Raw genomic sequence first — 42,791 nt, forward strand, 5'->3', positions numbered from 1 at the left:
AGGTACGCCACTGGGTTCAAAAACAGTGGGGTACCTGTGGGAGCGGGTTTACCCGCGAAGGGGCCAGATCAGACAACCTAGGAGCCCGAACCGGCCAGCACGCCCCGCAGGCTGCTCTTTCGTCTGGATCTATCAGCGTTTCTGGGTCAGCGCGCGGCGCTCGAACTCGACGATGCGCTGGCGGTAGTGCTCGATGGTCTGGGCGGTCAGCACGCTGCGCTGGTCGTCCTTGAGTTCGCCATTGAGCTCATGGGCCAATTTGCGCGCCGCCGCGACCATCACGTCGAAGGCCTGCTTAGGGTGACGCGGGCCTGGCAGCCCCAGGAAGAAGCTCACCGCACGGGTGCTGAAGTGGTCGATGTCGTCCAGGTCGAAAATACCGGGCTTCACGGCGTTGGCCATGGAGAACAGCACTTCGCCGTGGCCGGCCATGCTCTCGTGGCGGTGGAAGATGTCCATCTCGCCAAAACGCAGGCCGCTCTCGAGAATGTTCTGCAGCAGTGCCGGGCCCTTGAAACCACCCTCGTCGCGGGAGATGACGCTGATCACCAGCACCTCTTCAGCGGGAGGCAGTTCCTTGACCGAGTTGTTGCTGGACGACGCACCGCTGTTGCGGTTGTTGTCGGCGGCAAAATCATCATCGGCATCGGCGAACAGATCAGGCTCGCGCGCCTCTGCGACCAGGTTCAGGTCACCTTGCGGCACTTCTGCGGCGCGCTTGCCACGCTTGCTGGCCTTGACTGGCTTGGGCTCGCGTTCGCGATCGCGCGACGACGCACTGAGCGAGGGCAGGTCGCTCTCGTCCAGTTCTGGCTCCTTGTGGTTATCCAATACCCGCGATGGGCCGAGCACTTCGGCGCCGCCCTCTTCGTCGGGGACATTGGAATAACTGCGGTCCAGACGGAATTTCAACTTGCCTTTCCCGCCGCGCATGCGGCGCCAGCCGTCGAAAAGAATACCGGCAATGACAATGATGCCGATGAGGATCAGCCACTCGCGCAGACCGATTTCCATGTAATCCCGTGCCTCTATAAAAATATGCTTGAAAACAAAGGGTTCAAAGCCCTTTAACACGTGGCGCCAACTCTATGTTCTGACAGGCGTTTTACCCACGCAAAAAACGAGTGACATTAAGCTAGCACGACCAAAGACAACTTTACACCGTCTGTCGCACATGGCGGGGCCATTTCGCTACAGAATGTGCCCTATCTTCGCGCATCAGGCGTCGACCATGGCCATCGCCTCCTCCACATCCACTGCAACGAGGCGTGAGCAGCCCGGCTCATGCATCGTCACCCCCATCAATTGATCCGCCATCTCCATGGCAATCTTGTTATGGGTGATGTAGATGAACTGCACGCTTTCACTCATTTCCTTCACCAGCCGGGCGTAACGCCCGACGTTGGCATCGTCCAGCGGCGCATCGACTTCGTCGAGCATGCAGAACGGTGCGGGGTTCAACTTGAAAATGGCGAACACCAGCGCCAGGGCGGTCAGTGCCTTCTCGCCACCGGACAGCAGATGGATGGTGCTGTTCTTCTTGCCCGGGGGTCGCGCCATGATCGTTACCCCTGTATCGAGTAGATCTTCGCCTGTCAGTTCCAGATAAGCGCTGCCACCACCGAAAACTTTTGGAAAAAGTGCCTGTAATCCGGCATTTATCTGATCAAAGGTATCTTTGAAGCGGTTGCGCGTTTCCTTGTCGATCTTGCGGATGACGTTTTCCAGCGTCTCCAGTGCTTCGACCAAGTCGGCGTTCTGGGCGTCCAGGTAGCGCTTGCGCTCGGACTGCTGCTCGTACTCTTCGATGGCCGCCAGGTTGATCGCGCCCAGGCGCTGGATACGCGCCTCGGTCTGCTCCAGCGCCTGTTCGGTGCTCTGTTCGGTGGCGTCCGCTTCAAGGGTGGCAAGCACGCCTTGCAGGTCGTAGCCGTCGGCCAGCAGTTGTTCCTGCAGGGTCTTGCGCCGCACATCCAGGCCCTGGCACTCCAGGCGTAGCTGCTCCAGCTGGCCACGCAGCAGTTGGGCTTGCTGCTCGGCTTGGGTGCGGCGTTTTTCCGCGTCGCGCAGGGCGCGGTCGGCTTCGTCCATGTGCAGGCGCGCCTGGCGCATTTCTTCGTCGACGCTCATGCGCCGCTCCAGCAGCTCTTCGAGCTTGAGGCGCAGCTCTTCGAGGGGCGCTGCGCCCTCCTCCAGGTTCAGGCTCAGTTGCTCCTGGCGCTCGGTCAGGCGTGCTGCCTGCTGTTCCAGGCGCTCCAGGGCCTGATGGGTGGAGTCGTGCTGGGCACGCAGCGAGCCTAGGCGCACGGCCAACTGGTGGGCGTGGTCCTTGTGCTGGCGGGCCTCCTGACGGATGCGGTCAAGGCCTTCGCGCAGGGTATCGCGGCGAGCCATCAACTGTTCGCGCTGCTCGGTGTCCTGGGCCATCAGGTCCAAGGCTTCTTGCAGCACCAACCGCGCCTCGCCCAGTTGCTCGTGCTCCAGGGCGCGCTGTTCTTGCAGCTCGGTCAGCTCTTCGTGCAGGCGGCGGCGACGCAATTCGACTTGCTCGGCACGGGCCCGGCTGGCCGACAGGCTGGCCTTGAGCTCGCCGTGCTGGCGGCTTTCTTCCTGGGTGCGGCGGCGCAGTTGCTCGCGCTGTTCTTCCAGGCCCAATTGCTGCTCGCGCACATCTTGAAGCTGTTGCTCAAGGTGCTCCAGGGCGGCTTCCTGCTCCAGCTGTTGCTGGCCCAGGCGCTCGATTTCCTGGCCACGGGCCAACACCCCACCTTCGGCCTCGCCGCCTCGGCTGACCCGCAAAAAATGCCGGCCAACCCAATAACCATCGCGGCTAACCAGGCTTTGCCCTTCAGCCAGAGTCGCACGCAGTGCCAGCGCTTGGGCCAGGTCATCGACCGGTTTGACCTGCCCCAGCCAGGGGGTCAGGTCGGTACGCCCTTCGACTTTGTCCAGCAGGCTGCCCGCCAGCCGCGCACCCTCGCCGCTTGCCAGCAGCAAGCGCAACTCGCCTTGCTCCAGGTCGGCAAAAGCGAGGTTGTTGAAATCATCAACCAGCACAGCCTGTAGATCGGCGCCAAGCACCGTCTCCACGGCCAGCTCCCAGCCCGGCTCGACCCGCAGCCCTTCCGCCAGGCGCGGGCGCTGTGCCAGGCCCTGCTCGCGCAACCAGTCTGCGGCACCTACGCCCGGCTCCAGTGCGGCCTGCTGCAAGGCCTCCAGCGATGCCAACCGCCCGCCCAGGCGCTGCAGGTCACCCTGCGCCTGTTGTTGCGCCTGGGTGGCCTGCTGCAATTGCTCGCGCGTGCCTTCGAGTTGCTCGACCACTTGCTCTTCGGACAGTTGCAACGTTTCGAGCAGCATCTCGCTGCTGGCCAACTGCTCGGACAGCTCGACCAGGGCCGCGTCCTGCGGCTCGGCACCTAACAGGTCGCGCTCTTCCCCCAGCTTGCGCTGGCGCTCCGACAAGCGTTCCAGGCTGGCTTCAAGCTGCTGCAGGCGGGACTGTTGCACTTCTGCCTGACGGCGGGGCTCGGCGGAGCGGGTGTTGAAGGTGTCCCATTGTTCTTGCCAGCCGTGCATGCCCAGCTCGGCTTCTTCGAGGGTGGCAGCGGCTTCTTCGGCGGCCGCCAGGGTCATTTCCTGTTCGGGCTCGAGCATGGCCAGCTCTTCGCCGAGGGTGGCCAGCAAGGTGCGGTCATGGCCCAGGTGGGACTCGGTCTCCAAGCGCGTGCGCTCAGCTTCCTTGAAGTCGTCCTGCAACTGGCGAAGGCGCTGCTGGCCGTGCTGGATGCTCTGCTCGACCCGGGCAATGTCGCCCGCTACTGAATAGAAGCGGCCCTGCACCTGGTTGAAGCGCTCGGACAATTCGTGGTGGCCATCGCGCAGGCGCTCGATACTCGCGTCGGCGTTGCGCTGCTCGGCCACCAAGGCCTCGTGGGACACGTCCTGATCACCGATCACCGCCTCGCGCTGGCGTACGCGTTCGTCCAAGTCGCGCCAGCGCAGGGCCGACAAGCGGGCTTTCAGCTGGCGTTCCTGGGCCTTGTACTCACGGTACTTTTCGGCTGCCTGGGCCTGACGGTGCAAGCGTTCGAGCTGGCGTTCGAGCTCGTCACGCAAGTCGGTGAGGCGCGCCAGGTTTTCCTGGGTGCGGCGGATGCGGTTCTCGGTCTCGCGGCGGCGCTCCTTGTACTTGGAGATACCCGCCGCTTCTTCGATGAAGTTGCGCAGCTCTTCGGGCTTGGCTTCGATCAGCTTGGAGATCATGCCCTGCTCGATGATCGAGTAGCTGCGCGGCCCAAGGCCGGTGCCAAGGAAAATATCGGTGATGTCCCGGCGACGGCATTTTGCGCCGTTGAGGTAATAGCTGTTCTGCGCGTCGCGGGTCACCTTGCGGCGGATGGAGATTTCAGCGTAAGCCGCGTACTCCCCGACCAAGGTGTTATCGCTGTTGTCGAACACCAGCTCGATACTGGCCTGGCTGACCGGTTTGCGGCTGGTAGAGCCGTTGAAGATGACGTCGGTCATCGACTCGCCACGCAGGTTCTTCGCCGAACTCTCGCCCATCACCCAGCGCACCGCGTCGATGATGTTGGATTTGCCGCAACCGTTGGGGCCTACCACGGCCGCCATGTTGCTGGGGAAGTTGACCGTGGTGGGGTCGACGAACGACTTGAACCCGGCCAGGCGAATGCACTTGAGGCGCATCGTCAGGCCCGGGCCAACGCCGCCAGCACCAGCTCACAGCTGCGCTGGCAATAGGCGGTGAGCACCTCGCGAATGCGCGGCAGGTCGCGGGCGACCACCGCCTCGAGCAGGCGCGCGAACAGCTCCAGGTAGTCGTCCGTGCTGGCCTGGCGTTGGTCCAGGGCCAGGTAGTAGGCGCGGCTCATGGCCGGCTGCAGGTTTTCGACGGTTTCCTGCAGGTACGGGTTGTCGGCGAACGGATAGGCAGCACGCATGACGGCGAAGCTTTCAGCGACGAAGGCCTTGATGTCTTGCTGATCGCGGGCATGCTGCAAGCGCTGCTGGATCTCCAGAAACGGGCGCAAGTCGGCCTCCAGGCGCCATTTTTGTGCAACGGCGTTGCCCAGCAGGATGTAGAACTCACCCATCAAGTTGCACAGGCTGCGCACACTGCGCTCGTCCAACTTGGTCACATGCGCACCGCGACGCGGCAAGATCGCTACCAGATGCCGACGCTCGAGGATCAACAGCGCTTCACGCACCGAGCCGCGGCTGACATTAAGCGCCTGGGTAACCTTCTGCTCCTGAATGCGCTCGCCCGGCGCCAGCTCGCCGCGAATAATGCGTTCGGCCAGGTAATCGGCAATCTGCTCGGAGAGGCTGTCCGGGGCCTTGAACGTCATGGTTTTCCTTCAAAATCATTGAACTGGGCACAAGGGGCGGATTGTAGCGTACTTGACCCGCACTCGCGCAGAGGGGCCTTGCGCTTTATTTGGCCTGCCAGGCAGCTGCCTGCACGGCGCGATCTATGCTTGTGATATGGGCAATGTGTTCGGCCGGGTGTAGACATACGCATTTTCCTGACCTTTGAGTCAGAAAAATATTGACCAGTTCGTCAGGTCTGCTTATTGTCCGCCCAACAACAATAAAACCATTGCGAGGCCATCCCCGTGATCCAGTTTCTCGTCAACCAGGAGCTGCGTAATGAGCACGCCCTGGACCCGAACATGACGGTGCTGCAATACCTGCGCGAGCACCTGGGCAAACCCGGCACCAAGGAAGGCTGCGCCAGCGGTGACTGCGGTGCGTGTACCGTGGTGGTCGGTGAATTGACCCAGGACGACCAAGGCCAGGATACCCTGCGCTACCGTAGCCTCAACTCATGCCTGACGTTCGTTTCGTCACTGCACGGCAAGCAGTTGATCAGCGTCGAAGGCCTCAAGCACCAGGGTGAACTGCACAGCGTGCAAAAAGCCATGGCCGACTGCCATGGCTCGCAATGCGGCTTCTGCACCCCAGGCTTTGTCATGTCGCTGTTCGCCCTGCAGAAAAACAGCCAAGGCGCCGACGTGCATCAGGCCCAGGAAGCCTTGGCCGGCAACCTGTGCCGCTGCACCGGCTACCGGCCGATCCTCGATGCCGCCGAGCAGAGCTGCCGCCAGCCTTGCCGCGATCAGTTCGACGCCCAGCAAGCCCAAACCATCAGCCGCCTCAAGGCCATTGCGCCAACCCAGACCGGCGAGCTCAACAGCGGCGACAAACGTTGCCTGGTGCCGCTGACCGTGGCCGACCTGGCCGACCTGTACAGCTCGCACCCCGAAGCACGTCTGCTGGCCGGTGGTACCGACCTGGCGCTGGAAGTGACCCAGTTCCACAAGACCCTGCCGGTGATGATCTATGTCGGCCATGTGGCCGAGCTCAAGCGCATCGACAAAACCGCCAGCCACCTGGAAATCGGCGCAGCCACCCCGCTCACTGACTGCTATGAGGCGCTCAACGCCGAGTACCCTGATTTCGGCGACCTGCTGCACCGCTTCGCCTCGCTGCAGATCCGCAACCAGGGCACCCTGGGCGGCAATATCGGCAACGCGTCGCCGATTGGTGACTCGCCGCCCCTGCTGATCGCCCTGGATGCCCAGGTGGTGCTGCGCCAAGGCGAACGCCAGCGCACCCTGGCGCTGGAGGACTACTTCATCGACTACCGCATCACCGCGCGCCAGGACAGCGAGTTCATCGAGAAGATCATCGTGCCGCGCGCCAGTGTGGATTGGGCCTTCCGCGCCTATAAAGTGTCCAAGCGCCTGGATGACGACATCTCTGCCGTGTGCGCAGCGTTCAACCTGAGCATCGAGAACGGCGTGGTCAGCGGTGTGCGTATCGCCTTCGGTGGCATGGCCGCGATCCCCAAACGCGCCCGCGCCTGCGAAGCAGCCCTGCGCGGCAAGCCATGGAACCAGGCCAGCATCGAGCGCGCCTGCCAGGCCCTGACCGAAGACTTCACCCCGCTCAGCGACTTCCGCGCCAGCAAGGAATACCGCCTGCTGACCGCGCAGAACCTGCTGCGCAAGTACTTCATCGAACAGCAAACGCCGCACATCGAAACCCGGGTGACCGCTTATGTCTAACCATCACGTAGCCAAGAGCCAGGCCGAGATGGCCGAACTGTTCAGCCAGGACCTGACCACCGGGGTCGGCCGCAGCGTCAAGCACGACAGCGCCGACAAGCACGTGGCCGGCGAGGCGGTGTACATCGATGACCGCCTCGAATTCCCTAACCAGTTGCACGTCTATGCGCGCACTGCCGACCGTGCCCATGCGCGCATCCTGCGCATCGACACCACGCCGTGCTATGCCTTCGAAGGCGTGCGCATCGCCATCACCCACGAAGACATCCCGGGGCTCAAGGACATCGGCCCAGTCGTAGCCGGTGACCCGCTGCTGGCCATCGACAAGGTCGAGTTCTTTGGTCAACCGGTGCTCGCCGTGGCCGCCCGTGACCTGGAAACCGCCCGCCGCGCCGCCATGGCGGCCATCGTCGAGTACGAAGACCTGGAGCCGGTACTGGATGTGGTCGAAGCGTTGCGCAAGAAGCACTTCGTGCTCGACAGCCACACCCACCAACGCGGCGACTCGGCCGCGGCCTTGGCCAGTGCTCCGCATCGCCTGCAAGGTACCTTGCACATCGGTGGCCAAGAGCACTTCTACCTGGAGACGCAGATTTCTTCGGTGATGCCCACCGAGGACGGCGGCATGATCGTCTACTGCTCCACGCAAAACCCCACCGAGGTGCAGAAGCTGGTGGCCGAAGTGCTGGACGTGCCGATGAACAAGGTCGTCCTCGACATGCGCCGCATGGGTGGTGGTTTCGGCGGCAAGGAAACCCAGGCCGCCAGCCCGGCCTGCCTGTGCGCGGTCATTGCGCGCCTGACCGGCCAGCCGACCAAGATGCGCCTGCCGCGCGTCGAAGACATGACCATGACCGGCAAGCGTCACCCGTTTTATGTCGAGTACGACGTCGGCTTCGATGACAACGGCCGCCTGCACGGCATCAACTTCGACCTGGCCGGCAACTGCGGCTACTCGCCCGACCTGTCCGGCTCGATCGTCGACCGCGCCATGTTCCACTCCGACAACGCCTATTACCTGGGCGATGCTACCGTGCATGGCCACCGCTGCAAGACCAACACCGCCTCCAACACCGCCTACCGCGGCTTCGGCGGCCCACAGGGCATGGTCGCCATCGAACAGGTGATGGACCACATCGCCCGCCACCTGGGCCGTGACCCGCTGGCCGTGCGCAAAGCCAACTATTACGGCAAGACCGAGCGCAACGTCACCCACTACTACCAGACCGTCGAGCACAACATGCTCGACGAGATGACCGCCGACCTGGAAGCCAGCAGCGATTACGCCGAACGCCGTGAGTCGATCCGCCGGTTCAATGCCAACAGCCCGATCCTCAAGAAGGGCCTGGCACTGACCCCGGTCAAGTTCGGCATTTCGTTCACCGCCACCTTCCTCAACCAGGCGGGGGCGCTGATCCACATCTACACCGACGGCAGCATCCACCTGAACCACGGCGGCACCGAGATGGGCCAGGGCCTGAATACCAAAGTCGCCCAGGTGGTCGCGCAGATCTTCCAGGTCGATTTCGACCGTATCCAGATCACCGCCACCAACACTGACAAGGTGCCAAACACCTCGCCTACCGCGGCCTCCAGCGGCGCCGACCTGAACGGCAAGGCAGCGCAAAACGCCGCCGAGATCCTCAAGAAGCGCCTGACCGAATTCGCCGCGCGGCACTATCAGGTGACCGAGGAGGACGTCGAGTTCCGCAATGGCCATGTGCGCGTGCGCGACCAGATCGTCAGCTTCGAGCAACTGGTGCAGCAGGCGTACTTCGCCCAGGTGTCGCTGTCGAGCACCGGCTTCTACCGCACGCCGAAAATCTTCTACGACCGCAGCCAGGCCCGCGGCCGGCCGTTCTACTACTTCGCCTTTGGCGCGGCCTGCGTGGAAGTGATCGTCGACACCCTGACCGGCGAGTACAAGATGCTGCGCGCCGACATCCTGCATGACGTGGGCGACTCGCTGAACCCGGCCATCGACATCGGCCAGGTCGAAGGCGGCTTCATCCAGGGCATGGGGTGGCTGACCACCGAGGAACTGGTGTGGAATGCCAAGGGCAAACTGATGACCAACGGCCCGGCCAGCTACAAGATCCCGGCAGTAGCCGACATGCCGCTGGACATGCGCGTGAAGCTGGTGGAAAACCGCAAGAACCCGGAGGACACGGTGTTCCATTCCAAGGCCGTGGGCGAGCCGCCGTTCATGCTCGGCATCGCCGCCTGGTGTGCGATCAAGGACGCCGTGGCGAGCTTGGCCGACTACCGCGTGCAGCCGAACATCGACGCACCGGCGACCCCGGAGCGCGTGTTGTGGGGCTGTGAGCAGATGCGCAAGGAAGTGGCTCAGCAACAATCTGCCGAACAAGAACTGGAAACCGTGACTCACTGACATCGCGTAACCCTGTGGGAGCGGGCTTGCCCCGCGAATACGAGGGTGTGGCCACTGCCGCATTCGCGGGGCAAGCCCGCTCCCACAAGGACAATGTCAGCCTTCAAGAGAGGTTGAATCATGCACCAATGGATCAACGCCCTCGCCGACCACCAGTCCCGTGGCGAACCCTGCGTACTGGTCACCATCATCGAGGAACGCGGCTCTACCCCGCGCAACGCCGGCTCGAAAATGGTCGTCAGTGCCACCGCGCTGTTCGACACCATCGGCGGCGGCCACCTGGAATACAAGGCCCTGCACATCGCCCGGCAGATGCTCGAAGCACAACGCACCACCCCGCACCTGGAGCGCTTCAGCCTCGGTGCCAGCCTCGGCCAGTGCTGCGGCGGCGTCACCGTGCTGCTGTTCGAACCGATGGCCGCAGTGCAGGCGCAGATCGCGGTGTTCGGTGCGGGCCATGTCGGCCGCGCTCTGGTACCCTTGCTCGCCGCGCTGCCCTGCCGGGTGCGCTGGATCGATTCGCGCGAACAGGAATTCCCCGAGCTCATCCCCCCTGGGGTGACCAAGGTGGTCAACGAGGAGCCGGTCGATGAAGTGGCCGAGCTGCCAGCCGGTTGCTATTGCATCGTCATGACCCATAACCACCAGCTCGACCTGGAACTGACCGCCGCCATTCTCAAGCGCAACGATTTCACCTGGTTCGGCCTGATCGGCTCGAAGACCAAACGGGCCAAGTTCGAGCACCGCCTGCGCGAGCGCGGCTACGACGCTGCCGTCATGGCCCGCATGCGCTGCCCGATGGGCATTGCCGAGGTCAAGGGCAAGCTGCCGATCGAGATCGCCGTGTCCATCGCCGCGGAAATCATTGCCACCTACAACGCCTGCTTCGGCCAGCATGACGCTGCCGCCAACGCCGGCCCCATTGCCCAGTTGCTGCCGCCCTCCCGGCGCAGCCAAGCCATTTGACGAGCGCTTTATGACCGCAACCCGCAAAGCCTACCGTGCCGCCATCCTGCACAGCATCGCCGACCCGGCCGAGGTCGGCCTGGAGGCCTCCCATGAATACTACGAAGACGGCCTGCTGGTGGTCGACGATGGCCGCATCAGCGCCATCGGCCACGCCAGCGAGCTGCTGCCGACCCTGGATGCCGGTATCGACGTGGTGCATTACCAGGATGCCCTGATCACCCCGGGCTTCATCGATACCCATATTCACTTCCCACAGACCGGCATGATCGGCTCCTACGGCGAACAGCTGCTGGACTGGCTCAACACCTACACCTTCCCGTGCGAGAAACAGTTCGCCGACAAGGGCCACGCCGACCAGGTCGCGAAAATCTTCCTCAAGGAACTGCTGCGCAACGGCACCACCACGGCCCTGGTATTCGGCAGCGTGCACCCGGAGTCAGTCAACGCCCTGTTCGAAGAAGCCGAACGCCTCGACCTGCGGATGATCGCCGGCAAGGTGATGATGGACCGCAATGCCCCTGACTACCTGACCGACACGGCCGAGTCTGGTTACACCGAAAGCAAGGCACTGATCGAGCGCTGGCACGGCAAGGGCCGCCTGCACTATGCGGTCACCCCGCGCTTCGCACCGACCAGCACCCCAGCGCAACTGACCCTGGCCGGCCAACTGCTCAAGGAGCACCCGGGCGTGTACCTGCACACGCACCTGTCGGAGAACCTCAAGGAAATCGACTGGGTCAAGTCGCTGTTCCCCGAGCAGAAAGGCTACCTGGACGTCTATGACCACTTCGAGCTGCTGGGCGAGCGCTCGGTGTTCGCCCACGGCGTGCACCTGTGCGACGACGAGTGCCAACGCCTGGCCGAAACCGGCTCGGCCGTGGCCTTCTGCCCGACCTCCAACCTGTTCCTGGGCAGCGGTTTGTTCAACCTGCCGCAGGCCGAGCGCTTCAAGGTCAACGTTGGCCTGGGCACCGACGTGGGCGCCGGCACCAGCTTCTCGCTGCTCAACACGCTGAACGAGGCGTACAAGGTCATGCAACTGCAGGGCGCACGCCTGCACCCGTACAAGTCGCTGTACCTGGCCACCCTCGGCGGCGCCCGCGCACTGCGCTTGGACGACCGCATTGGTAGCCTGCGCGCCGGCAACGATGCCGACTTCGTGGTGCTCGACTACAAGGCCACGCCGCTGTTGGACTACCGTATTCAGCAGTCCAACAGCATCGAAGAGACCTTGTTCGTGCTCACCACCCTGGGCGATGACCGCACCGTGCGCGAAACCTACGCCGCTGGGCGTTGCGTGCACCAGCGCTAAGGCTCTTTCGCCAGCCCCCGGTACAACGCGCCGCCGATCGCTGCCCCGATCAGCGGCGCCAGCCAGAACAGCCACAGCTGCTGCAGGGCCCAACCACCGACGAACAGTGCCGGCCCCGTGCTACGCGCGGGGTTGACCGAGGTATTGGTCACCGGGATCGAGATCAGGTGGATCAGGGTCAGGGCCAGGCCGATGGCAATCGGCGCAAAGCCTGCCGGGGCGCGGGCATCGGTGGCCCCCATGATCACCACCAGGAACATCGCCGTCATCACCACCTCACTGACAAACCCCGCCCCCAGCGAATAGCCGCCGGGCGAATGATCCGCGTAGCCGTTCGACGCCAACCCCGACGACAGCTCGAAACCGGCCTTGCCGCTGGCGATGAAATAGATCACCGCTGCCGCAAGGATGGCGCCGATCACCTGGGCGATGACGTAGGGCAGCAGTTCTTTGGCGGGGAAGCGCCCGCCCACCACCAGCCCGAACGACACGGCGGGGTTGAGATGACAGCCAGAGATGTGACCGATGGCGAACGCCATGGTCAGGACAGTGAGGCCAAACGCGAAGGCGACACCGAGAACGCCGATGCCAAGCGGGGAACTGGCTGCGATTACCGCACTGCCGCAGCCACCGAGGACCAGCCAGAAGGTGCCGATCAGTTCGGCCCCCATGCGTGTACCGAGGGACATGCTCATGAACCCTTTCCTCAAGAAGTTGAACGCAACGAATGCGCAAGCCCAACTGCTTGATGAAGGTTTGCTCACAAGAATTTAGCAGACGTTTGGTTTATGGCCAGTAACGACCAGGGGCCGCGTTGCGCCCCATTCGCAGCACAAGGCTGCTCCTACAAAGGATTGCGTAACCCCTGTAGGAGCAGCCTTGTGCTGCGAATGGGGCGCGAAGCGGCCCCCTAGTTCATACAAGCAAACGATCAACCCTTGGCAGCAACCTTGGGCTTTTTCAACAGGTGCGAAAACACCGCATGCAGATCGTCCGAGGCACTTTCTTCGTCCAGGTTCAGCTTGCTGTCGATGTGGTCCATGTGATGCATCATCAGGCTTACCGCCTGCTCGGCGTCACGCGCCTCGATGGCATCGATCAGCTGCATGTGCTCGTCGTACGAGCAATGCGAGCGGTTGCCGCTTTCGTACTGGGCAATGATCAGCGAGGTCTGCGACACCAGGCTGCGCTGGAAACTGACCAGCGGCGCATTACCCGCCGCCTCGGCCAGCTTCAGGTGGAATTCGCCCGACAGGCGGATGCCCGCGCCGCGATCACCACGGGAGAAGCTGTCGCGTTCCTCACGCACCATCTGACGCAGCTCGTTGAGCTGCTCAAGGGTAGCGTGCTGCACCGCCAGTTCGGTGATGGCGCGTTCAACCATGCGCCGAGAGAAGAACACTTGGCGTGCCTCTTCCACCGTCGGGCTGGCCACCACCGCACCGCGGTTGGGCCGCAGCAGCACCACGCTTTCGTGGGCCAGGCGCGACAGAGCGCGACGGATGATGGTGCGGCTGACGCCAAAGATCTCGCCCAGCGCTTCCTCGCTCAACTTGGTGCCCGGCGCCAGACGCTGTTCGAGGATCGCCTCGAAAATATGCGCGTAGACGATGTCGTCCTGGGTACCGCTGCGGCCGGCCTTGCCAGCGCGCACAGGTTTTTTCAGAGGTTGCAGCTGTTCGTTCATGGGCTCTCGAGGCACGAAGGAAAGTATGGCGCCATTGTACACAGGCTGAGCCGTTTCTGCAGGTGGCCTTTTACCTATATAGCCGTTGTACGACGCATTGCGCACACAAAAGATAAAACATTATTTGCTTTCTTTGTACACAAAAGCATAATCCACCGTGCAACTTCCTGACCCATAAGTCAACAAAACGGTCAGGTGTCTGCCTTCCCTCGCGGAGCCGCCAAGTGCAAGCGCAGGACAATGGCTCCAAAACAACAAGAAAGACTTGAGGAGTACCCGCTGTGGAAAGCCGCAAATCCGAAGCCCCTACGCTGGATCTCGCCCCACCGCTCGAAACGAGCTGGCTGGAGCGGATTTTCAAACTCAAGCAACATGGCAGCACTGTCAAAACCGAAATGATCGCCGGGGTGACCACCTTCATCACCATGGCGTACATCATCTTCGTCAACCCCAACATCATGGCTGACGCCGGCATCGACCACGGCGCGGCGTTCGTCGCCACCTGCATCGCCGCCGCGCTGGGCTGCCTGCTGATGGGCCTGTACGCCAACTGGCCGGTGGGCCTGGCGCCTGGCATGGGCCTGAATGCGTTTTTCACCTACACCGTGGTCGGCACCATGGGCTACAACTGGGAAACGGCACTGGGCGCGGTGTTCGTCTCGGGTGTGCTGTTCATGTTCCTGACCTTGTCAAAAGTGCGCGAGTGGCTGCTCAACAGCATCCCGCTGAGCCTGCGCCATGCAATGGGGGCCGGCGTCGGATTGTTTCTCGGGCTGATCGGCCTCAAGACTGCAGGCATCATCGTCGACAGCCCGGCCACGCTGATCAAACTGGGCTCGCTGCATGAACCCGGCCCACTGCTGGCGGCGCTGTGCTTCCTGTCGATTGCCATCCTCAGCTACAAGCGGGTGTTCGGCGCGATCCTGATCAGCATCATCGGCGTCACCCTGGCCGGCTGGGGCCTGGGCTTGGTGAAATTTGGCGGGGTGATGTCGATGCCGCCAAGCCTGGCACCGACCTGGATGGCGATGGACGTGGCCGGCGTGTTCAACGTCAGCATGATCAGCGTGGTGCTGGCGTTCCTGTTCGTGCACATGTTCGACACCGCCGGCACCCTGATGGGCGTGGCGCAACGTGCCAACCTGGTGGCGGCGGATGGCCGCATCGAAAACCTGTCGCGGGCGTTGAAGGCCGACAGTGCATCGAGCGTGTTCGGTGCCGTGGTCGGCGTACCGCCAGTGACCAGCTATGTGGAAAGTGCTGCGGGGGTTGCGGCGGGTGGCCGTACGGGCCTGACTGCCGTGGTGGTTGGCCTGCTGTTCGTCGCCGCGATGTTCTTCGCGCCGCTGGCGGGGATGATTCCTGCCTATGCCACTGCCGGTGCGCTGATCTATGTAGCGATGCTGATGATGGGCAGCATGGCCCACATCCACTGGGACGAAGCCACCGACAGCATTCCCGCGATCGTCACGGTGATCATGATGCCGCTGACCTTCTCGGTCGCGGACGGTATTGCCCTGGGGTTCATCACCTATGTGGCGCTGAAGGCGGGGACTGGCAAGTACAAGGAAATCTCGGCCAGCCTGTGGGTGCTGTGTGCGATTTTCATTGCCAAGTTTGTGTTCCTCTGACTCTCACTGCACCAGCCATGGGCGCCTCGGCGCCCATTCCATTTTATGCGGCGGGCGCTGGTTTCTTCTTCAGCTCATAGGGCGCCTCACGAAGCTCCACTACCTTTCCGTCCAGCGGAGACAACTCACGCACCTGAAGATGAGGGAATACCGTTGGCTTGAACACTATTCGACCTGCTATGTCCTTTCCATATCCAGTAGTTGGAACCAAGCTAATACCATCTTCCAAAAACACCCCCAAGACCACACCAGGTCCATCGGCCTTTTCAGCGTATGCCTTGGCTTGGTGAATGTCATCCGTGCCATAGAGCCCCTCACCTTGAAGCCGCCTGTTGGGCAATGAATGTCCTCGCGAAACACCCCGCTTGAACGACGCTATATTTGAAATCTTCGTACCATGGTACGCCACCAAGCGAGTAAATTTCTTTGTAATAAAAGGTTCTGCTGCGGCCAGCACTACCTCAGCGTTGGTCACGCCTTTATTAAGAAACTTATCCCATAGCCCATGACCACTTGGATCACGAAAATTCACTGGGTCTCCCTGACAGTAGGCATATGCGTTTAGACCACCTAGCGCGAACGGGCTCAAGCTATCCGGGCCATTGAAACGCATTAATACTGAATTGTACGCCCTGTAACCATTGCCCAAATGATAATGACCAGTGACCAAATCCGGTCGCTCACCATTGAAGCCGAGCCCCCCCTGATGAGACAGATGGTAGCCATAGGGCGAATACGCATTCTGAACGCTCATCAAACGACCCCCTCTGACGCGATTGGGGCACCGATTGTCTCAAACCCGACCTAAAGGGACGACTGGCAAAAATGTCAGTCGCGCAGTGCAATCCACCTGTAGATACAAAAACAACCAGACGAAAAAAAGCCCGCCAGTGTGAGAGCGGGCCAAAGGACCTACGAAGATTCTTCTAGCGACCAACTAGCTTCCGCGATAGGTCGAATAGCTGTACGGCGAGATCAGCAGCGGCACGTGGTAATGCTCCTGCTGCTCGTCGATGCCAAAGCGCAGCACGACAACATCCAAAAACGCCTGGGCCGGCAGTTGCACACCGCGAGCGCGGTAGTAATCGCCAGCGCTGAACTGCAACTGGTAAACGCCCGTGCGGTAATCGTCACCCTGCAGCAACGGCGCATCAACACGGCCATCGCTGTTGGTCAGGGCGGTGTTCACCAGCTCCAGCTGTTGGCCTTCGACACGGTACAACTCGACCTTGATCGAGCTGCCCGGGCAGCCATGCGCGGCATCCAGTACGTGTGTGGTCAAACGTCCCATTGCTTGTCGCCTCTTGTTCAATCTGTGGGCAAAAAATACACGGCCATCATCACGCCAACCGGCCTGCGATGTGCGGGAATGACGTTATTAAGACATTCCATCGCCAAATTGTACACAATTTTTTGAACCCGTCTGTCGCGGCCCTAGCAAACCCGCCAACAGTCGCAAATACAGGCACCGTGCCGAGGCCAACGTCATTAGCTGACCAATCAGGCAGGTTTATTGCAAGGGATTCTCAGGCGACAAAAGGGAAGAAATGCGGAAAAACAGGCTTACAAAAGATTTCAGAAGTTGTATACAATCAGCCCATCCGGTGGTGCGACATACCGACGCGGCCCGCCCACCCCGCACTAACACACAAGAAGGAAGACTGCAGTGAGCGCTGACTATCCTCGCGACCTGATCGGTTACGGCAACAACCCACCTCACCCGCAATGGCCGGGCAACGCCCGCATTGCCCTGTCTTTCGTCCTCAATTACGAAGAAGGTGGCGAGCGCAACATCCTGCACGGTGACAAAGAGTCCGAAGCCTTCCTGTCCGAGATGGTCGCCGCCCAGCCGTTGCAGGGCCAACGCAACATGAGCATGGAGTCGCTGTACGAGTATGGCAGCCGTGCCGGCGTGTGGCGCCTGCTCAAGCTGTTCAAGGACAGCGGCGTACCGCTGACCGTGTTCGCCGTGGCCATGGCCGCCCAGCGCCACCCGGATGTGATCCGCGCCATGGTCGAAGCCGGCCACGAGATCTGCAGCCACGGCTACCGCTGGATCGATTACCAGAACATGGACGAGGCCCAAGAGCGCGAGCACATGCTCGAAGCCATCCGCATCCTCACCGAACTGACCGGCGAGCGCCCTGTGGGCTGGTACACCGGCCGCACCGGCCCGAATACCCGCCGCCTGGTGATGGAGGAAGGTGGCTTCCTCTATGACAGCGACACCTACGACGACGACCTGCCCTACTGGGAGCCGAACAACCCCACCGGCAAGCCGCACCTGGTGATCCCCTACACCCTGGACACCAACGACATGCGCTTCACCCAGGTACAAGGCTTCAACTGCGGCGAGCAGTTCTTCCAGTACCTCAAGGACGCCTTCGATGTGCTGTACGCCGAAGGCGCCGAAGCGCCGAAGATGCTCTCCATCGGCCTGCACTGCCGGCTGGTCGGCCGCCCGGCGCGCCTGGCCGCGCTCAAGCGCTTCGTCGACTACGCCAAGAGCCATGACCAGGTCTGGTTCGCCCGTCGCGCGGACATCGCCCGCCACTGGCACACCACCCACCCGTACAAGAAAGAGAACGCCTGATGACCGCTTTCAAGACCTTCACGCCATCGACCCTGGGCCGCGACGCCTTCGTCGCCGCCTTCGCCGACATCTACGAGCACTCGCCGTGGGTCGCTGAAAAAGCCTATGGCCTGGGCAACCTGAGCGAGCTGGACGAGATCGAAGTGCTGCACCAGCGCATGAGCGACATCCTGCTCAGCGCCAACCACGCCGACCAGCTGGCGCTGATCAACGCTCACCCGGACCTGGCCGGCAAAGCCGCCATCCAGGGCGAGTTGACCGAATCGAGCACCAACGAGCAGGCCGGCGCCGGTATCCACCAGTGCAACGCCGAAGAGTTCGCCCGTTTCACCGAGCTCAACGACGCCTACAAGGCCAAGTTCCAGTTCCCCTTCATCATGGCCGTGAAGGGTAGCAATCGGCACCAGATCCTCGCCGCTTTCGAGAAACGCATCCACAACGACGCGGATGCCGAATTCAAGGAAGCCCTGGCGCAGATCAACCTGATCGCCCTGTTCCGTCTGCTGCAGCTGTAAGCAACAGCCGAACCTCATTCAGAAAACGAACAATAGAAGAGATAACCGCATGCGCACCCTGATGATCGAGCCCCTGACCAAAGAAGCCTTCGCCCCCTTCGGTGACGTGATCGAAACCGATGGCAGCGACCACTTCATGATCAACAACGGCTCGACCATGCGCTTTCACAAGCTCGCCACGGTCGAAACCGCCGAGCCTGAAGACAAAGCGATCATCAGCATCTTCCGCGCCGACGCGCTGGACATGCCGCTGACCGTACGCATGCTGGAACGCCATCCGCTGGGCAGCCAGGCTTTCATCCCGCTGCTCGGCAACCCCTTTCTGATCGTGGTCGCGCCCGTTGGCGATGCACCTGTATCAGGCTTGGTCCGCGCCTTCCGCAGTAACGGCAGGCAGGGCATCAATTACCATCGCGGCGTTTGGCACCACCCGGTGCTTACGATCGAAAAGCGGGATGATTTCCTGGTGGTTGATCGCAGTGGTTCTGGCAACAACTGCGATGAGCATTACTTCACCGAGGAACAGATGCTGATCCTCAATCCCCACCAATAAGAAAAGGTCGATCATCGTAAGGTGATCGGCAGAGGTACATACTGTGGAAGCACACCTTCACGAATGGCTGAACCTGAGCATTCGCTGGGTTCACATGATCACCGGTGTCGCCTGGATCGGTGCATCGTTCTACTTCGTCTGGCTGGAAAACAACCTGAACCGGAGCAATCCGCGTGACGGGCTGTCGGGTGACCTTTGGGCCATCCACGGCGGTGGTATCTACCACCTTGAAAAGTACAAGCTGGCACCCCCGAAAATGCCCGAGAACCTGCACTGGTTCAAATGGGAAGCCTACTTCACCTGGATGTCCGGTATCGCCCTGCTGTGCGTGGTGTTCTACTGGAACCCGACCCTGTACCTGCTGGCCCCTGGCAGCACCCTGAGCGGTGCCGAGGGCGTGGCCATTGGTATCGGTTCGCTGGTGGCCGGCTGGTTCATCTACGACCTGCTTTGCGACTCGCCGCTGGGCAAGCGCCCGGCATTGCTGGGTGGCGTGCTGTTCGTGCTGATCATCGCTGCGTGCTGGGGCTTCAGCCTGGTATTCAGCGGCCGTGGCGCATACCTGCACACCGGCGCGATCATCGGCACCATCATGGTCGGCAACGTGTTCCGCATCATCATGCCTGCCCAGCGCCAGCTGGTGGCAGCGATCGAGAACAACACCACGCCTGACCCACGCCTGCCGGCCAAAGGCCTGCTGCGTTCGCGTCACAACAACTACTTCACCCTGCCGGTGCTGTTCATCATGATCAGCAACCACTTCCCGAGCACCTACGGTAGCCAGTACAACTGGCTGATCCTGGCCGGCATTGCAGTGGCGGCGGTATTGATCCGTCACTACTTCAACACCCGCCATGACAGCAGCAAGTACGCCTGGACTCTGCCCGTCGGCGCTCTGGCGATGATCTGCCTGGCCTACGTCACCGGCCCCAAGCCGATGGCCGTCAGCCCTGAGCAAGCAGCCGCGAAGATCGAGTACCAGCCGCTGCCCGCCACCGCCGTCGGCGGCAAGACGGCTGCCGAGCTGCGCGCCGAGGAGGCCAGCAAGCCCGCCGAAGCCCCTGCGGCACCAGCGCAAGCCACTGCCCAGGCAAGCGGCGACAGCTTCGACAAGATCCACAATGTCATCCAGGAACGCTGCACCGTGTGCCACTCGTCCAAGCCGACCAGCCCACTGTTCAGCGCCGCCCCTGCCGGCGTGATGTTCGACACCCCGCAGCAGATCCAGGCCCAAGCCGCGCGCATCCAGGCGCAAGCGGTCGCCAGCCAGATCATGCCGCTGGGCAACATCACCCAGATGACCACCGAAGAGCGCAAGCTCGTCGGTGACTGGATCGCCAAAGGCGCCCCGGTCAACTGACCCATCGGGCACACACCGCTCCCGGTGGGAGCGGGTTTACCCGCGAAGAGGCCGGCCTGTCCGGCCTCTGTTTCAAGGCAATACGCAACCAGCAAGCATCGAGCGCCCAGGCCTGCAGCCTGGCGCTTGGATCCGAGAATAAAAACAAAACTCGAGGTGCTGCATGTCCGAGTCACGCAAGGCGTACATTCCCGTTGCGCCGCCGCGTCAGCCTCTGCCCCTGTTCCAACTGATCCTGGTAGGCCTGCAACATGTGCTGTTGATGTACGGAGGCGCGATTGCCGTGCCTTTGATCATTGGCCAAGCCGCCGGATTGTCCCGTGAAGAAGTCGCCTTCCTGATCAACGCCGACCTGCTGGTCGCAGGCGTCGCCACCATCATCCAGTCGTTCGGTATCGGCCCGGTGGGCATCCGCATGCCCGTGATGATGGGCGCCAGCTTCGCTGCCGTCGGCAGCATGGTGGCCATGGCCGGCATGCCCGGCGTCGGCCTGCAGGGGATCTTCGGCGCGACCATCGCCGCCGGGTTCTTCGGCATGCTGATCGCGCCGTTCATGTCCAAGGTCGTACGCTTCTTCCCGCCCCTGGTTACCGGTACCGTCATCACCTCGATCGGCCTGTCGCTGTTCCCGGTCGCGGTCAACTGGGCCGGTGGCGGCCATGAGGCAGAAGCCTTCGGCTCGCCCATCTACCTGATGGTCGCAGGCCTGGTACTGGCTGTGATCCTGCTCATCAACCGCTTCATGCGTGGCTTTTGGGTCAACGTTTCGGTGTTGGTCGGCATGGGCCTGGGTTACATCCTGGCCGGCTCCATCGGCATGGTCGACCTGACCGGCCTGAAAGACGCACCGTGGCTGCAAGTGGTCACCCCACTGCACTTCGGCATGCCGACCTTCAGCCTGGCACCGATCCTGTCGATGTGCCTGGTGGTGGTGATCATCTTCGTCGAGTCCACGGGCATGTTCCTCGCCCTGGGCAAGGTGACCGATCGTGAAGTAACGCCTGGCATGCTGCGTCGCGGCCTGCTGTGCGATGCCGGCGCGTCGTTTGTCGCGGGCTTCTTCAACACCTTCACGCACTCCTCGTTCGCCCAGAACATCGGCCTGGTGCAGATGACCGGGGTACGCTGCCGCTACGTCACTGTGGTGGCCGGCGCGCTGTTGATCCTGCTCAGCCTGCTGCCCAAAGCGGCCTTCCTGATTGCTTCGATCCCGCCTGCGGTACTGGGCGGCGCGTCCATCGCCATGTTCGGCATGGTCACCGCCACCGGGATCAAAATCCTTCAGGAAGCAGACATTGGCGACCGTCGCAACCAGCTGCTGGTTGCGGTGAGTGTCGGTTTCGGGCTGATCCCCGTGGTACGCCCGGAGTTCTTCGCACAGATGCCGCAGTGGATGGAACCGATCACCCACAGTGGCATCGCCATGGCCACGGTCAGCGCCCTGGTGTTGAACGTGCTGTTCAACATCCTCGGTGGTGCCGACCGCGCGGCGCATAACGACGCCTGTCACCAGCACTGAGCCAGAGGGGGCGGCGCAATGGCCGCCCCTGACTCACACCCGCAGTAACCGCTACACCGTCGGCCCGCCGGAATGGGCCGCTCGGGGCGCCCCTGCGCGCTAAAAAAACCGCCAACAAAAACAATAAGTCCGGGAATCACGACATGAAGCGCATCACCACGTCCCTGTTATTGGGCAGCAGCCTGCTGGCCACCCTCCCCTCGCATGCAGGCGAATGGCTGCAATGGCACGGCGAAAGCCTGAGCTACCTGTACGGCAAGGACTTCAAGGTCAACCCTGATATTCAGCAGACCATCACGTTCGAGCACGCCAACAAATGGAAGTACGGCGACACCTTCATGTTCGTCGATAAGATTTTCTACAACGGCAAGGCCGACCGCAGCAAAGGCGTGACCACCTACTACGGTGAGTTCAGCCCACGCCTGTCGCTTGGCAAGATGACCGGCCATAAATTCGAATTCGGCCCGATCAAAGACGTGCTCATCGCCATGACCTACGAGCGTGGCGAAGGCGACAACGAGGCTTACCTGATCGGCCCCGGCTTCGACCTGGCCGTCCCCGGCTTCAACTACTTCACCTTGAACTTCTACGTGCGCAACACCGAGGGCAGCCGCCCTGGCGACAACGTCTGGCAGATCACCCCGGCCTGGTCGTACACCATTCCCGTGGGCAGGTCCGACATCCTCATCGACGGCTACATGGACTGGGTCGTGGACAACGACCAGACCCGCCGTGGCACCTACCACGCCAACCTGCAGTTCAACCCGCAGGTCAAATACGACCTTGGCAAGGCCCTGAACCTGGGTGCCAAGCAGTTGTACGTGGGCTTTGAATACAGCTACTGGAAGGACAAATACGGCATCGACAGCCGCGGCAATGTGGACAGCAACCAGAGCGTTGCAAGCGCCCTGATCAAAGTCCATTTCTAATAACCTGACCAAACGCACAAGTTTGATTCACACCGCTCCAGGACGGAGCACTTGAGGACCGGCGCGCAAGCCAGTAATCTGCGCGCCCCCTCGATCAGGGCAGAACGGATTCTGCCTGCGTTTACTGACCGCTCAGTCAATGAATACGGGCGGTTGGCCAACGTGTTGCCAGCCTGAAAGACCCTTTTCATCCGTTCAGAACGAAGTCGAGCAGGAAGGTTGTGCCAGCCCGGAAAAGTTGGCTCAGCTCTTGCCAAACAGCTGTGGCCTATCGAAAAAAGCTGACTCAAAAGACAAAAACAGCGCCAACACCGAGCGCTGACAACAGATCAATCAAGGGAGCGACACTCGCAATGCGTACCATCAACAGCCTGATCCTCGCCGGCGGCCTGCTGGCCTGCGGCACCACCTTCGGCGGCGACCTGCTGCAGTGGCAGAACAACAGCCTCACCTACCTGTGGGGCAAGAACTTCAAGGTCAACCCCGAGATCCAGCAAACCGTGACCTTCGAGCACGCCGATGGCTGGAAGTACGGCGACAACTTCATTTTCGTCGACAAGATCTTCTACCAAGGCAAGAAAGACGCGGGTAACGGCCCCAACACCTACTACGGTGAAATCAGCCCACGCCTGTCGTTTGGCAAGATCTTCGACCAGAAGCTGGCGTTCGGCCCGGTCAAGGACGTGCTGCTGGCGATGACCTACGAGTTCGGCGAGGGTGATACCGAGTCCTACCTGATCGGCCCGGGCTTCGACCTGGACATCCCAGGCTTCGACTACTTCCAGCTGAACTTCTACCAGCGCACCACCGACGGCAGCCGCGCAGGCGACAACGTCTGGCAGATTACCCCGGTCTGGTCGTACACCATTCCTGTGGGCTCGTCCGATATCCTCATCGACGGCTTCATGGATTGGGTCGTGGACAACGACGAGAACCGTCGCGGCACCTACCAAGCCAACCTGCACTTCAACCCACAGGTCAAATATGACCTGGGCAAGGCGTTGCACCTGGGTGAGAAGCAACTGTATGTCGGTTTTGAATACGATTACTGGAAGAACAAATACGGCATCAAGGACTCCGATGCCTTTACCACTGACCAAAACACAGCGAGCTTCTTGGTAAAAGTACACTTCTAAGCCGCTGAAACGTGATAGCGTTGCTAACCGGTGACGCTGTCACGCATTAAGTTGCAAGAAAGTTCTTACAAGCTTTTAGGAGAAAACCTACCTAACAAATAACTTGCCTTGTAGGTCAGAATAACTCCAGCCGGCAGAACAATACCCACTATCACCAATGCCATCTCCACCTGATGGTGCTCAAGCATCTGCAGGATATCCACCACCAGCATCACCACACTGATGGTCAGCGCCACGCCGAACATCGCGCAGCCCTTGTAGAGCGCCTGCACGTCTATCCCGCTCAGCAGGAAGCCAAAGCCCAGGCTCACCCAGGCAATCGCCGTGATCAGATACAACGCCAAGTGATAGGCGTCGTAGGTCAATACATTGCCGAACATGTGCACACCTCCCATCAAGTCTGTTAGCGACAGTGCCTAACTATAATTCTGACATTCCATGTGTGCACCGCAAAATTTTGACATTTTTTTTGCAAACGCTGATCTAACCTGCCGCCCTCTGCACAACTAAAAAAGACAACAGGGCTATTTGATGCGCACTACCCTCGCCGCCCCTTTGCGCTACTTGGTACTACTTTGCTCACTCTGGTTCGGCATTTTCCTACTGACGCGGTTGGTATTGCTGGTAACCCACCTGGATGAAGTCAGTGGTAATTACTTCTCATTGTTTTTTGACGGGGCAATCTACGACCTGAGTTTTCTTGTCTATGCTGCCCTGCCGATCGGTGTATGCCTGGCGCTTTGCCCGACCTCGCTGTGGCGTACGCGCGCCCATCGTGGGCTGCTGACCGGGCTGCTGGTGGTCAGCCTGTTCGTGATGCTGTTCGTCGCAGTGTCGGAATGGCTGTTCTGGGACGAATTCGGTGTGCGCTTCAACTTCATCGCCGTCGACTACCTGGTCTACTCCAAGGAAGTACTGGACAACATCCGCGAATCCTACCCCTTGCCCACGCTGCTCAGCGCCATCGCGTTGGTCGCAGTGGTGCTGGCAGTGCTGCTGCGCAAACCACTGGCCCAGGCCCTGGCCGCCCCCGCCGCGAGCATGCGTCAACGCGTGCTGGGCATTGCCCTGCTGGCCGCGCTGGCTGGCCTGAATGGCGTGGTAATCGATCAGCAGTTTCCGCGCGGCCAAGGCGGCAACGCCTACCAGCGAGAACTGGCCAGCAACGGGCCGTATCAGTTCTTTGCCGCCTTCCGTAACAATGAACTGGACTACACGCAGTTCTATGCCAGCCTCGACGCAGCTAACGTCGGCGCGCACATGCATCAGGAACTGGCCGAACCCGACGTCCGCTTCCAGGGCCAAGAGCCACAGGACATTCGCCGCCACATCAGCACCCATGGCCCACAGCGCACCCCGAACATCATCCTGGTGACCATCGAAAGCTTCAGCGCCAAATACATGGGCAGCAACGGCGACGCGCGCAACCTCACGCCCAACCTCGACGCCTTGCGCCGCGAGAGCCTGTACTTCAACAATTTCTACGCCACCGGCACCCGCACCGACCGCGGCCTGGAAGCCATCACCCTGTCGATTCCGCCAACCCCGGGGCGCTCGATCGTCAAGCGCATTGGTCGCGAAAGCGGCTATGCCAGCCTCGGCCAGCAGTTGACGGCCAGGGGCTACGATGCCGTGTTCGTCTACGGTGGGCGCGGCTACTTCGACAACATGAACGCGTTCTTCAGTGGCAATGGCTATCGCATCGTCGACCAGAGCAGCATCGATGAAAGCGAAATCAGCTTCAAGAACGCCTGGGGCATGGCCGATGAAGACCTGTATCGGCAAACCCTGAAGCTGGCGGACGCTGACCATGCCAAGCAGCAGCCGTTCTTCCTGCAACTGATGACCACGTCCAACCATCGCCCCTACACCTACCCGGAAGGCCGTATCGACATTCCATCCGGTGATGGCCGTGAAGGTGCGGTGAAGTACACCGACCATGCCATCGCGCAGTTCCTGCAGGCGGCCAAGCACAAGCCGTGGTTCGACAACACGCTGTTCATCTTCGTCGCCGACCACACCGCTGGCAGCGCTGGCGTGGAAGACCTGCCGGTGAGCAATTACCAGATCCCGTTGTGGATCTATGCACCCAAGCTCATCGCGCCCCGAGAGGACGCCAAGCTGGCCAGCCAGATCGACCTGGCGCCGACCGTGCTCGGCCTGCTCAACCTTGACTACACCTCGACCTTTTTCGGCCGCGACCTGCTAAAGGAGGATGCACTGCCACCTCGCGTACTGATCGGCAACTACCAGCACCTGGGCCTGTTCGACGGCAAAAACCTGGCCATCCTCAGCCCACGCGGTGGCATGCGCGTGCATGAAGACGCCTTGGGCAACAGCCATGAAACCACCGTGGGCAACGACAACCCGTTGGTACGCCGGGCCATTGCCTACTACCAGAGCGCCGCCTACGGCTTCAGCAAGGGCTTGCTGGCCTGGAAGCCGGAGGAAAACGGCGTGGTCGTCAGCCCCTGACGGCGTGCCACACCTTCGTTATACCGCTGACCACCGCCAGCACCACGGCCCCGGCTACGACACCGGACACGCCGTTGAGCAAGGCCACGGTCAGCCCACCACCGCGCCCCACGCTGAAGGCCTCGATGGCATGATGCAGGGGCGCGATGCCATGCACCAGAATCCCGCCGCCGACCAAAAACATCGCCGCCGTCCCGATTACCGACAGGCTCTTCATCATGTAGGGCGCGGCGCGCAGGATGCCGTTACCGACCGCCTGGGATAATTTGGATGCTTTCTGGGTCATCCACAGGCCCAGGTCATCGAGCTTGACGATGCCGCCCACCAGCCCGTAAACGCCAACCGTCATGACGACGGCGATGCCCGACAGCACGATGATCTGCTGGGGCAGCGGCGAATCCGCCACGATCCCCAAGGTGATGGCAATGATCTCGGCCGACAGGATGAAGTCGGTGCGCACCGCACCCTTGATCTTGGCCTTCTCGTAGGCGACCAGGTCGACACTGGCGTCGGCCACGGCCTCCTTGCGGGCCTCATGCTGGGCGCTGTCCTCTTCCTTGCTGTGCAAGAACTTGTGCGCCAGCTTCTCGAACCCCTCGTAGCACAGGTACGCGCCGCCGACCATCAGCAACGGCGTCACCGCCCACGGGATGAAGGCGCTGATCAGCAACGCCGCCGGCACAAGGATCGCCTTGTTGACGAACGAGCCTTTGGCCACCGCCCAGACCACCGGGATTTCGCGTTCCGCGCGCACGCCGGTTACCTGCTGGGCATTGAGCGCCAAATCGTCCCCCAGCACGCCGGCCGTCTTTTTCGCCGCGACCTTGGTCATCAACGACACGTCGTCGAGTACCGTGGCGATATCGTCGATCAGTACCAGTAGACTGCTTCCTGCCATGTGCCTGTTTCCCGTGAAATGAATGTGCCGGAGTCTAGCCGAAAGTCGCTGCCTTGAGCGCCCTTCAGCCGCGGTGCTAACATGCCCGATCCCTCTTAGAGGTGGCCAGACACGAGGAAGATCCCTGACAATGAGCACCATTCGCGAGCGCAACAAGGAACTGATCCTGCGCGCGGCCAGCGAGGAATTCGCCGACAAGGGCTTCGCCGCCACCAAGACCAGCGATATCGCGGCCAAGGCCGGCCTGCCCAAGCCGAACGTGTATTACTACTTCAAATCCAAGGACAACCTCTACCGCGAGGTCCTGGAGAGCATCATCGCGCCGATCATGCAGGCCTCGACGCCGTTCAATGCTGACGGTGACCCTAAAGAAGTGCTGAGTGCCTACATTCGCTCGAAAATTCGCATTTCCCGCGATTTGCCGCATGCCTCCAAGGTGTTTGCCAGCGAGATCATGCACGGTGCGCCGCATTTGTCGCCCAACCAGGTCGAGCAGCTCAACGAGCAGGCACGGCACAATATCGAGTGCATCCAGGGCTGGATCGAGCGCGGGCAGATCGCCAATGTGGATGCGCATCACCTGATGTTCAGCATCTGGGCGGCGACCCAGACCTATGCCGATTTCGATTGGCAGATTTCGGCGGTGACGGGCAAGGCCAAGCTGGCCGAGAGTGATTATGACGCGGCGGCCGAGACCATCATTCGGCTGGTGCTCAAGGGCTGTGAGCCTGAAGCGGCCTGATAGGGCCAGTGGGGCTGCCTTGCAGCCCATCGCGACACAAGGCCGCTCCTACAGGGGTTACGCGGTCCCTTGTAGGAGCGGCCTTGCGTCGCGATGGGGCCGCAAAGCGGCCCCAGCAATCTAAAGCCTTACGCGGCCACCCCCGCATCCGCCTTCAACCCAACTTCCTCGATCGCACTGATTGCGCATTGCTCGTCGATATCCGACGTATCCCCGCTGATCCCCACCGCACCCAGCACCTTGCCGTCCTGATCACGAATCAGCACACCCCCCGGTGCCGGCACCACCGGCCGCTCTCCCAGCCCATTCAATGCGGCAAAAAACGCCGGCCGTTGCTGCGCATCCAGCGCCAACAAGCGTGAGCCCTTGCCCAGCGCAATCGCCCCCCAGGCCTTACCGGTGGCCACTTCCGGCCGAATCAGGCTAGCGCCATCCTCGCGCTGCAGGGCCAGCAAGTGCCCGCCCGCATCCAACACCGCCACAGTCAACGGCGCAGCGTTGATCTGGCGGCCTGCCGCCAGCGCAGCATTGACCAGGCTTACCGCGACTTTCAGGTTCAGAACGTTCATGAAAAGGTCCTCTTCTTGTTGTGAGAAGCCCTAAGGGCAGTTGAAAACCAATAGCGCAAATAGAACACAACAGAAGATTTTTTTGTATACAATATTTTAAAACGATCGTACTCGATCCGACAGAACGCCGTTTTCACGGGCGGTCCGACGAAAGCCATTCTCCCCGATGAAAATCCATTGACCTAAGCAGGCAGGCGTGAATACACTCTGCCGCACAGCAAGTTGTATACAATTACAAAATCGATGAGGCACAACCCATGAGCAAAATGAGAGCAATCGATGCAGCCGTTCTGGTCATGCGCCGTGAAGGTGTAGATACCGCGTTCGGCATCCCAGGGGCTGCCATCAACCCGCTGTACTCGGCCCTGAAAAAAGTCGGTGGCATCGATCACGTCCTCGCTCGCCACGTTGAAGGTGCCTCGCACATGGCCGAGGGCTACACCCGTGCCAACCCAGGCAACATCGGCGTGTGCATCGGCACTTCCGGCCCTGCCGGCACCGACATGGTCACCGGCCTGTACAGTGCGTCGGCCGACTCCATCCCAATTCTCTGCATCACTGGCCAGGCCCCGCGTGCACGCCTGCACAAAGAAGACTTCCAGGCCGTCGACATCACCAGCATCGTCAAGCCGGTGACCAAGTGGGCGACCACCGTGCTGGAGCCAGGCCAAGTGCCTTACGCGTTCCAGAAGGCCTTCTATGAAATGCGCACCGGCCGCCCAGGCCCTGTGCTGATCGACCTGCCGTTCGACGTGCAGATGGCCGAAATCGAATTCGACATCGACGCCTACGAGCCGCTGGCCGTCAACAAGCCATCCGCCACCCGCGTACAGGCCGAAAAAGCCCTGGCAATGCTCAATGACGCCGAGCGCCCACTGCTGGTGGCAGGCGGCGGCATCATCAACGCCGACGCCAGCGACAAGCTGGTCGAGTTCGCTGAATTGACCGGTGTACCGGTCATCCCGACCCTGATGGGCTGGGGCACCATCCCGGACGACCACGCCCTGATGGTCGGCATGGTCGGCCTGCAGACGTCGCACCGCTACGGCAACGCCACCCTGCTCAAATCCGACCTGGTGTTCGGCATCGGTAACCGTTGGGCCAACCGCCACACCGGCTCCGTCGACGTCTATACCGAAGGCCGCAAGTTCGTGCATGTGGACATCGAACCGACTCAGATCGGCCGCGTATTCACCCCAGACCTGGGTATCGTGTCGGACGCAGGCAAGGCGCTGGATGTGTTCCTCGAAGTGGCCCGCGAGTGGAAAGCCGCTGGCAAGCTCAAGTGCCGCAAGGCCTGGCTGGAAGACTGCCAGGAGCGCAAGGCCACCCTGCAGCGCAAGACCCACTTCGACAACGTGCCGGTCAAGCCGCAGCGCGTGTACGAAGAGATGAACCAGGTGTTCGGCAAGGACACCACCTACGTCAGCACCATCGGCCTGTCACAGATCGCCGGCGCGCAGTTCCTGCACGTGTACAAGCCACGTCACTGGATCAACTGCGGCCAGGCTGGCCCGCTGGGCTGGACCATCCCTGCCGCACTGGGCGTGGTCAAGGCCGACCCATCGCGCAAAGTGGTCGCCCTGTCGGGTGACTATGACTTCCAGTTCATGATCGAAGAGCTGGCAGTCGGCGCGCAGTTCAACCTGCCGTACGTCCACGTGCTGGTGAACAACGCCTACCTCGGCCTGATCCGCCAGGCGCAGCGTGGCTTCGACATGGATTACTGTGTACAACTGGCGTTCGAGAACATCAACTCCAGCGACGCCGCCAGCTACGGTGTCGATCACGTCGCCGTGGTCGAAGGCCTGGGCTGCAAGGCCATCCGCGTATTCGAGCCAGGCGAGATCGCCCCTGCCCTGCTCAAGGCGCAGAAGATGGCCGAAGAGTTCCGCGTGCCGGTGGTGGTTGAAGTGATTCTCGAGCGTGTGACCAACATTTCCATGGGCACCGAGATCAACGCGGTCAACGAGTTCGAAGACCTGGCCCTGGTCGGTAACGACGCGCCAACCGCCATCTCGATGCTGGACTGATCGCCTGACGCCCCCAGGCATGCCCTGGGGGCCTTCATCGCAAGGAGACAACTCATGCCTCGCTTCGCTGCCAACCTGTCCATGCTGTTCACCGAACAGGACTTCCTGGCCCGCTTCAAGGCCGCCGCCGATGCTGGTTTCAGCGGCGTCGAATACCTCTTCCCGTACGATTTCAGCGCCGCCGAAATCAAGCAGCAGCTCGATGCGCACGGCCTGACCCAGGTGCTGTTCAACCTGCCGGCCGGCGACTGGGCCAAAGGCGAGCGTGGCATCACCTGCCACCCCGACCGCGTTGAAGAGTTTCGCGCCGGTGTCGACAAGGCCATCGAATACGCCAAGGTCCTGGGCAATACCCAGGTCAACGCCCTGGCCGGCATCCGCCCGCAAGGCCTGCAATGCGCCGACGTGCGCAAGACCTTCGTCGACAACCTGAAGTTTGCCGCCGAAAAACTGAAAGCCGCCGGCATCCGCCTGGTCATGGAAATGATCAACACCCGCGACATCCCAGGCTTCTACCTGAATACCACGAAGCAAGCCCTGGAAATCCAGGCCGAAGTCGGCAGCGACAACCTGTTCCTGCAGTACGACATCTACCACATGCAGATCATGGAAGGTGACTTGGCTCGCACCATGGAAGCCAACCTGAAACTGATCAACCACATCCAGCTGGCCGACAACCCAGGCCGCAACGAGCCAGGCACCGGCGAGATCAACTACCGCTTCCTGTTCGAGCACTTGGACCGCATCGGCTACCAGGGTTGGGTGGGCGCAGAGTACAAGCCGCTGACCACCACTGAAGCGGGCCTGGGCTGGCTGAAGACCCATGTGGGAGCGGGCTTGTCCCGCGAAAGCGCCCGCAAAGACACCTCCATTGCCTGACCGACCGCATTCGCGGGACAAGCCCGCTCCCACAGGGTTTTGTGGCAACCCCGCGATTAGGTATCAACAACTATAAAGAGGCACATTTATCATGGCTAAAATCGGCTTTATCGGCACCGGCATCATGGGCAAGCCCATGGCTCAGAACCTGCAAAAAGCAGGTCACAGCCTGTTCGTTTCCACCCACCACGACGCCGCCCCGGCCGACCTGATCGCCGCTGGCGCGGTGGCCCTGGCCAACCCGAAAGAAGTGGCCCAGGAAGCTGAATTCATCATCGTCATGGTCCCCGACACCCCACAGGTAGAAGCCGTCCTGTTCGGTGAGAACGGCGTGGCCGAAGGTGTCGGCCCGAACAAGGTCGTGATCGACATGAGCTCGATCTCGCCGACCGCTACCAAAGCCTTCGCCGAGAAGATCAAAGCCACCGGCGCCGCCTACCTGGACGCCCCGGTGTCCGGCGGTGAAGTCGGCGCCAAGGCCGCGACCCTGAGCATCATGGTCGGTGGCTGCCCGAAAGCCTTCGAGCGCGCCCTGCCGCTGTTCGAAGCCATGGGCAAGAACATTACCCGCGTGGGTGGCAACGGCGACGGCCAGACCGCCAAAGTGGCCAACCAGATCATCGTTGCACTGAACATCCAGGCGGTTGCCGAAGCCCTGCTGTTCGCCGCCAAGAACGGCGCCGACCCGGCCAAGGTGCGTGAAGCACTGATGGGCGGCTTCGCTTCGTCGAAAATCCTCGAAGTGCACGCCGAGCGCATGATCAAAGGCACTTTCGACCCAGGCTTCCGCATCAACCTGCACCAGAAGGACCTGAACCTGGCCCTGCAAGGCGCCAAGGAACTGGGCATCAACCTGCCCAACACCTCCAACGCCCAGCAAGTGTTCAACACCTGCCAGGCCCTGGGTGGCGGCAACTGGGACCACTCGGCGCTGATCAAAGGCCTGGAGCACATGGCCAACTTCTCGATCCGCGACGAAGGCAAGTAAGCTGAATTTGGGGGCTGCTTTGCAGCCCTTTCGCGACGCAAGGCCGCTCCTACAGGGATCGCGGTCTCCTGTAGGAGCGGCCTTGTGTCGCGAAAGGGGCGCAAAGCGCCCCCAGGGTCTCTGACCCAACACCGAGCAACACCCGCCCCTGGTTCGGCCTGCACGGAGGCAGTTCCAGGGGCGTTTTCGATTCTGCAGAACAACAATAATTTGGGAGCCTGCCATGTCGGTCGATCCGCAAAAAATTCTTCGCGAGCTGTTCGACACAGCCATCGCCGCCGCCCACCCGCGCCAAGTCCTCGAACCCTACCTGCCCGCCGACCGTAGCGGCCGGGTCATCGTCATCGGCGCCGGCAAGGCCGCAGCCGCCATGGCTGAAGTGGTCGAGAAAAGCTGGCAGGGCGAAGTGTCCGGCCTCGTCGTCACCCGTTACGGCCACGGCGCCAACTGCCAGAAAATCGAGGTGGTCGAAGCCGCCCACCCGGTCCCCGATGCCGCCGGCCTGGCCGTGGCCAAGCGCGTGCTGGAGCTGGTCAGCAACCTGAACGAAGACGACCGTGTCATCTTCCTGCTCTCTGGCGGTGGTTCGGCACTGCTGGCACTGCCCGCCGAGGGCCTGACCCTGGCCGACAAGCAACACATCAACAAGGCGCTGCTCAAGTCCGGCGCCACCATCGGCGAGATGAACTGCGTGCGCAAGCACCTCTCGGCGATCAAGGGCGGTCGCCTGGCCAAGGCCTGCTGGCCGGCCACGGTCTACACCTATGCCATTTCCGATGTACCGGGCGACCTGGCCACGGTCATCGCCTCCGGCCCCACCGTCGCCGACCCAAGCACCAGCGCCGACGCCTTGGCCATCCTCAAGCGGTACAACATCGAAGCGCCCAAGGCCGTCATCGACTGGCTCAACAACCCGGCCTCGGAAACCGTCAAGGCCGATGACCCGGCTCTGGCCCGCAGCCATTTCCAACTGATCGCCAAGCCCCAGCAGTCGCTGGAAGCCGCCGCCGTCAAAGCGCGCCAGGCTGGCTTCAGCCCGCTGATTCTGGGCGACCTGGAGGGCGAGTCGCGTGAAGTGGCGAAGGTGCATGCTGGCATTGCCCGGCAGATCGTTTTGCACGGCCAGCCGCTCAAGGCACCCTGCGTGATCCTGTCGGGTGGCGAAACCACCGTCACCGTACGCGGCAACGGCCGCGGTGGGCGCAACGCCGAGTTCCTGCTCAGCCTCACCGAAAACCTCAAGGGCCTGCCGGGCGTGTACGCGCTGGCCGGTGACACCGACGGCATTGATGGCTCCGAAGAAAACGCCGGTGCCTTCATGACCCCTTGCAGTTATGCCCGCGCCGAAGCCTTGGGCCTGTCGGCCAGTGACGAGCTGGACAACAACAACGGCTACGGCTACTTCGCCGCGCTCGATGCGTTGATCGTCACCGAGCCGACACGCACCAACGTCAACGACTTCCGCGCCATTCTGATCCTCGAGACTCCGCAATCATGACGCCTGATAAAAAAGTCAAAATCCTCGCCACCCTTGGCCCTGCGATCAACGGCATCGACGACATCCGTCAACTGGTCGAAGCCGGGGTGAACATCTTCCGCCTCAACTTCAGCCACGGCGAGCACGCCGACCATGCCCTGCGCTATCAGTGGATCCGCGAAGTCGAGCAGCAACTGAACTACCCGCTGGGCATCCTCATGGACTTGCAGGGGCCGAAACTGCGCGTTGGCCGCCTGGCCGAAGGCAAGGTGCAACTGCAGCGCGGCCAGTCACTGCGCCTGGACCTGGACACAACGCCGGGCAACAGCGAGCGGGTCAACCTGCCCCACCCGGAAATCATCGCCGCGCTGGAGCCGGGCATGGACCTGCTGGTGGACGACGGCCGCCTGCGCCTACGGGTGACCTCCAAGCACGCCGACGCTATCGACACGACCGTGCTGAACGGTGGTGAGTTGTCCGACCGCAAGGGCGTCAACGTGCCGCAAGCGGTGCTCGACCTCTCCCCGCTCACCGAAAAAGACCGTCGCGACCTGGCCTTCGGCCTGGAGCTGGGCGTGGACTGGGTGGCCCTGTCGTTCGTGCAGCGCCCTGAAGACATTGTCGAGGCGCGCCAGCTGATTGGCGACCGTGCCTACCTGATGGCCAAGATCGAGAAACCCTCGGCGGTCGAACAGCTGCAGGCTATCGCCGAACTGGCAGACGCGATCATGGTGGCCCGCGGTGACCTGGGCGTGGAAGTACCCGCCGAAAGCGTGCCGCAGATCCAGAAGCGCATCATCGGCACCTGCCGCCAGCTGGGTAAACCGGTGGTGGTGGCCACGCAGATGCTCGAATCCATGCGCTTCTCGCCTGCGCCCACCCGCGCCGAAGTCACCGACGTGGCCAACGCCGTGGCCGAAGGTGCTGATGCGGTGATGCTGTCGGCCGAGACCGCGTCAGGCGACTACCCGCTGGAAGCCGTGCAGATGATGAGCAAGATCATCCGCCAAGTGGAAAACGGCCCCGACTACCAGGCCCAGCTTGACGTTGGCCGGCCGAAAGCCGAAGCCACCGTGTCGGACGCCATCAGCTGCGCGATCCGCCGTATCAGCGGCATTCTGCCGGTGGCGGTGCTGGTCAACTACAGCGAGTCGGGCGCCTCGACGCTACGTGCCGCGCGCGAGCGGCCACGGGCGCCGATCCTCAACCTGACGCCGAACCTGAACACGGCGCGCCGCCTGAGCGTGGCCTGGGGTGTGCATTCGGTGGTCAACGACCGCCTGCGTCAGGTTGACGAAATCTGCTCGACCGCGTTGGAAATTGCCCAGGCGCAAGGCATGGCCAGCCGTGGGGATACGCTGTTGATTACCGCCGGTGTGCCTTTCGGCAAGCCGGGTTCGACTAATACGCTGCGGATCGAGACCTTGGTCTGAAATCCGGGGGGGCGCTCTGCGCCCCTTTCGCCGGCAAGCCGGCTCCCACAGGCCGTACGCGGTCCCTGTAGGAGCTGGCTTGCCGGCGATGGAGGGCAAAGCCCTCCCCTTGCTCAGCGTCAAAAACCCTGCGGAAAACCGAGGCCCAAAGAGGCCCACCGCTTTTCAATCAACCTTACCGACTGCCCATGTACACCAAAAATTTCGTCAACCCGTGCCCCGACTGGGCCACGGCGCTGCTCAACGGCTTCAGCCAGGTGCTGCTGCTGCGCAACCCCCTGTGCGGCCTGTGCTGCCTGCTGGCCATCCTGCTGACCGCCCCCAACCTGGTCGGCGGCGCCCTGCTCGGCGCCCTTGCAGGCCTGCTCACCGCCCAGCGCCGCGGCTACGACCGCGCCGACCGCCAGGCCGGGTTGTACTGTTACAACGGCGTGCTGATCGGCATCCTGATCAGTGCGGTACTGCCGTGGTCAGCGATCATGCCGCCGCTGATCCTCGCAGCCGGTGGGCTATCGAGCATCATCACCCACCAATGGCGCAAGCGCGGTGGCAAGTTGCTGATCGCTTATACGGCGCCGTTCGTGCTGTTGGGCTGGGGCGCTTTGCTGATCGCTGAACCCTCGACGGCTGTCTTTGCCGAGCCAGACCCGCTGTACGCCCTGGCGCGCGGTGTCGGCCAGATCTTCCTGCTTGATAATCCATTCGCCGGGCTACTGATCATCGTCGGCATGTTCATCGCCAGCCCCTACGCGGCTATGTGGGCCGTGATCGGCTCTGCCATCGGGGGCGGCGTCGCGCTGCTCATCGACCAGGCGCAGGTGGCCTGGATGGGGCTATACGGCTTCAACGCAGCGCTGGCGGCACTGGCGTTCAGCCGCCAGAGTGAAAAACCCTGTGTAACGTTGTTGGCAATTGCCCTGGCACTGTTGCTACAACCGCTGTTCAACTTGATGCCCATTGCCGGGCTTACAGCGCCGTTCGTACTGGCCTGCTGGCTGATGCATTCGGGCAACCACTTCTGGCAGCTTTTACTGCGTCGGGATATTTGGCGTCTACATAACTGAAGGCGGAGCACATCGAATGTGCAGGACGCTGTCAGCCTATTGTGCCAATTACAAATAACCATAGGATGCCAGCACCTGAACAATTATTTCCTCGCGTGCTTCCTGCTCCCTGATAAGCGCCATGGCGGACTCGATATCTGCAATCTGAGTGCCCTGGGCCCGCTGATGATTGGGAATCATCTGGTCCAGAGTCATCGGCCGAGTGCCAGGCCTGTGTTCCCAGTGCCGATGGTTCTGCCAATGCTCTCCAAGCTCATCAATAGTTGGCCCTTGTGACTGTACGCCTGCTACCGCCTTTACGGGACGTACCTTCACAGGCGCACCACTGAAGCCTCCGGTAAAGTCAGAACCGCTATATTTAACGACTTCATGCGAAACAGTGCTCGCAAGTTGATACTTGCCGGGACCTTTTTTGAACTCCGGGGAAATTCCCGCCACTCGCTCTGGCCGCCCCGGCAAGCGCTTTGAAACGCTTGCTCCACCAGTCGGGTCTAAGCGATTGACCGGATCACCTTGGCAATAGGAATAAGTATTGACCCCCCCCTTACCGAACGGGCTCAACACATCCGGGCTGAAAAAACGCATAAGTGCAGGGCAATACAACCGATGCCCATTGCCCAGTGCATAGCCTTGCAGCAGCTCGTCCTTCCACTCACCATTGAACCCCAACGCAGCGCCCGACACCTTTCGCAAGTAGCCATAAGCGGTATATGCCAGCGCCCGCCATGCCAAGCCCCGTAGTTCAGTTGCCCTTTTCATGACCGTCTCACACTCGCCCATGCCTGATGCCATTCTGCGGCCAACATTCGCGTCTCAACAACTGGCATTATTGCCAGCTCGCCCTGTTGCAGGCCCAAGCGCTGACCTTCTAGGCTTAATGCTTACGCACCCGGAACAAAAACCATGCAAACCCCGCAATCAATACGCGAACGGCTCTACGTCATCGTCTTCCAGACCGACACCGTCGCCGGGCGCCGCTTCGACAAGACCCTTCTGCTGATCATCCTCGCCAGCCTGGTCACGGTGATCCTCGACAGCATCGACGAAATACACCAAGGCTACGCCGGCCTGCTCGCTGCCATCGAATGGGGCTTCACCGCGATCTTCCTGGCCGAATACCTCACGCGCCTGTACTGCTCGCCCAAGCCCCTGCGCTACGCCTTCAGCTTCTACGGCCTGGTCGACCTGCTGGCGATCGTCCCCGGGGTCATCGCTCTCTATTACAGCGACGCGCAATACCTGCTGATCATCCGGGTCATCCGCATGCTGCGGATCTTCCGCGTGCTCAAGCTTGGCCAGTACCTCAAGCAGGCCAACTACCTGATGGCCGCGCTGCGGGGCAGCAAGCAGAAGATCATCGTGTTCCTGGTCACTGTCTCGACCCTGGTGACGGTGTTCGGCACCTTGATGTACGTGATCGAAGGGCCGGAGCACGGCTTTACCAGCATTCCCAAAGGCATCTATTGGGCCATTGTCACCCTGACCACGGTGGGCTTTGGCGATATCGTGCCGAAGACGCCGCTGGGGCAGGTGCTGTCGTCACTGGTGATGATCACCGGTTATTCGATCATCGCCGTGCCTACCGGCATCTTTACCGCAGAATTGGCCAATGCCATGCGTGGGGAGCAGTTGCAGCATGACTGCCCAACCTGCCGCAAGAGCAGCCACGAACACGATGCGTCATTCTGTTCGCGCTGCGGCAATGGGCTATTTCCCAAGCAGTGATGCTGCCTGTGCCGGCCCTTTCGCGGGTAAACCCGCTGCCACAGGGAACGCGCACTGCTCAGGCCTGTGGTGATCCTGTGGGAGCGGGTTTACCCGCGAAAAGGCCGGCACAGGCAGAAGCATAACCAAAGTCGTTTTTGTTCTTTAACCCGCACAAACCCAGCCGCTATAGTCGCTGGCAATCTGCCCCAATCACCTTCAAGAACAAGGAAGCAACGTGAAAAAACTCTTCACCGCCTCGCTGCTCGCCGCAGGCCTGGCCCTCGGCAACCTCGCCCAGGCCGCCCCGACCCTGCTCAACGTCTCCTACGACGTGATGCGCGACTTCTACAAGGACTACAACCCGGCCTTCCAGAAACACTGGGAAGCCGAGCACAACGAGAAGGTCAATGTGCAGATGTCCTTCGGCGGCTCGAGCAAGCAAGCGCGCGCGGTGATCGACGGCCTGCCGGCCGATGTCATCACCATGAACATGGCCACCGACATCAACGCCCTGGTCGACAACGGCAAGCTGGTGCCAGACAACTGGGTCACTCGCCTGCCGAACAACAGCGCGCCGTTCACCTCGGCCACCGTGTTCATCGTGCGCAAAGGCAACCCCAAGGCACTGAAAGACTGGCCAGACCTGCTCAAGGACGGCGTACAAGTGATCGTGCCCAACCCGAAAACCTCGGGTAACGGCCGTTACACCTACCTCTCGGCGTGGGGCTATGTGCTCAAGCAAGGCGGTGACGAGACCAAGGCCCGCGATTTCGTCGGCAAACTGTTCAAACAGGCGCCAGTGCTGGATACCGGTGGCCGCGCCGCGACCACCACCTTCATGACCAACCAGATCGGCGACGTACTGGTGACCTTCGAAAACGAAGCCGAAATGATCGCCCGCGAGTTCGGCCGCGACCAGTTCGAAGTGGTCTACCCAAGTGTTTCGGCCGAAGCCGAGCCACCGGTGAGCGTGGTCGACAAGGTGGTGGCGAAAAAAGGTACCCAGGCCGTGGCCGAGGAATACCTGAAGTACCTGTGGTCGCCAGCGGCACAAGAAATCGCTGCAAACAACTACCTGCGCCCACGTGATCCGGCGGTGCTGGCCAAGTACACCGACCGCTTCCCGAAAGTGGACTTCCTGTCGGTAGAAAAAACCTTTGGTGACTGGCGTACCGTGCAGAAGACCCACTTCAACGACGGTGGTGTGTTCGACCAGATTTACAGCGGGCAGTAACTTACAAACACAGTCCTCGCCGTACGGCTACTGATAGTTCTAGCAGTAGCCGTACTTCAGAAACTTGGCAGCATGGGCCTCATGACTCAATGAGGCACTAACCATGCGTATATTCCTTTTAATCTCCGCCCTCACCCTTGCAGGCCTCAGTACGGCCATTTCTGCAGACTCCCAAAGCCTTTCGCCGACTGTCGGTCTGCCACTGAACCACCCTGGCATCCTGGTTGACACTGCACTTTTGAATTTCGTCAAAGCCCGATTAGACACGCAGCCTTGGAAGGATGCCTTTGCGCAAGCCAAAGACAGTAAATGGGCCGCTGAGGACTACAAGGCCACCCCCTTCGCCACGGTTGAATGCGGCTCAGGCTCCACTAATCCGCGCGTTGGCTGCTTTGAAGAAATGGATGACGCAGAGGCGACGTACACACAGGCGTTGCTGTGGTCGTATACCGGTAATCCTCAATATGCCGCGAATGTTAGAAGCGTTCTGCTGGCGTGGGCAACGACGCTCACGGGCGGACATCAGGCAAGTAATGGTCCATTGCAAGCTGCCTGGACCGCCGCACTCTTTAGCCGGGGCCTTGAAATCGTCGATGAAGGCTACACCGGTTGGTTGTCGGATGAACGGGCGAAGGTTAAGAAAATGCTCACAGAGCAGCACCTCCCTAATATCAAGCAGATGTTCATCTCTGGCTCGCTGTGCCATAACAAGAACTGGCATGCCACCGCGATTGAGGCAATGACCAATATCGGTATCGTCACGGATGACCGCGCATTATTCGACGAAGCCATCGGGCGTTGGCATCAACTCGTACCTGCTTATATTTATGACGAGCAAGACGATAACAGGCCGCCCAATGCGCCGTGGTGCAAACTCGATGACGATCGGATCGAGGCGCACTGGCACTTTCCCACTCACTACGTGAAGGGCCTTAGCCAAGAAACCTGCCGTGACCTCGCCCACACTTCGATGGGCTTGGCAGCCATCATCAATGTCGCAGAAACCGCCAGGCTGCAGGGCGTCGATTTGTATAGCAAAGAGCAGCAACGCATCGTCGCAGCGCTGGAACTGCATAGCGCGCAGATGAATGGCAACATCCCGCAGCCGCTCTGCAAGGCGCCTATCCGCGACAACATCAGCGGCACCTTCGAAATTGCCTACAACCATTACGCACTGCGCAAAGGGGTCAACATGCCCGAGACGCAAACATTTCTGGCAAAAAAACGCCCACAAGTGGGCGCGTTTCACCTGCGCTGGGAAACGCTCACCCATGGGCTGACGGGCTCGCTGCAAGGCAATCGCTGACCCATTCACACCCACATCGAACTTTCGCGACGCTGAACGGCTCAGTTTCTGGAGTAACCCTGCCCCGCTCATCCCGGCCCAAGGAGTACTCCAGTGCTGCGCTACCTCACCACCCTGCTGCTCGGCTGCCTGCTGAGCACCCACCTACTGGCGGCCGACCCCGCCCCCACCGAAGCACAACCTGCCGAACCGGAGCCGGTACTTCAGGGCGGCCTGCTCGGTGCCTTGGCCGACGGCCTGGACAGTGCCGCCCAGGAGCTTGACCTGGATGCCCACCTGGTTGACGCCTGGCGCCTGCGCACCGACCGTGCGGCACAGGAAATGGAACGCCTGGTCGATCGCCATTCGGCCAGTGACTCGCTCACCCTGGCAGGTAACTTCATCCTGCTGACATTCACTTGGGCCGCGGCCTTCGCAGTGCTCACCACCCTTGGCCGCTGGGGCGCCACGCGCAGCGCCCGCACGGCATGGCTGCGCGACCGCCCGCGCGCCAGCAGCCTGTTCGGCTACCTGCTGCCCTATACGCTTCCCGCCCTGGCCAGCTTGCCGCTGACCTTGTATGTCAGCCGCTTTCTCGACCCATCGATCGCCCGCGCCCTGGGCCTGAGCCTGGCGTACGCCACCAGCAGCGGCCTATTCTCTACCTCGATCATCCTGTGCCTGATCACCTTGTTCGATGCCGGCCACAAACGCCCGGCCGTGGCAGTGATCAAACGCCTGGCACCGCGCCCGCTGTTCCTGATCGGCTTCCTGGCTGCCTGGAGCGATGCGCTGACCAGCCCGCAGATCGCCCGCCAGTTAGGCGGCAACATCACCGCCAGCATCGCGGTATTCACCGGCCTCACCGCCACAGTCATCTTTGCCAGCCTGGTGATTCGCCTGCGCCGCCCGGTTGCCCACCTGATCCGCAACCGCGCCTTCAAGGACCGCCTGCAACACCGGGCGGTGCAGGAAACCCTGCGCATCTTCTCGGTGGTGTGGTATTTGCCGATCCTGCTGATGATCCTGGTCTCGGCCATTCACCTGATCGGCGCTGGCGAGGAAAGCCAGAAGGCGCTGCAAAAAGCCTTGCTGACCACGGTGCTGCTGGTGTCCACGGTGTTTCTCAGTACTTTGCTGCAACACCTGTTGGCGCCCCGCGAAGCCGATGCTGGGCAACGGGTACGGCCTTACAAGGAACTGCTGCGCAGCCTGGCCCACGCGCTGCTGCGCATTGCCATGGCGGTGGCCTTCATCGAACTGCTGGGGCGTATCTGGGGCGTCTCGGTAATCGGCTTCGCCCTGAGCAACCGCCTGGGCCAGGCCATCAGCAATTCGCTGTCGAGCATCGGCCTGATCCTGCTGGTCACCTGGCTGCTCTGGGTGGTGCTCGACACCGCTATCCAGGAAGCGCTCAAACCAGCGCCCGGGCGCCGTACCGCGCGCCAGCCGAGCACGCGGGTGCGGACCATCCTGCCCATGCTGCGCAATGCCATCAAAGTGGTGCTGATCGTCATCTGCACCATCACCACCATGGCCAACCTGGGCATCAACGTCGCGCCGCTGCTGGCCGGTGCCGGGGTGATCGGCCTGGCCATCGGCTTTGGCTCGCAGCAACTGGTGCAGGACGTGATCACCGGGCTGTTCATCCTGATCGAAGACACCATTTCGATCGGCGACTGGGTGGTGCTCGACTCCGGCCACGCCGGCACTGTCGAAAGCCTGACCATCCGTACCCTGCGCCTGCGCGACGGCAAGGGGTTTGTGCACTCGGTGCCGTTTGGCCAGATCAAGGCGGTTACCAACCAGTCGCGGCAGTTCGCCTATGCGTTTTTCTCGGTGCAATTCACCTACGACAGCGATGTCGACCAGTCGCTGGCGCTGATCCATGAGGTGGGGCAGTCGATCAGCGACGACCCGCTGCTGCGCATCAACCTGCAGGGGCCGTTGCAGGTATTCGGGGTGGACCGCATGGACTTGAACGGGTTTGTGCTGACGGCGCAGTTCCGCACCATTTCCGGTGGGCAGTATGCAGTGAGCCGCGCGTTCAACGAGCGGCTGAAGAAGCGGGTGGACCAGACGGAGCAGGTGAGCTTTGCCCAAGTATATCCGCTGCCTATGCGTGGAGTTTCAGCGTGATGCAGGCTTCACCGGCCCTTTCGCGGGCAAGCCCGCTCCCACAGCGCTCTACTGCGCTCGAATGTTGAGCTGATCCTGCGGTCCTCGCTGAGGGTGGCGCCCAAGCCCAGGCCATCACCACCCTGGCGCGCGACCAGTCGCTGCCGCAATCGCTGGCACAGAACCGCCTGTGGCTGCTGTG

34 protein-coding genes and 1 pseudogene are annotated in these 42,791 nt (G+C 61.7%); 24 read left to right on the plus strand and 11 right to left on the minus strand.

Annotated features, from left to right (window positions below):
* Positions 1-132: 132 nt before the first annotated feature.
* From zipA to OO306_RS20140, 3 genes are all read right to left on the minus strand, one after another.
* On the minus strand, positions 133-1,014 hold the full coding sequence (gene zipA, locus OO306_RS20130) for a cell division protein ZipA (RefSeq protein ID WP_027592945.1): 882 nt from the start codon (positions 1,012-1,014) through the stop codon (positions 133-135).
* Between the two features lie 204 nt (positions 1,015-1,218).
* Positions 1,219-4,707 carry a chromosome segregation protein SMC gene (gene smc / locus OO306_RS20135; protein ID WP_265969731.1) on the minus strand — a complete coding sequence of 1,163 codons (3,489 nt, stop codon included), beginning with the start codon at positions 4,705-4,707 and terminating at the stop codon, positions 1,219-1,221.
* A 2-nt stretch (positions 4,708-4,709) separates the two neighbouring features.
* A complete protein-coding gene (locus OO306_RS20140; protein WP_027592947.1) occupies positions 4,710-5,369 on the minus strand; it encodes a GntR family transcriptional regulator in 660 nt (219 codons plus the stop codon).
* A gap of 267 nt (positions 5,370-5,636) precedes the next feature.
* On the opposite strand from OO306_RS20140, the gene xdhA reads away from it, so the two are divergent.
* From xdhA to guaD, 4 genes are all read left to right on the plus strand, one after another.
* Positions 5,637-7,091 (plus strand): xanthine dehydrogenase small subunit, encoded by a 1,455-nt coding sequence (gene xdhA / locus OO306_RS20145; protein ID WP_265969732.1) that lies wholly within the window; start codon positions 5,637-5,639, stop codon positions 7,089-7,091.
* A complete protein-coding gene (gene xdhB / locus OO306_RS20150; protein ID WP_099428686.1) occupies positions 7,084-9,483 on the plus strand; it encodes a xanthine dehydrogenase molybdopterin binding subunit in 2,400 nt (799 codons plus the stop codon). Before xdhA ends, xdhB begins: the two co-directional genes overlap by 8 nt.
* 120 nt (positions 9,484-9,603) lie before the next feature.
* Entirely contained in the window at positions 9,604-10,449 is an 846-nt protein-coding gene (gene xdhC / locus OO306_RS20155; protein ID WP_085272530.1) for a xanthine dehydrogenase accessory protein XdhC, read from the plus strand.
* Between the two features lie 10 nt (positions 10,450-10,459).
* Complete coding sequence (gene guaD / locus OO306_RS20160) at positions 10,460-11,764, plus strand: guanine deaminase (protein WP_027592951.1); 1,305 nt, start codon at positions 10,460-10,462, stop codon at positions 11,762-11,764.
* On the opposite strand, the gene aqpZ is transcribed toward guaD, so the two are convergent.
* Together aqpZ and OO306_RS20170 are read right to left on the minus strand one after the other, a co-directional pair.
* Entirely contained in the window at positions 11,761-12,459 is a 699-nt protein-coding gene (aqpZ, locus tag OO306_RS20165; protein ID WP_027592952.1) for an aquaporin Z, read from the minus strand. The two genes, guaD and aqpZ, sit on opposite strands and share 4 nt — an antisense overlap.
* Before the next feature lie 236 nt (positions 12,460-12,695).
* Positions 12,696-13,451, minus strand: coding sequence for a GntR family transcriptional regulator (locus tag OO306_RS20170; protein WP_027592953.1), 756 nt, complete (start codon positions 13,449-13,451; stop codon positions 12,696-12,698).
* Between the two features lie 311 nt (positions 13,452-13,762).
* Between OO306_RS20170 and OO306_RS20175 the strand changes: the two genes are divergently transcribed.
* Positions 13,763-15,082 (plus strand): NCS2 family permease, encoded by a 1,320-nt coding sequence (locus OO306_RS20175; protein ID WP_225876720.1) that lies wholly within the window; start codon positions 13,763-13,765, stop codon positions 15,080-15,082.
* Between the two features lie 484 nt (positions 15,083-15,566).
* Here the strand turns inward: OO306_RS20175 and OO306_RS20180 are convergent.
* A pseudogene (locus tag OO306_RS20180) lies at positions 15,567-15,821 on the minus strand (RHS repeat-associated core domain-containing protein); the annotation flags it as partial.
* A 198-nt stretch (positions 15,822-16,019) separates the two neighbouring features.
* Positions 16,020-16,373 (minus strand): hydroxyisourate hydrolase, encoded by a 354-nt coding sequence (gene uraH, locus OO306_RS20185; RefSeq protein ID WP_003259496.1) that lies wholly within the window; start codon positions 16,371-16,373, stop codon positions 16,020-16,022.
* Between the two features lie 375 nt (positions 16,374-16,748).
* Here uraH and puuE point away from each other — a divergent pair, with 375 nt between their 5' ends.
* The 7 genes from puuE to OO306_RS20220 all read left to right on the plus strand — a co-directional run bounded on the left by puuE (position 16,749) and on the right by OO306_RS20220 (position 23,687).
* A complete protein-coding gene (gene puuE, locus OO306_RS20190) occupies positions 16,749-17,675 on the plus strand; it encodes an allantoinase PuuE (protein ID WP_027592956.1) in 927 nt (308 codons plus the stop codon).
* A complete protein-coding gene (gene uraD / locus OO306_RS20195) occupies positions 17,675-18,190 on the plus strand; it encodes a 2-oxo-4-hydroxy-4-carboxy-5-ureidoimidazoline decarboxylase (RefSeq protein WP_265969733.1) in 516 nt (171 codons plus the stop codon). Before puuE ends, uraD begins: the two co-directional genes overlap by 1 nt.
* Positions 18,191-18,239: 49 nt before the next feature.
* On the plus strand, positions 18,240-18,743 hold the full coding sequence (locus OO306_RS20200) for an ureidoglycolate lyase (RefSeq protein ID WP_027592958.1): 504 nt from the start codon (positions 18,240-18,242) through the stop codon (positions 18,741-18,743).
* Between the two features lie 43 nt (positions 18,744-18,786).
* Positions 18,787-20,103 carry a urate hydroxylase PuuD gene (locus OO306_RS20205; protein ID WP_099428683.1) on the plus strand — a complete coding sequence of 439 codons (1,317 nt, stop codon included), beginning with the start codon at positions 18,787-18,789 and terminating at the stop codon, positions 20,101-20,103.
* Between the two features lie 163 nt (positions 20,104-20,266).
* Complete coding sequence (locus tag OO306_RS20210; RefSeq protein ID WP_027592960.1) at positions 20,267-21,622, plus strand: nucleobase:cation symporter-2 family protein; 1,356 nt, start codon at positions 20,267-20,269, stop codon at positions 21,620-21,622.
* 143 nt (positions 21,623-21,765) lie between these two features.
* Positions 21,766-22,551, plus strand: a complete 786-nt coding sequence (locus OO306_RS20215; protein WP_085272528.1) for an outer membrane protein OmpK — start codon at positions 21,766-21,768, stop codon at positions 22,549-22,551.
* A 353-nt stretch (positions 22,552-22,904) separates the two neighbouring features.
* Positions 22,905-23,687, plus strand: coding sequence for an outer membrane protein OmpK (locus tag OO306_RS20220; protein ID WP_027592962.1), 783 nt, complete (start codon positions 22,905-22,907; stop codon positions 23,685-23,687).
* A 65-nt stretch (positions 23,688-23,752) separates the two neighbouring features.
* Here the strand turns inward: OO306_RS20220 and OO306_RS20225 are convergent, their stop codons facing one another.
* Positions 23,753-24,067: a hypothetical protein gene (locus OO306_RS20225; protein WP_265969734.1), complete on the minus strand. Its 315-nt coding sequence runs from the start codon at positions 24,065-24,067 to the stop codon at positions 23,753-23,755.
* 151 nt (positions 24,068-24,218) lie between these two features.
* On the opposite strand from OO306_RS20225, the gene OO306_RS20230 reads away from it, so the two are divergent.
* Entirely contained in the window at positions 24,219-26,162 is a 1,944-nt protein-coding gene (locus tag OO306_RS20230) for an LTA synthase family protein (protein ID WP_265969735.1), read from the plus strand.
* On the opposite strand, the gene OO306_RS20235 is transcribed toward OO306_RS20230, so the two are convergent.
* Positions 26,152-27,060 (minus strand): DUF808 domain-containing protein, encoded by a 909-nt coding sequence (locus OO306_RS20235; RefSeq protein WP_265969736.1) that lies wholly within the window; start codon positions 27,058-27,060, stop codon positions 26,152-26,154. The genes OO306_RS20230 and OO306_RS20235 overlap by 11 nt on opposite strands.
* Positions 27,061-27,190: 130 nt before the next feature.
* Between OO306_RS20235 and OO306_RS20240 the strand changes: the two genes are divergently transcribed.
* A complete protein-coding gene (locus OO306_RS20240) occupies positions 27,191-27,802 on the plus strand; it encodes a TetR/AcrR family transcriptional regulator (RefSeq protein WP_099428678.1) in 612 nt (203 codons plus the stop codon).
* Between the two features lie 128 nt (positions 27,803-27,930).
* On the opposite strand, the gene OO306_RS20245 is transcribed toward OO306_RS20240, so the two are convergent.
* Positions 27,931-28,371 (minus strand): heme-binding protein, encoded by a 441-nt coding sequence (locus OO306_RS20245; RefSeq protein WP_099428677.1) that lies wholly within the window; start codon positions 28,369-28,371, stop codon positions 27,931-27,933.
* A gap of 257 nt (positions 28,372-28,628) precedes the next feature.
* Here OO306_RS20245 and gcl point away from each other — a divergent pair, with 257 nt between their 5' ends.
* The 6 genes from gcl (at position 28,629) to OO306_RS20275 (ending at position 36,245) form a co-directional block, all read left to right on the plus strand.
* Positions 28,629-30,404, plus strand: coding sequence for a glyoxylate carboligase (gene gcl / locus OO306_RS20250; RefSeq protein WP_027592968.1), 1,776 nt, complete (start codon positions 28,629-28,631; stop codon positions 30,402-30,404).
* Positions 30,405-30,458: 54 nt separating this feature from the next.
* On the plus strand, positions 30,459-31,283 hold the full coding sequence (gene hyi / locus OO306_RS20255) for a hydroxypyruvate isomerase (protein WP_186704045.1): 825 nt from the start codon (positions 30,459-30,461) through the stop codon (positions 31,281-31,283).
* 91 nt (positions 31,284-31,374) lie between these two features.
* A complete protein-coding gene (locus OO306_RS20260) occupies positions 31,375-32,271 on the plus strand; it encodes a 2-hydroxy-3-oxopropionate reductase (protein WP_027592970.1) in 897 nt (298 codons plus the stop codon).
* Between the two features lie 223 nt (positions 32,272-32,494).
* Positions 32,495-33,769: a glycerate kinase gene (locus OO306_RS20265; protein WP_099428673.1), complete on the plus strand. Its 1,275-nt coding sequence runs from the start codon at positions 32,495-32,497 to the stop codon at positions 33,767-33,769.
* Positions 33,766-35,181 (plus strand): pyruvate kinase, encoded by a 1,416-nt coding sequence (gene pyk / locus OO306_RS20270; RefSeq protein WP_027592972.1) that lies wholly within the window; start codon positions 33,766-33,768, stop codon positions 35,179-35,181. The genes OO306_RS20265 and pyk overlap by 4 nt, the downstream gene beginning before the upstream one ends.
* A 188-nt stretch (positions 35,182-35,369) precedes the next feature.
* A complete protein-coding gene (locus tag OO306_RS20275) occupies positions 35,370-36,245 on the plus strand; it encodes an urea transporter (RefSeq protein ID WP_265969737.1) in 876 nt (291 codons plus the stop codon).
* A 48-nt stretch (positions 36,246-36,293) separates the two neighbouring features.
* Here the strand turns inward: OO306_RS20275 and OO306_RS20280 are convergent, their stop codons facing one another.
* Positions 36,294-37,004, minus strand: coding sequence for an RHS repeat-associated core domain-containing protein (locus OO306_RS20280; protein ID WP_265969738.1), 711 nt, complete (start codon positions 37,002-37,004; stop codon positions 36,294-36,296).
* 144 nt (positions 37,005-37,148) lie between these two features.
* Between OO306_RS20280 and OO306_RS20285 the strand changes: the two genes are divergently transcribed.
* The 4 genes from OO306_RS20285 (at position 37,149) to OO306_RS20300 (ending at position 42,610) form a co-directional block, all read left to right on the plus strand.
* Positions 37,149-37,970: an ion transporter gene (locus tag OO306_RS20285; protein WP_265969739.1), complete on the plus strand. Its 822-nt coding sequence runs from the start codon at positions 37,149-37,151 to the stop codon at positions 37,968-37,970.
* Between the two features lie 217 nt (positions 37,971-38,187).
* Entirely contained in the window at positions 38,188-39,186 is a 999-nt protein-coding gene (locus OO306_RS20290) for a sulfate ABC transporter substrate-binding protein (protein WP_085272522.1), read from the plus strand.
* Positions 39,187-39,289: 103 nt separating this feature from the next.
* Positions 39,290-40,492 carry an alginate lyase family protein gene (locus OO306_RS20295; RefSeq protein WP_265969740.1) on the plus strand — a complete coding sequence of 401 codons (1,203 nt, stop codon included), beginning with the start codon at positions 39,290-39,292 and terminating at the stop codon, positions 40,490-40,492.
* A 93-nt stretch (positions 40,493-40,585) separates the two neighbouring features.
* Positions 40,586-42,610 (plus strand): mechanosensitive ion channel family protein, encoded by a 2,025-nt coding sequence (locus OO306_RS20300; RefSeq protein ID WP_265969741.1) that lies wholly within the window; start codon positions 40,586-40,588, stop codon positions 42,608-42,610.
* Positions 42,611-42,791 lie beyond the last annotated feature (181 nt).

The organism is Pseudomonas sp. DCB_AW (assembly GCF_026240895.1).
In the GTDB taxonomy this organism is placed as follows: domain Bacteria; phylum Pseudomonadota; class Gammaproteobacteria; order Pseudomonadales; family Pseudomonadaceae; genus Aquipseudomonas; species Aquipseudomonas kermanshahensis.

Excerpts from the sequence above, each read along its gene's own strand:
- zipA (WP_027592945.1), bottom strand. The coding sequence starts at position 1,014 with ATGGAAATCGGTCTGCGCGAGTGGCTGATCCTCATCGGCATCATTGTC.
- smc (WP_265969731.1), bottom strand. The coding sequence starts at position 4,707 with ATGCGCCTCAAGTGCATTCGCCTGGCCGGGTTCAAGTCGTTCGTCGAC.
- OO306_RS20140 (WP_027592947.1), bottom strand. The coding sequence starts at position 5,369 with ATGACGTTCAAGGCCCCGGACAGCCTCTCCGAGCAGATTGCCGATTAC.
- xdhB (WP_099428686.1), top strand. The coding sequence starts at position 7,084 with ATGTCTAACCATCACGTAGCCAAGAGCCAGGCCGAGATGGCCGAACTG.
- xdhC (WP_085272530.1), top strand. The coding sequence starts at position 9,604 with ATGCACCAATGGATCAACGCCCTCGCCGACCACCAGTCCCGTGGCGAA.
- guaD (WP_027592951.1), top strand. The coding sequence starts at position 10,460 with ATGACCGCAACCCGCAAAGCCTACCGTGCCGCCATCCTGCACAGCATC.
- aqpZ (WP_027592952.1), bottom strand. The coding sequence starts at position 12,459 with ATGAGCATGTCCCTCGGTACACGCATGGGGGCCGAACTGATCGGCACC.
- OO306_RS20170 (WP_027592953.1), bottom strand. The coding sequence starts at position 13,451 with ATGAACGAACAGCTGCAACCTCTGAAAAAACCTGTGCGCGCTGGCAAG.
- uraH (WP_003259496.1), bottom strand. The coding sequence starts at position 16,373 with ATGGGACGTTTGACCACACACGTACTGGATGCCGCGCATGGCTGCCCG.
- uraD (WP_265969733.1), top strand. The coding sequence starts at position 17,675 with ATGACCGCTTTCAAGACCTTCACGCCATCGACCCTGGGCCGCGACGCC.
- OO306_RS20200 (WP_027592958.1), top strand. The coding sequence starts at position 18,240 with ATGCGCACCCTGATGATCGAGCCCCTGACCAAAGAAGCCTTCGCCCCC.
- OO306_RS20210 (WP_027592960.1), top strand. The coding sequence starts at position 20,267 with ATGTCCGAGTCACGCAAGGCGTACATTCCCGTTGCGCCGCCGCGTCAG.
- OO306_RS20215 (WP_085272528.1), top strand. The coding sequence starts at position 21,766 with ATGAAGCGCATCACCACGTCCCTGTTATTGGGCAGCAGCCTGCTGGCC.
- OO306_RS20220 (WP_027592962.1), top strand. The coding sequence starts at position 22,905 with ATGCGTACCATCAACAGCCTGATCCTCGCCGGCGGCCTGCTGGCCTGC.
- OO306_RS20225 (WP_265969734.1), bottom strand. The coding sequence starts at position 24,067 with ATGTTCGGCAATGTATTGACCTACGACGCCTATCACTTGGCGTTGTAT.
- OO306_RS20230 (WP_265969735.1), top strand. The coding sequence starts at position 24,219 with ATGCGCACTACCCTCGCCGCCCCTTTGCGCTACTTGGTACTACTTTGC.
- OO306_RS20235 (WP_265969736.1), bottom strand. The coding sequence starts at position 27,060 with ATGGCAGGAAGCAGTCTACTGGTACTGATCGACGATATCGCCACGGTA.
- OO306_RS20240 (WP_099428678.1), top strand. The coding sequence starts at position 27,191 with ATGAGCACCATTCGCGAGCGCAACAAGGAACTGATCCTGCGCGCGGCC.
- OO306_RS20245 (WP_099428677.1), bottom strand. The coding sequence starts at position 28,371 with ATGAACGTTCTGAACCTGAAAGTCGCGGTAAGCCTGGTCAATGCTGCG.
- gcl (WP_027592968.1), top strand. The coding sequence starts at position 28,629 with ATGAGCAAAATGAGAGCAATCGATGCAGCCGTTCTGGTCATGCGCCGT.
- hyi (WP_186704045.1), top strand. The coding sequence starts at position 30,459 with ATGCCTCGCTTCGCTGCCAACCTGTCCATGCTGTTCACCGAACAGGAC.
- OO306_RS20260 (WP_027592970.1), top strand. The coding sequence starts at position 31,375 with ATGGCTAAAATCGGCTTTATCGGCACCGGCATCATGGGCAAGCCCATG.
- OO306_RS20265 (WP_099428673.1), top strand. The coding sequence starts at position 32,495 with ATGTCGGTCGATCCGCAAAAAATTCTTCGCGAGCTGTTCGACACAGCC.
- pyk (WP_027592972.1), top strand. The coding sequence starts at position 33,766 with ATGACGCCTGATAAAAAAGTCAAAATCCTCGCCACCCTTGGCCCTGCG.
- OO306_RS20275 (WP_265969737.1), top strand. The coding sequence starts at position 35,370 with ATGTACACCAAAAATTTCGTCAACCCGTGCCCCGACTGGGCCACGGCG.
- OO306_RS20280 (WP_265969738.1), bottom strand. The coding sequence starts at position 37,004 with ATGAAAAGGGCAACTGAACTACGGGGCTTGGCATGGCGGGCGCTGGCA.
- OO306_RS20285 (WP_265969739.1), top strand. The coding sequence starts at position 37,149 with ATGCAAACCCCGCAATCAATACGCGAACGGCTCTACGTCATCGTCTTC.
- OO306_RS20295 (WP_265969740.1), top strand. The coding sequence starts at position 39,290 with ATGCGTATATTCCTTTTAATCTCCGCCCTCACCCTTGCAGGCCTCAGT.